Below are 55,903 nucleotides of genomic sequence, written 5' to 3' on the forward strand. Positions count from 1 at the left end.
CGGCCGCGTCGGTGTCGCGCACCGTCACCCACGACGACCACGAGATGACCATCCACGACAGCGTGGTCCGCACCAGTCACGGAAGGAATGCCGATGAGTATCGAGATCCTGTTGGCCGAACGCGAGATCGCTCGCGGAGTCGTCCGGTTCGCGCGCGCGATGGACGACCGCGACTGGCCGGTGCTGCACGAGATCATGCTGCCCGACGCCACCGCCGAACTCGGGACCGGAACGCTGCACGGCCCCGGCGAGGTGGAGACCGCGATCCGCTCGTTCCTCGACGACTGCGGGCCCACCCAGCATCTGCTGGGCAACATGCTGATCGACGTCGACCTGGCGGCCGGCACCGCGTCCAGCCGCACCTACGTCTCGGACCTGCACCTCGGCGTCGGAGATCTTCGCGGCCTGAGCTTCTCGACGCTCGGCGACTACCACGACGAGTGGCGACTCACCGACGGCGCGTGGCGAATGAGCCACCGCACCAAGCACATGCGCGGCACTCAGGGCGACATCGCGGTGCTCGGGGCCGGTCCCGGCCACTGGAACGGCGGGACGTCGCCGGTGGACCCGCGCACCGCCGCGGCCGACATCGAGGCGATCCAGGCGCTCAAGGCCCGCTACTTCCGGCTCATGGACACCAAGGACTGGGACGGGCTGGCCGCCGTGTTCACCGACGACGTCGCGATCGACATGACGGAGACCGGTGGCGGCGTGACCGATTCGGTGGCGGAGTACATGCCGTTCCTGCGGGCAAGCATCGAGGATGTCGCCACCGTTCACCACGGCCACATGCCCGAGATCACGCTCACCTCCCCCACCACCGCGACCGGCGTGTGGGCGATGGAGGACAAGCTGTGGTGGCCGGACGGCGCACCTGTGCGCAGCCTGCACGGCTACGGGCACTACGTCGAGGAGTACCGCAAGATCGGCGACGGCTGGCGGATTTCGTCGATGCGGCTGACCCGGCTGCGGACCGACACTGCCTGAACGGAATCGACGTCCGATCCTGAAGGATTCCTCTCGCTGAGCGACGGAAATCCTTCAGGATCAACGTAACGCTCGACCGATTTGCCCGATACCGTCTGCACAGGGGGCCGGAATTCCGGTGTGCAACGGGGAGGAATCATGTCGAGATATCGAGTCGCCGTGCTGGGGATCGTCGGACTGTCGAGCATCGCCGGCTGCGGAACCACGGACGCGTCTCCCCCGACGAGCGGGCCCGAATTCCGGACGAGTCTGCTGCCCGACGCCTCGGAACTGCCCACGGGCGCCGTTGTCGAACAACTCCCGCGCGAGGACCAGATGGTCCTCAGCCTCAAACTCGACGCACCCAGCACCGGCGACGGTTCGGAGCTGACGACCACGAGGTTCGATCCGCCCGCGTGCGAGGCCGAGAACGTCTACTCGGACGGTGCTCGGATCGGGCTGGTCGAGAACGGTTCGGCCGCCGGTGCTCTCCTCGGGGACGACCGCGCCTACATCATGTTGGTCAGCGAGACCGACCTGGACGTACAACGCATGGCCGATGCCCACACCGGGGCATGCTCGACGTACACCGTCACCTACGACGACCCCGCCTCCTTCGGTCGCACGGTACGCACCGAGCGACTCGATCTCCCGCCCGCGCTCACGTCGGAGAACGCCGTCATCGTCTCCGAGCTCACGCACTCCGACAACCCGAAGTGGGCCGACAAAGAGGTGCTGCTGGGGTACGCCGCGGTCGGCGACTACACCGTGCTGGTGCTGGCGTATCACGGCAAGGAGTTTCGTACCGAGTTCGACGACGTGTTCACCCGGACTGTGGAGAAGGTACGCAGTCACGTGTGAGCGGACGAGTCAGGACAGGCCCGGGACCACCGGCGCCCCGCAGTTCGGGGTCGTCGGACGCCCCATGACCCGGTCGTCGAGCCACTTGTAGGCGGCGGGCATGCCCAGCAGCGCGAAGCCCACGTGGTCGACACCGGGCCCGGAGACGAACTGGACGTCGACGCCGCGCTCGCAGTACTCCTGCACCACGCCGGTCATCGCCCAGTCCGGGATGAGCGTGTCCTTGCTGTCGTGGAAGACGTACAGCGGCATGTCCGGGGTGTCGGCCGTGCGGCCCAGCGAGTTGAGCTCGAACGCCTCACGCACGCTGGGAACGTCGGGGATGTTGCCCACCGTCGAGTACGAGGCGAGGCTGACGTTGTTCGTGTTCTTCAGCAGATCGGGCAGGCACTGGTTGGTCAGGCCGGTCGCGAAGGCGATGCCGTCCGCGTTCAGGTAGTCCTGCGGGCGCACCTTCTCCGGGTACGCGCGGGACAGGCCGAGCAGCGAACCCCACGCGGTGAAGCCGGCCGCCGGCTGTCGCGCGCTGAGTTCGGCGAGGTTGCCCGGGACACCGCCCTCTGCGGCGCCGATGATGTTCAGCTCCGGCGCGTACGACGCCTTGAGCTGCGTCGCCCACGCCGTCGCCTGCCCGCCGCCGGAGTAGCCGTACATGACGACCGGCGACGTCGACAGGCCCAGTGGCGCGTGCCGCTGCGCCGCCCGGATCCCGTCGAGCACGGCATGACCCGCCTGGTAGCCGGCGATCCAGGCCATCTCCGGGCCCTCGTAGTCGGTGGCGACCACGGCGTAGCCGAGCGCGAGCATCGGCGCCACGAGCGCCAGGTCGGAGTCGGTGCCCTGAGTGAGTTCGACGGATGGGTTGCACTGCAGCCCCAGCGAATCCGTGGGCACCTGCAGCGAGAGCAGCGGCCGCTCCCCCGGTCCCGTCCAGGGCCGGTTCGGGACGATGACGGTGGCCGCGGTCGACTCGGGAGCCCCGTGCGCGTCCGAACTGCGCACCAGCAACTGTGTCGTGGTGACGACGGGCCACGCCGTGTTCGCCGGGTAGCGCACCTCGGCCGACCGCGCACGGATGACGTCACCGGGGGCGTAGTCGGCCAGGTTTCCGGGTTCCTGATACCAGCCGTCCGCCAGTGGAACCGGTCCCGGCAGAGGCGGATTCGGCGCCGCAGCGGCGGGGCCGGCTCCGAGGGACACGGTCACGGCGAGGGCGCCGAGCGCGGCGCCGAGCGACCCGGTGAGTTTCATCGTCGATTCCTGCCAGTCGTTGAACGTTTGTCCAAGATCGTCGGGTCGTTTCTAGCAGGCAGTCGGCCCGCCGCCCCGGAATCGAGCGTGAACACGCCGCGAATCCGTCAGGCCGGGCGGCCACCCGTCCGGCCCAGCAGCCGCATCGCGTCGAACGGCGCGTAGCCCTTGATGTCGTTGTCGAAGTAGACGAACGTGTCGCGCCCGGACGCGGTCCAGCCACGCACCTTCTCGGCCCACCGGTCCAGGGCCTCGTCGGTGTACCCGCTCGCATACAACTCCGCGTCGCCGTGCAGGCGGGCGTACGCGAAATCCGCGGTGTCCTCGTCGATCCGCGGGTACTTCCCGGCGGTGTCGGCCAGCACGACGGCGACACCGTGGTCGCGGGCGATCGACACCATCTCCGGGACCGCGAAACTCGGGTGCCGGACCTCGAGGGCGTGCCGGATCGGGCGATCGGCGTCGGTTGTGGCGAGAACGCGGTCGTCGGAGAGCTTGTCGTCGCGGCGGGCCGCGAGCGCGCAGGCCGCCGTCGTCGTGCGCGGCAACAGGGTCAGGAACTCCTCCAGCACCCGGGCGTCGAACTGCATGTTCGGTGGCAGCTGCCACAGGATCGGCCCGAGCTTGTCGCGCAATGCGAGGACGCCCGCGGCGAAGAAGTTCGCGAGCGGCACCTCGACGTCCTGCAACCGGCGGACGTGGGTGACGTAGCGGCCGCCCTTGACCGCGAAGACGAAGTCGTCGGGCGTCTCGTCATGCCACTTCGCGAAACTCGACGGCTTCTGCAACGCGTAGAACGACCCGTTGATCTCGATCGACGTCAGGTGCTCGGCGGCGTACCGCAGTTCGTCGCGGTGCACCAGGCCCTTCGGATAGAACCCGCCGCGCCACCCCGGGTACACCCACCCGGAGATGCCGACACGGACGTCCGCCATGCGGCCGCAGTGTAGTCCGTCCGAGGGACGATTCCTGCGACTTGGGAACTCCTGTCTGCAGGTCGGGGTACCTTACTGATCGCCAGATTCGAGATGTAGGGGGAGTTTCTCCATGTGGGGTTCAGATCCGAGACGTGCGGCGCGACGCCGACTGCGCCGGGGCGTGCTGGGCGCGTCGCTGGCGGCGCTGGTGGCACTGCCGCTGGCCGGGGAGGCGCTGGCCGCACCCGGTAGCGCCGGTAGTGCTGGTAGCGCTGGGGAGGCGACGGCCGCACCCGGTAGCGCCGCGAGCAGCGGCAGCCTCGGCAGCGCCGCCGGTGGATCGAGCGGCAGCGCGGCCGCCAGTTCCGACAACGGCAGCGTGGTCGCCGGGTCCGTCATTCCCGGCCCGCTCCAGAACGAGCACCCGCCGCTGCCGCCGCTGCGTGACGACATCACCACCGCGGCGATCACCGCCGAGCAGCAGAAGACCGAACGGCTCGTGCGCTTCACCGTGGCCTCTCCGGCGCTGCGCCGCGAGGTCGGAGTGGAAGTGTTCCTCCCCAAGGACAATTCGGTGCCGCGCCCGTCGATCTACGCGCTCGAGGGCGTCGACGCCGGCGAGGACACCAGCGGCTGGGTCACGATGGGCGGAGTCCCGGCCTTCTTCGAGGACAAGAACGTCAACGTCGTGATGCTCAACGGCGGCGTATCCGGGCTCTACACCGACTGGGACCGGATCGATCCGGGCGTCGGACTGCACAAGTGGGAAACCTTCGTCACGCAGGAACTGCCCGCGCTGCTCGACGCCCGGCTGCACACCAACGGGGTCAAGTCGCTGCTCGGGATCTCGATGGGCTCGCAGGGCGCGATGATGCTCGCGCACCGCAATCCCGGAATGTACCGCGGCATCGCGGCATTCAGCGGGTGCTACTCGACGGTCGACGACCTGGGCCGGCTCAGCGTGCAGTCCACGGTGTCGTCACGCGGCGGCGACATCGCGAACCTGTGGGGCGAGGTCGGCGGACCCGGATGGGTCGCCCACGACAGCGTCCGGAACGCCGAGGCACTGCGCGGCATGGACATCTACGTCTCGGTGGCGTCGGGGGTGCCCGGCCGGTACGAGGATCCGGCGGCGTCCGACTGGTTCGACCGGGTGTTCATCGGCGGCCCGATGGAAGTCATGGCGAACGGTTGCACCCGTCTCCTCGACACCCGGCTCGACGAACTGAACATCCCCGCGACCTTCGAGTACGAGGCGATCGGGATCCACGGGTGGTCGTACTGGCGGGATCGGCTGCCGCAGGCGTGGCCGACGCTCGCTCGATCGCTCGACCTTCCCGTCTGATCAACGACACGACCGCACGACCGCAAGAAGAAAGGGCCCCGCACGGACGAATCCGTGCGGGGCCCTTTCGCGTCGAGCACCACCTACAGGGTGATCAGGCCTTCGGGATGAACGCCTTCAGCGGCTCCGAGGCCGACCAGTCGTGGCCCCAGTAGCTGTCCGCCGTGATCTCCTCGGCGGTGTAGAAGGTCTCGTCGACCAGCATGCCCTCGGTGCCGAACTCGAGGTCCCAGCCTCCGGGAGCACGCACGTAGAACGAGATCATCTTGTCGTTCGTGTGGCGACCCAGGGTCGAGGAGATCGTGAAGCCGTTCTTGGCGACACGGTCCAGCGCCTGGCCGACGGCGTCGAGGGTGTCGACCTCCGTCATCAGGTGCACCAGGCCGGGCTCCTCCGTCGGCGGCGCCGGGCACAGCGCGAGGCTGTGGTGACGCTGGTTGACGCCGAGGAAGCGGACGCGCGAGACGCCGTCCTGCAGCCGGATGGCGCCACGCGGGAGGAAGCCGAGCACCTCGGTGTAGAAGGCGTACGACTCGGCGAACTTGGCCGTCGGCAGCACGACGTGGCCGAGGCCCTGCTCGCCGGTGACCCAGCGGCCGCCGTGCGGCGTGACGACGGGGCTGTGGTCGAGCACCGGGCCGAAGAACACCTCGACACGTGTGCCGGCCGGGTCGTCGAACGCGATGACCTTCTCGGCGTCGCGGTAGTCGGCCTCTTCGAGAGAGAGCTCCTCCACCGCGATGCCTGCCTTCTCCACGGCCTCGCGGACACGCTGCAGCGCGAAGTGATCTCGCACCTCCCAGCCGACCGCCAGAGCCTTGTCGGTCTCGCCCGGCAGGACGATCAGGCGCGCACGCCGCTCGTCGAGACGCAGGTAGAGGCCGTCCGGGTCGGGACCCGAGCCGGTCGCCATGCCGAGGCCGTCGACGACGAGTTCACGCCAGCGAGCGATGTCCTGGGTCTGAATTCTGAGGTAACCGAGACCCCGAATGTCCGTCATATCAATCCGTCCCTGAGTGAGGAATTCAGCTGGGTTCGAACTAGATCATCGAACGGTGGACGCCCTGCGGCTCACCACCGAGCTGGGTCAGCGCCGACGCGTGGTTGATCGAGCCGGGCACGTGGATGGCGTGCGTGAGGCCGACGTGCGCGTCACGCCAGAAGCGCTGCAGCGGCAGCGTGACCTTCATGGCGCCACCACCGGCACGAGCGAAGATCTCGTCGAGGGCGCTGACGGCGCGCCACGCGGCGTTGGTCTGGGTGCGGCGGCCGACGGCGCGCTCCTCGAAGGTGACCTCCTGGCCCTTCTCCGTCTTGTCCCAGAAGCGGTCGACGGTCTCGAGGATCGACACCTTCGCAGCGTTGATCTCGTCGGCAGCCTGACCGATGGCGTAGAGGACGTACGGGTCCTCCTTGATCGGGACACCGGTGACCGCGACGCGCTCCTTCTGCGCAGCGATGTACAGCGCGAGACCGCCCTGGCACATGCCGATCAGCGACGAGGAGATGCCGAGCGGGAAGATGCAGGAGAACGGGAACTTGTACAGCGTCTCGTCGCGGCCGGCGTGCTTGGCACCGTTGCCGCTGAGGACGATCTCGGAGTCGATCGTGCGGTACTCGGGGATGAAGGCGTCCTTGACCGTGAAGTCCTTCGAACCGGTACCGCGCAGGCCCACGACGTTCCAGCTCTCGTGGTCGACGGTGTAGTCGGCCTTCGGAACCAGCACGTGCAGGATCTTGCCGGTGGGCACGCCCTTCTGGTCACCGACGAGAGCACCGATCATGACCCACTCGCAGTGGTCGTTGCCGGTGGAGAACGACCAGCGGCCGTTCAGGATGTAGCCACCGTCGACCGGCACCGCGACACCCATCGGGGCGTACGGCGACGCGATCCAGGTGTCGACGTCCTCGCCCCAGACCTCGTGCTGCGCCTTGGGATCGAAGAAGGCCATCTCCCACGGGTGGACACCGACGATGCCGGAGACCCAGCCGGTGGAGCCGTCGACGGCGCCGAGGGCCATGGCCGTCTCGGCGAACTCGCGCGGGTGCGCCTCGAGTCCACCGAACTCCTTCGGCTGCAGCATCCGGATGACACCGGCGTCGCGCACGCGCTTCGCGTTGCCGTCCGAGAGGCGCATCAGCTTCTCGCCCTCGATGCCACCCTCGCGGATCTCGTCCGCGAACTGCATGATGTTGTCCAAAACCTGACCCATTGCTATCAGCTCTCTCTCTGCGATCTCACGGCGACGCGGATCAATTCTTAGCGGCCAGACCGACTGCACTCAAGGGCAATTGGTCTCTCCTGTCCTCCGGCAAGCTCGGGCGACCGGCCCAGACGAGAATCTCGGTTCGGGTGCGCCGTGAGGCTTGGCATGCGCGCGGCATGCTCGAGGAAGCTGGAATGGACACCGGCGACGAGCGAGTCCACCGTGGTGTCCCGGGTTTCCGCATCCAGGTGCCGGACGGTGCCTGCAAGCATGGCGCCCTCCTGGTGCGGATCGGGGATCAACGCATCCGATGCGCTGATCGTGTGTATCGAACGGTCCCAGGAATCGGCCCGGGAGAACAAAACATCTCCCGCTCAGCGGGACTGGAATTCGGCCACGTCAGAGCCTGTTTCCCAGTCCCACTGAGTGAGCATTTCGAGAGACTTTCGGACTACTTCTTACTACTTCTTCCCGGCCCCGTCGACGCGCTTCGCGTCGCCGTCGGCAACGTGGTTCGCGGCCACGTAACCGAACACCATCGAGGGGCCGATGGTAGCGCCGGCGCCGGCGTACTCGTTGGCCATGACCGACGCGGACGTGTTACCCGTCGCGTACAGACCGTCGATGGCCGAGCCGTCCTCGCGCAGCACGCGCGCGTCGGCGTCGGTGACGAGGCCACCCTTGGTGCCCAGGTCGCCGGCCTCGACGCGGATGGCGTAGAACGGGCCCTTGACGATCTCGTCCATGGCCGGGTTCTTCATCGTCGGGTCGCCGTAGTACTGGTCGTACGCGCTGTCGCCGCGGCCGAACTCCTCGTCCTTGCCGGTGCGGGCGTAGCCGTTGAACCGGTCGACGGTCTCGAGCAGGTTCTGCGTCGGCACACCGATCTTCTCGGCCAGCTCGCTCAGCGAGTTCGCCTTGTGGACGATGCCCTTGTCGTAGAAGGCCTGCGGGAACGGCGCACCCGGCAGCACCTGCGCGAACGGGTACCGCGAGCGAGCCTTGCTGTCCATGATGAAGTAGGCCGGGACGTGGCCACCCTCGATCTGGTCGTGCACGAAGTTCACGTACGGCGCCGACTCGTTGGTGAAGCGCTTGCCGTCCTTGTTCACGATCACGGAGGGAGGGATCGAGCGCTCGGACACCAGCGGGATGACCGCACCCATCGGGTGCATGACCGACGGCATCCACCACGCGTCGTCCATGAGGTCGACGGCCGCACCGAGCTTCTGGCCCGCCACGATGCCGTCGCCGACGTTCTCCCGGGCGCCCATGCTGATGTTCTCGACGCCGTTCTCGGGCAGGTGCTGCGCACGCATGGCGTTGTTGTGCTCGAAACCGCCGGTGGCCAGCAGGACTCCCTTGCGGGCACCGATGCGCACGACCTTGCCCTCGCGCTCCGCGGTGATGCCGACGACGGCACCCTTGTCGTCGACGATCAGGTCCTTCATCGACGTCTGCAGCCACAGCGGAACGCCGGCATCCTTGAGCGCCATGCGCATCCGCGCGACGAGCGCACGACCACCGGTGGACATGTGGCGACGACGGATCACGTTGGACGACACCCGCCACGCCGCGACGAGCGACGCCCGGCGACCGGCCCAGGTGCGCTTGACCATCGCGAGGTCGTGGTAGTCCTTGCTCGTCACCCACAGGCCCAGCGGGCCCTTCATGCTGTTGGGGCGCTGGAACTTCTCGTCCTCACCGAGCTTGCGGGTGTCGAACGGGGTGCACTCCACGGTACGGCCGAGCGGGCGTCCGCCGTCGTACTCCGGGTGGTAGTCGGAGTAGCCCTTGACCCAGTAGAACTCGACGTGGGGGCTGCGCTCGAGCAGTTCCATCATCGGCGGGCCGTTGTCGATGTAGGCGTCGAGACGCTCGTCGGACACCTTGCCCTCGGTGACGATGTCGAGGTAGCGACGGATCGATTCCCGCGAGTCACCGGCGCCCTTGCGGACGAGTTCCGGCGCGTTGGGGATCCAGATGCCGCCGCCGGAGATCGCGGTGGAGCCGCCGTAGGTCTTGCCCTTGTCGATGATGAGGGCCGACATGCCGCGGTTCGCGGCGGTGATGCCGGCGACCATGCCGCCGCCGCCGCTGCCGACCACGAGGAAGTCGACGACGGTGTCGAAGTTCTGGTTCTCAGCCATGGTGATTGTTCAGCTCACTTACGGTCGCGCAGAAGGAACGAGAGCACGGACGCAACCCAGGCGTCGCGGGCCTCGATCATGGTCCAGTGACCACAGTTCGGGAAGACGTGGAACTCGGCGTTGGGGATGTCGCGCATCGGCAGCAGACCGAGATCGACGGGGCTGACCCGGTCGTCACGGCCCCAGGTGAGCAGCGTGGGGGCCTTGATCTTGCCGAACTGAGCCCAGTACGGGGTTCCGTCGGCCTGCGCGTTGGCCGCGGCCATCGCGGCGAAGGCCTTGCTGCTGTACATGCGGCGGGCGATCTCGAGCGTCTTCGGCTCGGTCGCGAGCGCCCAACGCTCCTCGATGAGCTGCTCGGTCACGACGGCGCGGTCGTAGACCATCGAGTGCAGCCAGCGGACCAGACTTTCGCGGGTCGGGTTGTCGGTGAACTCCATGAGCAGCTTGATGCCCTCGCCCGGATTCGACGACAGCACGTTCTTGCCCATGCCGCCGATCGAGACGAACTTGTTGACGAGTTCGGGACGCGCGATCGCGATGCGGGCGCCGACGACACCGCCCATCGAGTTGCCGATGATGTCGACCGGACCCAGGCCCAGGCCCTCGAGGAAGACCGGCACCGCGTTGACGGCCTCGACCATGGGGTGGCCGTCGCACGGATCGGACACGCCGAAGCCGGGGAACTCGAGGACGTAGCAGGTGAAGTGCTCCGCGAAGTCCGCGAGGACGCCGCGGTAGTTGCGCCAGCCGGTGACGCCGGGGCCGGAGCCGTGCAGCAGCAGCAGCGGCGGACCGTCGCCGGCCTGGTGGTACCGGAGCACACCCTGATCGGTGTGCAGTTCCCGCTTGGAATCCTCGTAACTGATCTCAATAGCCATCGTCAGCCTCTGTCCGTCGCACTCTGTCCGTTGCAAATTAGAAATGTCATCCGGGTCACAGCCCATCCGGCGGAAGGGTGCCAGCCCGCGTCGAAGTGGGCCATATCGCATCCCGATCAGCGAGACCATCCCTTCCCGTGGGCACCCCCCACGGGGGTGGTTCCGCTGATCGAGACAGCAATTCAGGGCTGCGGAGGTGCAGCCATACGCTCGCAAACATCGACTTCGGCGCACCCGGCGCCGCGCAGTTCCCCCGAATCGGAGGTGGCCCCATGTCCACAGAGGCGATTGCACAGGAGATCACGCTGGGAGCTGAGCCCACTCCGGCGGACATGCGACGCGTGATGGGCCAGTTCGCGACGGGCGTGACCGTCGTGACGGGTCTCGACGACGAAGGCCCCGTCGGCTTCGCCTGCCAGTCGTTCGCCTCCGTCTCGCTGGAGCCGCCGCTCATCCTGATCTGCGCCGATCACCGCGGCCGGGCCTGGCCCCGCATCCGCGAGACCGGCCGCTTCTGCGTCAACGTCCTGCACGAAGATCAGTCCGATCTGTGCTCGCGGTTCGGCTCGAGCAAGGGCCTCAAGTACGAGGACCTCGACTGGGAGGTCTCCCGCTGGGGCACCCCGTCGTTGCCGGACGTGCTGATGCGTGTGCACGCCGAGGTGCACGAGGTCCACGTCGCCGGCGACCACGACATCATCATCGGCCGCGTGCTCGAACTCGACACGGTGTGCGAGGAACGCCCGATGGTGTTCTTCCGCGGCAAGTTCGGCATCGGAGCCCCCGAGCTGGTCTGACCCGCAGACTTTTCGTACCAACGGGAACTGGCGGCACCCTTCCGAAGTGGAAGTGTGCCGCCAGTTCCCGTTGGTGCGGTTGCGGGGTCAGGCCCCGACGCGATCGATCAGATCCACTGCCCACTCTGGATCGACAGCAGTCGATCCATCGCGTCCGCGGACCAGGTGTTGACGGGCGGCTCCGGTGCCCGGCGCGCACGCCGGGGCGCACCCATGTCGGGGTAGAGCGTGCGCGACACCTCGCGGGCCGCATCGACCACGAGCGGCGCGACGCGCTCGAGCTGGGCGGTCCGCGCGTCGCCGCACAGCGAGATGCCGGCGACCGGACCGTCGTAACCGCGAACGGCGACACCGACACAGGCCACGCCGCGAACGGATTCGCCGCGCTCGAAGGCCAGGCCCCGACGCTGCCGGATCCGGTTGAGCTCCTGATGCAGGGTCGCGACGTCGGTGATGGTCCGGTCGGTGCAGCGACTCAGACGCGCGTCGTACAGGCTGTCGACCCGCTCGGGATCGAGCCACGCGAGCATCGACTTGCCGCCCGCCGTCGAGTAGGCCGGGCCGCGTCCGCCGACCCGCGAGGGCAGCGTCGACGCGAAGCGACCGCCGACCTTGTCGAGGTAGACGCTCTCGCTGCCGTCGAGCACCGCGAGGTGGACGACCATGCCGGTCTGCATGTGCAGTTCGTGCAGCAGCGGCGCCGCGGCGGCACGGATCTCGCTGTGCCCGCCGTCGCCACCGCCGAGGCCGAGCGCACGGCGACCGAGGCAGTAGCCGAACGAGGCGTGTTCCACCCAGTTCAGCCGCACCAACTGATCGAGGATTCGGTGCACGGTCGAGCGCGGCAACTGCGTACGGCACGCCACTTCTTCGAGCGTGAGCCGCGACGCGCGACCGTCGAACGCGTCGAGGATCAGGGTCATCCGCTCGACCATCGAAGGCGGCAGTTCACGACGCGGGGCCGGCGTGGTGACCGACTCACCGGAATCGACGACTGTCATCGACACCTCCAAGCAACATCTGAGCCCCTGGTCAGAGGGGCAATCCGACGCAAAACTGAAATCAATTCTGTCAGGCTAGCAGGTATGTCCCGCTAGGCGGGACTTTTTTCTGGTCGATTGTTTGTCCGAATCGGACACCCCCATCATGACCTGGCCGCCCGCTGGGCGCCGACCGAGCGGATCAGACTCCCGGTGACCGGAAAAACGGGCGCGGGGGCGCGCACCCTCCGGTAGAACGAAGCGATACCGGCCGATCCAGCAACGGAGCTGTAGGGATGCACATCGGAATCGTCTCCCCCGTCGTGGTCCTGCACCCCGACGCACACTCCCCGTGGGAGCGCGCCGCCGGTATCGCGGATCTCGCCCGCATCGCGGAAACCGCGGACCGTCTCGGCTACCACCACCTGACCTGCAGCGAACACGTCGCGGTCCCGGTGGACGTGGCCGCAGCCCGCGGCGGCACGTACTGGGATCCGCTCGCAACGCTGGGCTACCTCGCCGCGCGGACCACCACGATCCGGCTCGCCACCCAGGTCCTGGTGCTCGGGTACCACCACCCGCTCGAGATCGCCAAGCGCTACGGCACGCTCGACGTCGTGAGCGGTGGACGGCTCATCCTCGGCCTGGGCGTCGGCACCCTGCGCGAGGAGTTCGACCTGCTGGACGCCCCGTTCGAGGACCGCGGGGCCCGCGCCGACGACGCCCTCGCCGCCCTCCGCACGTCGCTGTCGCGCAGCCTGCCCGAGTACCACGGGACCTACTACGACTACGAGGGACTGCTCGTCGAACCGCACGCCGTGCAGGACCGGGTGCCGCTGTGGATCGGCGGCCGGACGATGCGGTCGCTGCGCCGCGCCACGACGCACGGTGACGGTTGGGCGCCGTTCGGCCTGAGCGTCGACGAACTTCGTGGCATGCTCGAAAAGGTCGACATCCCAGAGCACTTCGACGTCGTACTGAGCATGGGTGCACCGCTGGACCCGTTGGGGGCACGCGACCGCACGATCCGGGCGCTCGAACGCCGGCGCGAGGCCGGGGCCACGATCGCGAGCGCATCGGTCTCTGCGACCGGATCCGCGCACTACTGCGATCAGCTCGAATCCCTGCACGAACTCGGTTCCGAGCTCGGCATCGAGTTCGATCCTGCACCCCGCTGACCGCTCGGCCACCGCACCACCGAACCCGGGACGCGACGCGAACCGGGCTTCACGGCAATGCATTTCACGTTTCACCTGATAGCTGGACAAACACCGAAGGAGATCCGATGACCGATACCGCTGCGCTCGTCCAGTCGCTGATCGAGCGGGTTGAGCTGCTCGAGGACAAGCTCGCGATCCAGGAGCTCATCACCGCGTACGGCCCGGCCGTCGATGCCGGCAACGCCGACAAGGTCGGCGCCCTGTGGGCCGAGGATGCGGTGTACGACATCGACATCCGCAACATGAACGGTCGCGCGGAGATCATGGAAATGGTCCGCACCAGCCCGCACCAGGACTACATCAAGAACGGTTGCGGTCACCTGCTCGACCCGATCAACATCGTGGTCGACGGCGACACGGCCGTCGCAACGTGCCACTCGCAGCTGCTGCTGCGCAACCCGAACGAGGATTCGTTCCGGGTCTGGCGCGTGACGGCGAACCGCTTCGACCTGAAGAAGATCGACGGTGTGTGGCAGATCCAGCGTCGCACCTCGCGCGTGCTCGACGGTCGCCCCGAGGCGCCCGAACTGCTCGGCCGCGCCGGTAGCTGACCTCCACGCGAAACGGCCCGCCTCACGAATCGTGAGGCGGGCCGTTTCGTCGTTACCCGAGTGGCTCTACTCGGCCACAGCTTCGAGAGTCGCCTTGGCCCAACGGTAATCGGCCTTACCTGCAGGAGACCGGACGACCTCGGGGACCACGACGAGGGTGCGCGGCACCTTGTAGCCGGCGATCTGGGTACGGCAGTGCGCGATCACCTCGTCCTCGTCGAGATCGTCGACGCCGTCGCGGGCGGAAATGACGGCCGACACCCGCTGCCCGTACATGGGATCCGGGATGCCGGCGACGAGTGCGTCGAGGACGCCGGGATGGCTCTTGAGCGCCTCCTCGACCTCCTCGGCGTACACCTTCTCGCCGCCGGTGTTGATGCACGACGATCCGCGGCCGAGTACGACGATGGTGCCGTCCGCCTCGACGCGGGCGAGGTCGCCGAGCACGGACAGACGCACGCCGTCGACGACCGGGAACGTGGCGGCCGTCTTCTCCGGGTCGCCGAAGTATCCGAGCGGCACGTGTCCGGCGCGGGCGAGGTAGCCGACGTTGTCGGAACCGGGCTCGATCGTGGAGAAGTCGGTGTCGACGACGCGCGCCTTGGGCGACGGCGGCATCCGCAGCAGGCCGTCCTCGTCCTTCTTGAGCTCACCGTCGTTGCCGGACTCGGACGAGCCGAACGCGTCGCGGAGGTAGACGTTGGGCAGCAGCTTGTTGAGCTTCCCGCGGACACTGGCCGACCACAGCGCACCGCCCGAACCGATGATCCACAGCGAGCTCAGGTCGAACCGCTCACCGTGCTCCTCGATCGCGTCGGCGAGCGGACGCGCGATCGCGTCGCCGACCACCATCACGGTGTTGATCTTGTGCTCGTGGACCAGCTCGAGCGCCTCGACCGGGTCGTACTTGGACATGAGGACCTGCTTGGAGCCCATGAACATGCAAGTGAACAGCGAGTACGACGCGGCGCCGTGCATCAGCGGCGCGGTCACCAGGTAGGTCATCGCGAACTGGTTCGCGGCCGCGGCGGCGCCCAGCTCGGCGGGCGACAGGATGGGGTCGCCACCCATGATGGCGCCGCCGGCGAGGGCGGCGTGGTAGAAGTCCTCGTGCCGCCACATCACGCCCTTGGGCATGCCGGTGGTGCCGCCGGTGTAGATGACGTAGAGGTCGTCGGCGCTGCGCTCCGGGAAGTCCCGCTCACCGGACTGCTCGGCCGCGGCCTTGTGGTAGTCGACGACCGAGACATCGGCGGCGGCAGCGGCTTCCGCGAGCGCGGGCCCGGCCGGCTCGCCGACGAGCACGATGTGCCGCAGCTCGGGGCACTTGGGCAACACGTCGGCGATGACGTCGCTGAACTCGCCGTCGGCGATGACGGTGGCCAGCTTCGCGTCGTTGTAGAGGTAGGTGAGCTCCGCGTCGACGTAACGGAAGTTGACGTTCACCGGGACGGCACGGATCTTGAGGCAGCCGAGCAGCGATTCGACGAACTCGAGGCTGTTGCGTGCGTGCAGGCCGACGTGGTCGCCGGGCCCGACGCCCTGAGCGGCGAGATGGTGGGCGATGCGGTTCGCCGCGGCGTCGAACTCGGCGAACGTCCGGGATTCGGATCCGCACACGAGCGCGACCTTGTCCGGTACGGCATCGATCACGGCTTCGGTCAGGTCAGCGAGATTGAGAGTCATACCTTGGTCCTTCGGTGAATCGCACATCGAGCAACAGTGCGTTCTACCACAAACCACGCCCTCGTGTGCCTGAGATCACAACCCAGCGAGTAGAACATATTCCGTTTAGTTGATCAATAGCTCGGCGAAGAATTTCGGGATTCCCCCAGCGCGGGAGACAGCGTCTGGCGCATCATCTGCGGGAGCGCACACCGGGTCGGCGAGAACGAGATCGGCCGAGACCCTTGTGCCAAAACTAGAATGAATACTAGTTTGAGTGCATCGCACGGAACCTGAAGGAGCCTGACATGGTGGATTCTCTGAGCTTGGCCGGTAAGACGGCCATCGTCACCGGCGCCGGGGCCGGTCTCGGCCGCGCCGAGGCGCTCGCCCTGGCCGAGGCCGGGGCCGCGGTCGTCGTGAACGACATGGGCTCCGCAGCCCACGACGTCGTGGACGAGATCAAGGCTGCGGGCGGACAGGCCCTCGCCGTCACCGGCGACGTCTCGGACTGGTCGCTCGGCGGACGCATGATCGACGAGGCCGTCGCGAACTTCGGTTCGATGGACATCCTGGTCAACAACGCAGGCATCCTGCGCGACAAGATGATCTTCAACCTGTCCGAGTCGGACTGGGACGACGTCATCCGCGTGCACCTCAAGGGCCACGCCGCGACGTCGCACGCCGCCGCGGTGCACTGGCGTCAGGCGAGCAAGGACGCCGACGGCCCGATCTACGGTCGCGTCATCAACACCTCCTCCGAGGCGTTCCTGTTCGGCTCCGCCGGGCAGCCCAACTACTCGGCCGCGAAGGCGGGTATCACCGCCCTGACGCTGTCGACCGCGGCCGGCCTGTCCCGCTACGGCGTGCGCGCCAACGCGATCTGCCCCCGGGCCCGGACGGCGATGACGGCCGAGGCCTTCGGCACCGAGAACAACACCGGTGCGCAGGGCCTCGACCCGCTGGCCCCGGAGCGCGTCGGCACGCTGGTGAGCTACCTCGCGTCGCCCGCGTCGGACGAGATCAACGGCCAGGTCTTCGTGGTCTACGGCAAGATGGTCGCGCTCATGGCCGCACCGCAGGTCGAGAACCGTTTCGATGCAGCCGGTTCCGCGTTCTCCGTCGAGGAGCTCGCGGGCCAGATGACGCCGTACTTCTCGGGCCGCGGCCCGTACGAGACCTACGCCGCGTACAGCGTCGCGGGCCTCGAGAAGATCGCCCTCGCCACCGACGCGCCTGCCGGCGTCTGATCGGGACGGGGGGCTCCTCATGAGGCTTCAGGGCAAGGTCGCCATCGTCACCGGCGGCGCCGGTGGCATCGGTCGCGCGATCACCCGAGTGTTCTCCCGCGAGGGCGCGAAGGTGCTGTTCGTCGACATCCACGAAGAACAGGGTCGAGAACTCGAAAAAGAGATCGCGGACGCCGGCGGCGAGGGCAAGTTCCTCAATGTCGACATCTCGCAGAAGGATTCGGCAGAGGCGATCCGCGACGCAGCGGTTGCGGCGTTCGGCCGGATCGACATCCTGGTGAACAACGCGCACGCGTCCCGTCAGGCGCCGCTGCTCGAGCAGACGCAGGAGATGTTCGACCTGTCGTTCGGCACCGGCTTCTACCCGACGGTGCATCTGATGCAGGCCTGCTACCCGCAGCTCAAGGAGTCGAAGGGGTCGATCATCAACTTCGGCTCCAGCTCGGGGCTCGAGGGCATGCCGACGCAGACGTCGTACGCGGCGGCCAAGGAGGCCATCCGCGGCGTCAGCCGGGTCGCCGCCAACGAGTGGGCCGCCGACCAGATCCGCGTCAACGTGCTGTGCCCGTTCGCGGCCACCGAGGGAGTCGTGGCGTGGCAGAAGGCGTTTCCGGAGCGGGCGGCCGCGACGATCGCCAAGGTCCCGCTGCAGCGCATCGGTGATCCCGAGACCGACATCGCGCCGATCGCACTGTTCCTGGCGAGCGACGACTCGAAGTACATGACGGGCCAGACCGTCATGGCGGACGGCGGCAGCCTCAAGCTCCGCTGATCGCAGTCCGACACATCATGTCCGAGGTGTTCCAATTTTCCGGAACCGCCTCGGAGCCTCCTCTGTCGGCGGTATAACCCTGGCAGCTCGCCCTGTAGGGCGAGTGACCTACCAAACCGCCGACAGAGGAGATCCATGACCGAAAGCCGGGCGAACAGAGCTGCTGCAACTCGGGGGGTTGCATCCGTCTCACGCCGCCGATTCCTTGCAGGTGCAGGCATGACCGCGGGAGCCATTGCGCTCTCGTCGATGTCGACCTCCGCCTCCGCTGCCCCCAGCCGCACCCTCGCCGACGGCGACCGCGTCCCGGCACTCGTCATCGGCAGTGGTTACGGCGGAGCCGTCGCCGCGCTGCGGCTGACGCAGGCCGGAATCCCCACGCAGATCGTCGAGATGGGGCGCAGCTGGGACACCCCCGGCGCCGACGGCAAGATCTTCTGCGGGATGCTCAACGCCGACAAGCGCTCGATGTGGTTGGCCGACAAGACGGATCAGCCGGTCAGCAACTTCATGGGCTTCGGCATCAACAAGAGCATCGACCGGTACGTCGGCGTCCTCGATTCCGAGCGCTTCTCCGGCATCAAGGTCTACCAGGGTCGCGGCGTCGGCGGCGGCTCGCTCGTCAACGGCGGCATGGCGGTCACCCCGAAGCGCAACTTCTTCGAGGAGATCCTGCCCTCGGTCGACTCGAACGAGATGTACAACAAGTACTTCCCGCGCGCCAACACCGGTCTGGGCGTCAACAACATCGACCAGGCCTGGTTCGAGTCCACCGAGTGGTACAAGTTCGCGCGCACCGGCCGCAAGACCGCGCAGCGATCCGGCTTCACAACGACTTTCGTGCCCAACGTGTACGACTTCGAGTACATGAAGAAGGAAGCCGCGGGCCAGGTCACCAAGTCGGGTCTCGGCGGCGAGGTCATCTACGGCAACAACGCCGGCAAGAAGTCGCTCGACAAGACCTACCTGGCGCAGGCCGCGGCCACCGGGAAGCTCACGATCACCACCCTGCACCGCGTCACCAAGGTCGCGCCGGCGGCCGGCAGCGGCTACAGCGTGACGATGGAGCAGATCAACGAGCAGGGCGGCGTCGTCGCCACCAAGGTCGTCACCGCGGACCGCGTCTTCTTCGCGGCCGGCAGCGTCGGCACCAGCAAGCTGCTGGTCTCGATGAAGGCACAGGGCCACCTGCCCAACCTGTCTTCGCAGGTCGGCGAGGGCTGGGGCAACAACGGCAACATCATGGTCGGCCGCGCCAACCACATGTGGGACGCCACCGGCTCCAAGCAGGCCACGATCCCGACGATGGGCATCGACAACTGGGCCGATCCCACCGCGCCGCTGTTCGCGGAGATCGCTCCGCTGCCGGCCGGGCTCGAGACGTACGTCAGCCTGTACCTGGCCATCACGAAGAACCCCGAACGTGCTCGTTTCCAGTTCAATTCGGGAACCGGCAAGGTCGATCTCACCTGGGCTCAGTCGCAGAACCAGAAGGGCATCGACATGGCCAAGAAGGTCTTCGACAAGATCAACAAGAAGGAAGGCACGATCTACCGGACCGACCTGTTCGGCGTGTACAAGACGTGGGGCGACGACTTCACGTACCACCCGCTGGGCGGCGTCCTGCTGAACAAGGCGACCGACAACTTCGGCCGTCTGCCCGAGTACCCCGGCCTGTACGTCGTGGACGGCTCGCTCGTCCCCGGCAACGTCGGCGTCAACCCGTTCGTCACCATCACCGCGCTCGCCGAGCGCAACATGGAGAAGATCATCTCGACCGACATCCAGTGACGAACCGCCTGCCCGCGTCCACCGCACCGGCCGTGCGGGGGACGCGGGCGGGCCCCGGTCTGCGATAGCCTTTTCTCGAACGATCCCAATCGACCACGTCGTGAACGCGTCGAAACGGATGAGAGGACATCGCGATGTCTACCCGTTCGAACTACACCGAGGGCACCCCCAGTTGGGTCGATCTGCAGACCTCGGACCAGGCCGGAGCCAGGGACTTCTACACCGCACTGTTCGGTTGGTCGTACGACGACCGCCCGATGCTCGAGGACACGGTGTACTCGATCGCGACGCTGCGGGGCGAACAGATCGCGGCCATCGCGCCGCTTCCCGTGGGCGCCCCACCCGCGGACACCCCGTCGACCTGGAACACCTTCCTGGCGGTGGACGACGCCGACGCGTCCGCCGCGAAGGTGGAACCGGCCGGCGGACAGCTGATCCTCCCGGCGTTCGACGTCGGGGATGCCGGGAGGATGGCGTTCGTCGCGGATCCGACCGGCGCGCAGGTCGGCCTGTGGCAGGCCCGCACGCACATCGGCGCCTCGCTGGTGAACGAACCGGGCACCCTGATCTGGAACGAACTGATCACCGACGACGCGTCGTCGGCGCTCGCCTTCTACGCCGCCGTCGTGGGCCTGGGCAGCGCGGTGATGCCGATGCCGGACGGCGAGTACACCGTCCTGCAGGTCCACGAGGACGGGGTGGGCGGGTGCATCGCCCCACCACGCCCCGACGTCCCCAACCATTGGCACGTCTACTTCTGCACCGAGGACGTCGACGCGACCGTCGGCACGGCGGCGAAGGAGGGCGGCGCGCTGATGGCCGACCCGTTCGACATGGCGACGGTGGGCCGGATGGCGGTGCTCGCCGATCCGCAGGGCGCGGTGTTCAGCGTCATGCAGCCGGAGACCGCGTCCTGACCGCGGTCAGTCGATCCCGAACAGGCGCACGGCGTTGTCGTGCACCACGGCGCGCACCCAGTCGTCGCCCAGGTCGAAGCGGGTGAGCGCCTCGAGCGCGTCGAGGTACGAGTACGGGATGTTGGGGAAGTCGCTGCCGAACAGAATTCGGTCCCCCAGGTCCCGCAGCCGCGGGACCTCGTGGCGCGGGAACGGGACCTGCGCCTCGGTGAAGTCGGTGAACGCCATCGTCGTGTCCAGCTGCACCAGCGGGTAGCGGTCGGCGAGATCGAGGAACTCGACATACTCGGGCATCCCCATGTGCGCGACGATCAGCGCCAGGCGCGGGTGCCGCGCGAGCAGGGTGGCGATGCGGTCGGGGCCGGTGTAGCGGCCGGGAGCGGGTCCGGAGCCGCAGTGGATCACGATCGGGATGCCGCTGTCCTCGAGCAGTCCCCACACCGGGTCGAGGAGGGGATCGTTCGGGTCGTAGTCCCCCACCTGGATGTGCGACTTGAACACCCGGGCACCCGCCTCGAGCGCCGACGCCACGTACTGCGGAGCCGACTTCTCCGGGTAGAAGGTGGCCGTGTGCAGGCAGTCCGGGGTGCGCGCCGCGAAGTCCGCCGCCCACTGGTTGAGCCAGGCCGCCATCTCGGGCTTGTGCGGATAGAGCATCGACGTGAACCGGCCGACGCCGAAGTCCCGCAGGTGCGCGACCCGTGTCTCCTCCTCCGACCGGTACCGGATCGGCCATTCGCGGCCGGTGAGCGGACCGGCCGAGTCGAAGTAGGCCCACACCTTGTCCATGACGTTCTTGGGCATGAAGTGGGTGTGCACGTCGATCAGGGTGGACAGGCCCAGTTGCTCGCGGAACGCGGCCACACCGGCCGTCTCGGATTCCCGGTCGAGTTCCGTCGTCACCACCGATTCACACACGTTCGGACCCCTCTCGTCTCGCGCAGTCCGGGTGGCCCCGAACACACCTGCCGACCCTAGTCTCGGCACGTTTGCGCTGAGTGAGACCCCGGTTTGACGGGTCCGGAAACTCCCTGAAACGCTACCTAGCAATTGCTTGGTTTACGACGATCCCGAAAAGGCGCCGACGACATGACCTCTTCATCTCCCCTGTTCCAGCCGCTGAAGGTGCGTTCGCTCGAACTCGCGAACCGCATCGTCATGTCGCCGATGACGCGCTCCTACTCGATCGACGGTGTCCCGGGCGACGACGTCGCCGGCTACTACCGCCGCCGCGCCGAGGGCGGCACGGGCCTGATCGTCACCGAGGGCGTCGCCATCGACCACGAGACCGCGGTCGACAACTCGCGCGTCCCGCGCCTGTTCGGCGAGGAGTCGCTGGCGGGCTGGCGCAAGGTCGTCGACGGCGTGCACGAGGCCGGCGGCAAGATCATTCCGCAGCTGTGGCACGTCGGCCCGCTGTGGGGCGCGATGAGCAAGGTGGACCCGGCGCTCAAGCCGATGCGCCCGTCGGGCGAGTGGGGCCCGCTGGGCACCACGTCGTACCCCGAGTCGTACACCTCGTGGGTTACGCAGGCCACCGAGGCGATGACCGAGCAGGACATCCAGGACGTCATCTCCGCGTTCGCGCGCGCGGCCCGCAACGCGATCGACGTCGGCTTCGACGGCATCGCCCTGCACGGTGGCCACGGCTACCTGCTGGACTCGTTCCTGTGGGAGGGCACCAACAAGCGTGACGACGAGTGGGGCGGCGACCTCGAGCGGCGCACCCGCTTCCCCGTCGCCGTCGTGAAGGCGATCCGCGCCGAGATCGGCGAGGACTACCCGATCTTCTACCGCTTCTCGCAGCACAAGCAGCAGAACTACACCGCACGCATCGCGGAGACCCCCGACGAGCTGAAGGTGATCCTCGGCGCACTCGCGGACGCCGGGGTCGACGTCTTCGACGCCAGCATCCGCCGCTTCGACTTCCCCGCGTTCGAGGGCAGCGACGTGTCGCTGGCCGGCTGGGCCAAGAAGGTCACCGGCGCGATCACCATGGCCGTCGGTAGCGTCGGAATCGGAAAGTCGCTGCGCGACAGCCGCATCGAAGGTTCCGCGCCGGTCGTCGACAACATCCCCGAGCTCGAGAAGCGCATCGGCGGCGGCGAGTTCGACCTCATCGCGATCGGCCGCCTGCACCTGGCCGACCCGGCACTGGCCTCGCGCCTGCGCGCCGGCGAAGCGCTGCCCGAGTTCGTCCGTGAGGTCCACGAGGGCTCGCTGACGTAGTCTCTCGCTCGACGTGATCACCCGGTCGCCGCAACTTCTCCGCGCGAGGCGTTGCGGCGACCGGTCGTCTGTTCGGCATCTGCCGCACAGCCCGAAATCGAAGGAAATCGATCCTTGACGCAGTACGACGACGCCGACTGGCACTACGGCGGCGACTTTCCCGACGACCTGCCGCAGGCTGCCGCCGGCACCCACATCGGCATGTTCGTGGCGTGGTGCCTGCTCACCGGCTTCGCGAGCGAGAGCGTCGAGGACGAACTCGAACCACTCGAGACTCGGGAGACGACGCCCGGCGCGTTCCTGATGGACGTGCTCGACGAGCGGTTCGTGAGCGACGACCTCACCGCCGACGGCAACGCGTTCGCCGTCGCGTACTACGCAGGCCGCAGCGAGGACTCCCGGTATCTCGACGACTACTGCGACGAGTTCGACACGACCGCGGAGGAGATCTACCGGGTCGAGGACACCTGGGAGAACTACGACCGGATCGCGGACCGGATCGGCGACCGCTTCCACACCTGGCTGGACAGCGGGCGGCCGCAGTTCGTCGCGTAGCGGGCGGGTCCTAGGACTCAGGTACTCAGAACTCAGCCTCGGTCGGCGCGTGACCCGAGGATCGCCGCCAACAGCGCTGCGGCGAGGAGGAAAGAGCACGATCCTGGAACTGCGTTCCGCACTGCCCAGATCCGCCCATGTGAGTGCCTGTGCGACAACGGCGATCACGTACAGCAGGATCGCCGCGCTCGAGGATCTGTTCATGAGCTGTTCCCTCTGTGGTTGGTACCGGTGCGCGTTTGCTCGCCACGCGATAGTGGAACGGGCACGCTCGGTCGAAGTCGCCGTTCGGCCAGCTCGATCGACCGTAGGCAACCTGGGCGTGCAGAGGCGACGGGCGCGCCGCGCGGATGCGGAATTCGGGGGCGACCCGAGAGCCATCCCGCTGTGGCCGGCACCCCTTCCCTGGGGGTGCCGGCTGCAGCGTCACGCGGCCCGTGGTCCCGCGCGATTGTGGGCGGGGACGGGCTTCTTGTAGGGGTCCACGGTTGATGGTGGGGTGAACCACGGATGGCGGTCGGTGCCGATCTTCACTCGCCAGTGTGAGTGGTGTAGTAGCCCGTGGTGATAGCGGCAGAGTAGGACGAGGTTGTCGAGATCGGTGGGTCCGCCGTCGGCCCAATGCATTACGTGGTGACCTTCGCAGTGGGCAGGTGGTGCACCGCAGCCAGGGAATGCGCAGCCGTGGTCGCGGGCAACCAACGCGCGACGCTGCTTCTTCGACACTGTGCGGGTTGTTCTGCCCAGGTTTAGCGGCACACCGTCGTCCATGACGATGGGCGTGAGGTGGCAGTCGCAGGCCAATCTGCGGGCAGTGGCGATCGACAGCGGCCCTGTGTGCGGCATGCGTGCAATGTCATTGTCGCCGAACGGGTCCGGATCGCCGTCTGATCCCGCCCAATCGTGATCCGCTTCGCTGCGGGCAAGGTCGCTGGCGTTCACATGCAGGGACAGATGGGGTCGTTCCCCGCCTTCAATGGGTGCGTCTCCGGAGTCGAGGTAGCGGCGCAGAATTTCGGCGAACGCGTCCGCCCGCTGCCGTGCCGGCGTACGAGCACCGGCGGGGTCGTCCATCGGATTCCGCGGCTTCGTCAGTGCAGACAGTGCGGTCAACAGCATCTCACCGGTCACCGCGTCGAGATCACCCTTCACCGCGACCCGCCCGTTCAGGGTCTTGGATGCATGGAATTCGTTGCGCTCGGCGTCCTCACTGGGAGGCAGTTCGTCGGATTCGAAGATCCGCTCGAGCCGGGAGATACAGGTGCGGACCGTCGTGGTGGTGGCGGTGGGTCCGGTAGCGCTGTCCAGCAACACCTTCCGACACGAGTCGAGTGCTTCGTTCGGCATCCCGCGCGGCGGGGTTTCGCAGAACTTCCCGATCAACGCAGCATGCTCGGCCGAAATATCGCCTACGTTGTAGGCGTCGGCGATCTCGGGTTGCCGGCCGAGCATCCGGCCCAACGAGAGGATTCGTCCCGCGGTCGACACTTCCAACAGGCTGTTCGCGGCCAGCCACATCTTCACGCTTCGAAACCCGAGGGTGTCGAACGAAACTGCCCGCTCGTCGATTTCGGCGACCATCGCGACCCGCAACGCCTCGAGGCGTTCGATCTCGCGGGTGACGTCGATCGTGTTCTGCAGCAACGTGATTTCGGCGAGAAGGCGCACGTCGTCGGGCTGCAGCGCGGTGGCTGCGATGCCCGAATCGTTGAGTCCCCCCGGATTCATGACTCGAGTTTAGTTCGAACTGATGTTCGAGTCAATTGGTCCATGTCGAGGTCGTCGAGCAGCACGTATGTCGCGGTGAAGCGCAGGGCGAGCCGTCATGCGGCTGTTCCAGGCGTCGCACGTCGAGCAGGCGACTGACGATCGGCAGCAGCGTCGACTTGCCGGCACCGTGGCGCCGATGATCGACTTCACCCCTACTGGCATGCGAAGGCCCGCCCTGTCCGGCGAGGACAGAGCGGGCCTGGGTCGACTCGGAGCGGCTGCGCTCAGAACAGCGTGAGCAGCGGCTCCGGTTCGGGCACGGGTGCGGCGGCTGGTGCTGTCGGTGCTGCCGGTGCTGCCGGTGCTGCCGGTGCTGCGGCGGCCACCGGGCGGGCGGGTGTCTCCCTCGGACCGAGCCCGGCCCAAGGGCGCGCCTTCTCCGGCGTCGAGGCCACGGCGCGGGCGGCCTCCCCCGCCAGCTTGTCCGCGATCTCGTTGAAGTGGTTGCCGACGTGTCCGCGGACCCAGCGGAACCGCACCGGGCCGGACCGCTCGGTGATCGCGCGGTCGATGTCCTGCACCAGTTCGAGGTTCTTGACCGGACCTCCCGACGCCGTCTTCCAACCCTTGCGCTTCCAGCCGGGCAGCCACTCGGACGCGCACTTGATGGCGTACTGCGAGTCGGACTCGATGAGCAGCGGCTCGGGGCCGGGATGCGCGACGACCGCCTCGACCAGCGCCCACAACTCCGCGATCTGATTGGTGCCGGAGACCGCACCGCCCGACCGGCTCGGACCCTCGTGATCGACCCACGCCCACCCGATGGCGCCACCGGGATTCTTCAGACACGAACCGTCGGTACTCACGATGATCATGGGTTCGGACAATACGTTGCCGCCACGACGGCCGCCGGTCAGGTCCCGGCCCGGCGGCGATAAGCTGCCAGCGATGACCGATACGGCCTCCGAAGTGCAGTTCGAGGTGTCGACGCGACGTCCCGTGGACCTCGCGTCGACGCTGTCGCCGCTGCGCCGTGGACGCTTCGATCCGTGCCACCGCCGCGAGCCGGACGGCACCGTGTGGCGCACGTCGCTGCTGCCGTCGGGCGCGGTCACCTACCGGCTCCGCCAGCACGGTCCGAGCGTCGTCGACGCCCGCGCGTGGGGGCCCGGGGCGGCGGAACTCGAGACGTATCTGCCGGGCCTCGTCGGCGAGGACGACGCCGGCCGGGCGGACGACTTCGCACCCACGCACCCGAAGCTGGCCGAGGCGCATCGGCGCTTCCCGAACCTGCGGATCGTGCGGACCGGACGGGTGCTGGAAGCGCTGGTGCCGGCGATCCTCGAGCAGCGGGTGCACGGCGTCGCCGCCCAGGCGTCGTGGCGGCGGCTGGTGACGAAGTTCGGCACCCCGGCGCCGGGCCCCGCGCCGGACGGCATGCGGGTGCCGCCGAGCGCCGAGGCGTGGCGGCGGATCCCGTCGTGGGAGTTCCACCACGCCAATGTCGACCCGCAGCGCGCGAAAACCATCGTCGCGTGTGCCCGCGTCGCCGATCGCCTCGAAGAGACCGTCGCAATGGACCGACTCGATGCGTACCGGCGTCTGCGCGCCGTCCCCGGCGTCGGGCTGTGGACCGCCGCGGAGGTCGCCCAGCGCGCTCTCGGCGACGCCGACGCCCTGTCCGTCGGCGACTTCCATCTCGCGTCGATCGTCGGGTGGTCGCTGCTGGGCCGCCCCCTCGACGACGAGGGCATGGTCGAGTACCTCGCCGACCTCCGCCCGCACCGCTACCGGGCGATCCGGCTGCTCGAGATCAGCGGGCAGGCCCGCAAACCCAAGTTCGGGCCGCGGACGCCGATCGTCGACCACTCCTGGCACTAGCGCGGACTGAGCACCACGAGCGGGATGTCGCGGCCGAAGGTGGACGCCCGCTCCTGGTAGCGCGCGACGTTGGGCTTGCGCTCGCACACGTAGGGGAACAGTTCCTCGCGCTCGGCCCCTTCGGCGATGCGGGCCGTCGCCGACACCGGCTTGCGGTCGACGTGCAACCAGCACAGCGGGTGGGCGCGCAGATTCGCCACCCAGTGCGGGTTGATCGGCCCGCCGCCCTTGGACGCCACCACGATCAGGTCGTCGCCGCGCCGCACGTAGGGCAGCGCCACCGGGCGGAGGTCGCCGGTCTTGGCGCCGACGGTGGTGAGCAGCAGGGTCGGCTGGTACGGGTTGCCGCCGGCGAGCGCGTACTGCAGCGACACCACCGAGTAGCCGGTCCGGCGCACCAGCCAGCGGTCGAAGGCCATGCCCCGCTTGCCCTTGACCACGATCATCCACGGCTTGCCGTAGGACGAGAACTGGACATTCTCCTTGGGAATGGTCATCGGACAGCCTCACCCGGGTTCACGGCCAGCAGCGGAACAAGTTCCGCAGCAACGTCGTCGATCTTGTCGAGATCACGGAAGGCGGACACCATCCGGGCCTGGCGATCGGAATCGATGATGCCGTCACAGAATCCGGCGATCTTGTCCTCGAGCATCGTCCACGACGCGCGGGTGCTCTCGGCCCACGGATCGCCGAGCGCGAAGTCGGTCTCGAAGTCGACCGCGCCGGTGCGGGTGTACACCGTGATCGAACCGCGGGTGCGCCGCATCTTCTCGCCGGGTCCCGCCGCGAGCGCGTCCTGCCATTCCTTGCGCAGCACGGGGTCCTCGGCGACGACGACCTGCGAGGCGAGGGCGCGGACCCGCGGATCGTCGATCATGTCCGCCGAGAACCACTTCGGTCCGGCCGGGACACCCAGCAGTGCCGCCGCCACCAGGTGCGGCATGTTGAACTGTCCGGCGAACGTGCCGGTGTGGTCGTCCGGTAGCTCGGTCAGCGGATCGCGGAACTGGGAGATGCTGTAGGCGCCGGGGCCGAGGCGGACCTCCACCCGCTCGATGTCGTCGAGATCGACCGCGCGCGTGCGCTGGAACTCGAGCACCGCGTCGAGCGCCGCGTGCGCGAATCGGCACGCCGGATACGGCTTCACCGACGTCTCGGTGATCCACCAGACCGAGCCCAGGTCAGCGAGGATCGCGGCGCGGTCGCCGCCGCGGTAGCCCTGCGCCTCGAGGAAGCCGGGCTGAGTGTCGAGGCTGTCCACGTCGCCGATGTAGCCCTCGGCGACCATCATCGCGGCCGTGACCCCGGCGTGCGCGATCTGCCCGTTGGGCGCGTACTTGAGCGAGTTGAACTTCCGACGCGACCCCATGTAGCCGTTCTTCGCGGTGGGCGTGAGCCACGTGGCGAGTCCCATCGCGTGCGCCAGTTCCTCGGTACCGAACCCACCCAGCACCGCCATCGCGGCCGCGGCCCCGAGCGCGGCGTAGCCGTGCGAGGAGAGCTGGGAGAACCGGATCTGCTCGCCGTCGTACTCCATCAGCGACGTGCCCAGGTTGAGGCGGGCGTTGACGTCGAAACTCAGAGCCGCCGCGCGCACGAGTTCGGCGCCGCTCGCCCGGCCCTGCTCCGCCCGCGCCAGGGCCGGCGCGAAGCTCATAGCCGCGAAATGCGCAGAGTTGAAGAAGGTCTCGTCGGCGTCGAGGACGTTCATCAGATCGGCATTCGCGTAGGACGCCGACAGCACCGAGGAGCGGTCCCCGGAGCCGAGCAGCAGAGACTCTTCGGGGCCACCCATCCGACGGGCGAGATTGCGGGCCATCGTGCCGCGCTCGAGTGCGGCCGTCGCCAGGGCGCACACGACGGTGTCGCACAGGAGGAGCTTCGAATACTCCACGACCTCTTCGGGAATCGCATCGGCCGGCGTCCCGACCACGAAGGCCGCGAGCGATTCGATCGTCGTCGTCATGTCCGCACCACTCCCCGTGTCCTACAGCACCAGTCGCCTTGCGTGGCAGATCGACGTCATCCGACCAGCAACGACGTCGGGGCGCCCCGTGATTCCCGGTAACCGAGAAATCGAGGCGCCCCGATGCCGTTCGAGATCAGCCGACGAGCTTCATCACGTCCGGGTAGTTGGAGATCTCCCAGCCGCCGTCGACCATGAGGCTCGTTCCGGTGATGTAGGTGGCGTCGTCGCTCGCGAGGTACAGGCACGGCGCGGCGATCTCCTCGGGAGTCGCCGGACGTCCCATCGGGATTCGCTCGAGGAAGCCGTTCAGCAGCGGCTCCCAGCCGGTGACGCCGGCGACGAGCGGGGTGTCGACGAGACCGGGCAGCACGGTGTTGACGCGGATGCCGTGCGGGGACAGCTCGAGCGCAGCGTTCTTGCCGAACATCTCGACTCCGGCCTTGCCCGTCACGTACGGGCTGCCGCCCATCATCGGTACGCGCGCGTTGAGCGACGCGACGTTCACGATCGCGCAGGCCCGTTCGTTCGCCACCATGTGCCGTGCCTCGTGCTTGGTGCACAGGAACACGCCCTTCTGCACGAGGTCGACGGTGAAGTCCCAGTCGGACTCCTCGAGGTCGAGGATCATGCCGCCGCGCGCCGCGCCGGCCACGTTGAAGGCCAGATCCAGCGATCCGAAGCGCTCCACCGCGACGGCGACGGCCGCCGCGACCTCGTCCTCGACGGTCACGTCGGCGGTCGCACCGACGAACCGCTCACCGAGGTCCTTCTCCAGGACAGCGAGTGCGTCGGCAGCGACGTCGATGCCGACGACGGATGCACCCTCACCGATCAGCCGCTTCGCCACGGCGGCACCGATTCCCGACGCCGCACCGGTCACGACCGCGACCCGGCCGGCGAATCGCTCGCCGTCGAACGTGTTGTCAGACATGAGACACCTCCACGAGAACCTTCATACGACGCCCGTCGGACGCCGCCTGGACACCGTCGACCACGTCCGCGAGCGGGACGCGCTCCACCCATCCGTCGAGCGGATAGGCACCCGCCGCCATACGATCGATGACGGAGGCGAATTCCTTGCGCGAGTATGCGAGCGACGACATCAGCCGCATCTCGCCGAACATCAGCGCGTACGTGTTGAGCGGCACCTGCTCCTTGTAGGTCGCAAGCAGGACCACCGCGCCCCGCGTCCGCACGGCCGCGAGCGCCGTCTGCAACGCGGCGCCGACACCAGCACACTCGAACACGACGTCGGCGCCTGCCCCGTCGGTGCGATCCTGCACCGCGGCAACGAGATCGGTTTCCGTCGGATCGATCACGTCGAGGCCCAGAGCGGCCGCGACCGCGCGCCGCGACGCGGACGGCTCGCTGAGCAGGATCCGGTCCACACCGTCCGCACACAGGTTGAGTGCGGTCGCGATGCCGATGGGCCCGGCCCCGAGGATCAGGGCGAAGTCCGTGGGCCGGACGCCCGACAGTCCGACGGCGTGCAGCGCGACGGACAGCGGCTCCACCACGGCGGCCTGCTCGAGCGAGACGCCGTCGGGCAGCACGTGCACGTTCTCGGCGGGCACCGCGGTGCGCTCGGCCAATCCGCCACCGGGGGCGTTGATCCCGTGGAAGGCCGCGGACGTGCACAGGTGCTGGTGCCCGTCCCGGCACCGGGCACAGGTGCCGCAGTGGTAGTTGGGCTGCACCGCGACCCGGTCGCCGACGGCGACGTCGGCGACGCCGGCACCCACTGCGCGCACCACCCCGGAGAACTCGTGGCCCAGGATCTGCGGCCCGCACGCCCCGGTCAGCGGATGCGGGTGCTCGGAGATCCCGAACGAGTGGATCATGCCGAGGTCGGATCCGCAGATACCGTTGAACGCCACGTCGATCAGGACGTAGCCGTCGGGCAGCTCCGGCTCCGGCACCTCCTCGACCCGCAGGTCGTCGATGCCGTGCAGAACCGCGGCCCTCATGCCTTGGCCGCCAACTCGTCCTCGTACTTCTTGGTCATGTGCGCGATCGCGGCATGCTGCGCCTCGTTGTATCCGTCGCGCTTCTGGCCGGCGCGGGCTGCGGCGTCGAGCAGCGGCTGCGACTGACCCTGGAAGTGCGGGGCCACCTGCTGGGCGATCAGCTCGAACGAGCGCTTCGTCGCGGCCGGGTTGGCCCAGTCGGCGTTCATGATGAGCATCGAACCGAACCCGCCGGACTGGGTCACCAGCTTGTCGATCAGTTCACGGGCCTGCGCCGGGGTGCCGATGATGCCCATGCCGGAGTGGTTCATGTACTTGATCATGTCGTCCATCGCGGCTCCACCGGAGCCGAAATGCGGGAACGCCGCGACCTTTCCGAAGTAGTCGATCCACTCGCCCAACCCGAAGCGGACGTCCTGCTGTGCCTGTTCCTCGGTCTCCGCGATGTGCATCGGGCAGACGAGACGCCACTGGTCGCGGTCGACGGCGGTGCCGTACTCGGCGGCGCGCTCCTCCATGATCCCGAAGTGGTGGCCGAGCGCGTCGTAGCCCTCGGGGGAGAGCGTCGCGCCGATCGACAGCAGGCCGAGGCCGTGCTTGCCGGCCAGTCGCGGCCCGGTGGGCGACGCCACGCCGGCGACGACGACGTCGAAGCACGGGTACGAGTACGGGCGCAGCTGCAGCTGGGCGTCGACCAGGGTGTGCGTGCGCGTCGTGGCGGTCACCGACTCGCCGTTCAACAGGCGCACGACGATGTCGAGGTTCTCGTCGAGCAGCTCGCGGCACTCGGTGGGGTTCAGCCCGATCATCGCCGAGTCGGTCGGCAGCGAGCCGGGGCCGACGCCGAGCATGACGCGTCCGCGGGTGAGGTGGTCGAGCAGCACCATGCGGTCGGCGACCCACAGCGGGTTGTGATAGCTGAGCGACGTCACGCCGGTGCCGAGCTTGATGCGCTTGGTGCGCTCGGCGGCCGCGGCGATGAAGATCTCGGGGCTGCCGATGATCTCGCTGCCCGCGGAGTGGTGCTCGCCGATCCACACCTCGTCGAAGTCGAGGCGGTCCAGGTGCTCGACGAATTCGAGGTCGCGTTGCAGCGCGGCGGTGGGGTTCTGTCCGATCGCGTGGTGCGGCGCGATGAATGCGCCGAAACGTAGCCTGCCCATGCGGTGTTCTCCTCGGGAAATCGCTGAAACACAGTCGTCTCCGACGCTAGAATTCGTTCCGCCGGGGCGACAGTGCACTTTGGTGGACAGTCCCCGTGAACCGCTACGGCGCACGCCGTTTCGAACCGAACTGGTGGTGAACCGTTTTGACCGACGTCTCGCTGGGTACCGCCGACTATCAGCGCGTGTTCGCAGTCCTCGACCGGTGCGAGAACGTCCGGACCGTGCCGGAGTTCCGCACCCGGATCGTCGATGCCATGACCGACGTGTTCCCGATCGGCGTTGCGGCGTGCTTCGTCGGCGATTCCTTCGAGAGCCAGTTCGTCGATCCCGACGCCAACGTGGCGGGTTCACCGGAATGGGAACAGAAGCGGGCGATCTACCGGAAGCGGTGGGCGCGCTACGACGTGTTCGCCTCTCCCGAGGCCAGACGCCGTCTCGAGACGACGCGGGTGGCTTCGCTGACCGATCTGCACGAACTACCCGCGGAGTGCGAGGTGTACGTGCGCGACTATCTCGACGCGTGGCGCGTGCGGTCGGTCAACGCGATACATCTCGAACTGCCGGGCAAGGCGCGCGCCCTCGTCGGCTTGTTCGATCAGAAGCAGAATGCGCTCGGCCCCAGAGATCTCGCGGCACTACAGCTGTTGGCCCGGCAACTCTCGGTGCTCACCCGCAGCCTCGACACGGCACCCGGACGAGACCTGCTCGCGCTGCTCACCGAACGCCAGCGCGAGGTCGCGAGACTGGTCGCGGACGGCCTGACCAACGCGGCCATCGCCCGCCGTCTCACGCTCACCGAGGACACCGTGAAGAAGTACGTCAGCCGCATCCTCGCGGCCACCGGGTGCGCGTCACGCACGCAGCTCGCACTCGACGTCATACGATCCGTGCAGCGTCAGTCCTTCGGGCCGCCCGCCACGTAGATCACCTGTCCCGATACGAATCCCGCGCCCTCGCTGATCAGGAACGACGCGGTGTGCGCGATGTCGTCGGGCAGACCCACCCGGCGCACCGGCGTCTCCGCGGCGGCCGCGGCCATGAAGTCGTCGAACGGGACCCCGAGGCGCTCGGCGGTCGCCGCGGTCATCTCCGTCGCGATGAATCCGGGTGCGATGGCGTTCGCGGTGACGCCGAACGGGCCCAGTTCGAGTGCGAGCGTCTTCGTCAGCCCCTGCATGCCCGCCTTCGCCGCCGAGTAGTTGACCTGGCCGCGGTTGCCGAGCGCCGAGATGCTCGACAGGTTGACGATGCGGCCCCACTTCTGGTCGACCATGTGCTTCTGGACGGCCCGCGTGAGCAGGAAGGCCCCGCGCAGATGCACGTTCATCACGGCGTCCCAGTCGTCCACGGACATCTTGAACAGCAGGTTGTCCCGGGTGATCCCGGCGTTGTTCACGACGACGGTGGGCGCGCCCAGCTCGTCGGCGATCCGCTCGACGGCGGCCGCCACCGAGGCCTCGTCGGAGACGTCGGCGCCCACCGCGAGCGCGCGCCCACCGGCCCCCTGGATCGCGGAGACCGTCTCGCCGCACGAGGATTCGTCGAGGTCGAGAATCGCGACGGCGAGGCCGTCCGACGCGAGGCGCTTCGCGATCGCGGCGCCGATCCCGCGTGCCGCTCCCGAGACCACCGCCACCCGCTGGTTGCCGTCCGTCATGTGTCGCTCCCTCCCACTGCCCGCTGTCGTCCGTCGGTGAGGCTACGCGGGCGGCGCCGTCAGGACAGGGAGACCGGGGAGATGGTGGCGACGATCCGGTCGATCGCGCCGTTCTCGAAGGTGAACGACTCGACGATCTCGACCGTCATCAGCCGCTGCGGACCGAACCCGGCGTCGAGCAGGTACCGGGTGTGGACGGTGTCGCCGGACTCCTTCATGACGAGGTCGCGGACGCCCTGGATGACGCGGTACTGGACGCCGTGGTTCAGGTCGTTCGTGAGCTGCGGCCCGCTGAACCCGGTCTGCAGTCCGGCCTCGACACGGGTGGCGTCGGGGGTGAACACGACGGCGCTCGCGTCGTGGCTGACGAGTGCGTCGATGTAGGCGCGGGCCACCGCCTGGTTCGGGGAGTCGGCCGGGTTCGGCGCGGCCGACGCGGCGGCGGGCGCCACGACAGCCATGGTGGCCGCGGCGAGCAGGGACAGGGTCGACGTCTTCGCGATGCGCATGCCGCATCGTAGCTAGAACGCGTTTCAATGAGGGTGAAATGCTCGTGCCCGGCGGCGACACGTTGTCGGGAGTAGACAGAAATGATGGGACGACCTCGATCCGACGACCATCGAATGCAACCCGAGATCCGACGTGTGCGCTTTCCACGCCGATGGAGTCAGATCGACGAGACCCGGCGCGGCATCGTGCTCGCATGGCTCGCGTTCACGGTCACATTCGGAGGCGCCCGACTGGTGACGTGGCTGATCCAGATCGACTCCCGGGACTTCGGCGACGTCTCCGCCGGCGGCACGCACCTGCACCACTATCTGTGGGGCATCCTGCTGCTGGCGGGTGTCGCGATCTTCGGCATGGTCGACCGCAGCCCTCGCGCGCGCACATGGATGGGACTGGCTCTCGGCATCGCGCTCGCGCTGATCGTCGACGAGGCCGCGCTGCTCATCACCCTGCGGGATGTGTACTGGCAGACGGAGGGCTGGCCGAGCGTCGCGCTCGGCGTGGTCCTGATCGGTCTCGTCGGCACCGGACTCGTGGTCACCCGCAGTGGCGCCGCTCTCGACGACTCCGACGAGGAATCCCGCTCCGAGGACGGAAGTCCCGGCTAGCGAGGACCCTCGACTCCCCCGTACGAGTACCTCCCACCGGGACGGACCGGCCCTGTGGCCCCCTTCCGGGCCGGTCGCCGACGAACACTCCCGGTGGGCGAGACGACATGGTGTTACCACCGACACAGGTCGTTAGCTTCGTGACATCGGCAACGACAGGAGTTACCCATGAGTACGGACACCGCCGCCATCACCCGCCTCCCGCAGATCCTCGAGGCCCAGAAACGTGTTGCGTCCGAACAGGGAACCCCGTCCGCCGACGAGCGTCGCGCCCGACTGCAGAAGATGATCGACCTGCTCGTGCGCTTCCACAAGCCCCTCACCGAGGCGATGGACGCGGACTTCGGCGGACGCCTGGTCGGCTACTCGATCATGAACGACATCCTCGGATCCATCACGTCGCTCAAGCACACCCGCGACTCGTTCGAGTCCTGGATGGAGGACGAGGAGCGGCCACCGTACCCGCCGTACGACCAGTTGGGCGCGAAGGCGTACGTCCAGTACCAGCCCAAAGGATCGGTCGGCATCATCGGCACCTGGAACGCGCCGCTGTTCACGCTGCTGAGCCCGCTGGCCTGCGCGCTGGGCGCGGGCAACCGCGCGATCCTCAAGCCGTCCGAGATCGTGCCGCAGACGGCGCAGGTCCTCGCCGACGCCGTCGCGGAGATGTTCGATCCCACCGAGGTCGCCGTCGTGACCGGCGGCCCGGACGTGGCCGACGCGTTCACCTCACTGCCCTTCGACCACCTGGTCTTCACCGGCAGCACCGAGGTCGGCAAGTTGGTCATGGCCAACGCCGCCAAGAACCTCGTCCCGGTCACCCTCGAGTTGGGCGGCAAGTCGCCGACGATCGTCGGCCGCAGCGCCGATCTCGACGCCGCGGCCAACAAGATCGCGATCGCGAAGGCCACCAATTCCGGGCAGATCTGCGTCTCTCCCGACGTCGTGTACGTCCCGCGGGAGCACCTCGACAGCTTCGTCGGCGCGCTCGAGAAGTCGTACGCGACCCTGCTGCCGACCATCACCGACAATCCGGATGTCGTTGCGGTCGTGAGCGATCGTCACCTCGCCCGGGTCGAGGCACTGGTCGCCGACGCACACGACCGCGGCGTGCTCATCGTCGCCACGCCGGTCGACGAGAACGCCGAGTTCGACGACGACCGGAAGCGCCCGCTGCGCATCGTCGTCTCGCCGCCGGCCGAATCGAAGATCATGCAGGAGGAGATCTTCGGCCCCGCGGTCATCCTGCTGCCGTACGACCAGACCGAAGAGGTCATCGCGGACATCAACAGCAGACCGAAGCCGTTGGCGCTGTACTACTTCGGAACCGACCCGGCCGAGCAGCAGGCCGTGCTCACCCGCACCTTCTCCGGCGGCGTGACGGTCAACGACATCATGATGCACCCCGGCATGCACGACGCCCCGTTCGGCGGCATCGGCGCGTCCGGCATGGGCCACTACCACGGGCATGAGGGCTTCCTCGAGTTCAGCCACGCTCGTACGGTTTTCGAGGCGCCCGAACACGATCCGCGCGCCGAGTGGGGCATGCTGCCGCCGTACGGTGAGGGCTTCCTCGCCGCGATGGAGGCCCAGGTCACCCCGTAACTGCACCCCGCAAGGGAGACATTGCCGATCAGTGAGAAGTCTCCCCGCCGACCCCACGGCCGGCGGGGAGAATGCGTTTCATGAGCAGTGAACTCGTAGACCGCCTGGCCCTCACCGATCTCGTCGCGCAGTACGCGATCGCCGTCGATCGCCGCGACGAAGCGGCGCTGACCGCGCTCTTCGCCGACGACGCGGAGCTGGTCCAGCCGGCCGGTCTGGTCCGACGCGGCCGAAACGCAACACTGGCCGGCAACGTCGACATCGCTCAGGGGGTGCTCGAGGCCGTCGCGCATCTCCACTCCACCCGCCACGTCGTCAGCCAGCAGATCGTCGACCTCTCGGGCGACACGGCCCGCGGCCAGGTCTACGGCGAGGCCCACCACGTGTACGCCACCGAGAACGGCCACCGCGACTACGTCGTGGCGATGCGCTACCAGGACGAATACCGCCGCAGCGACGGTACGTGGCGAATCGCCCGGCGGGAGCTCTCGGTCGATCTGACCTACGACATCGAGGTGAAGCTCCTCGGCTGAGGCATCCCGGAACCAAACGCCGTTAGGTTGGTCCCAGCTCCGGGCCGAGTCGCGCACGATCACTGATCGATGCAGTTCAGGCATATTTTTGCTGAGCGGAACACCCCCTCCCCACAAAGCGTTCGACCCGATAGCCTCGGTCAAGCGATTGGTTGGGACGCTTGGGAGGGCCTGGACGATGACGGAATGCTCGACGCGACGCCGCGAGATCCTCGACGCGGCGGCCGAACTGTTCGCACGTAAGGGCGTGGCCGCGACGACCATCCGGGAGATCGCCGACCGCGTCGGCGTCGTGTCGGGAGCGCTCTACCATCACTTTCCGTCCAAGCTCGCCATCGTGGACGAACTCGTGGTCGACTACCTCGTGGAACTGCAGCGTCGGTACCGCTCGCTCGACACGCGGAACCTGGACCCCCGCTCGCGCCTGCAGGCGATCGTGGACACCTCCCTCGACGTGGCACACGAGCGCCCGCACGCGACCGCCGTGTACCAGGATGAGCTCCCCCACCTGCGCAATCAGTCGCAGCGAACCCGCGCGGGGGACCTCGCGGACGAGATCCAGCAGGTGTGGATCGACACGATCGAGGACGGCAAGCGACGCGGCGCGTTCCGAAACGACCTGCCCGCGGGTGTGTTCCACCGCTTCATCCGCGACTGCGTGTGGCTGTCCACGCGGTGGCACAGCGCCGACGACGCGTACTCCACCAAGCGACTCGCCGAGGACTGCGTGTCGATCTTCCTCGACGGCTTCGCTGTCGACGCCCGCTGCTCCCACCAGGATTCGGCGCACCAGGCTCCTGCTCCGGCGGCGGCGTGAACCGCGCGGGGACGTCTGTTCGACTGGATGAGATGTCACCGCCGCCGCCGACACGTGGCGGCTAGGCTCCGGACCAGTCGAAAGCTTGCTCTTCCACACCCCGAATACGGAGGTCGAATCATGGGCACACCCGCTACGGACACCCCCTCGCCGGCGTTGACACTGACACCCGCCGAGCAGGCACTCGCCGTCGAGGAGATCAAGCAGGTGTTCGCCCGGCGCCTGCGGATCATGGACACCAAGCAGTGGGAGCTGTACGGGTCGGTGCACACCGAGGACGTCGTCAGCGAGTCCTGGGGCGCCGGCAGCCGCGTCACCGGACGCGACACACTCGCCGACGCAATTCGAAACACCCTGGACGGCAGGGTGTCCGTGACCAGCGTGCATCACGGCCACACGCCCGAGATCGTCGTCACCTCCGACACCACCGCCACCGGCATCTGGGCCATGGAAGACGAACTGTGGTGGACCAACGGCGATGCCGAGGAGCACCTCCACGGCTACGGCCACTACCACGAGGAGTACCGCAAGGTGGAGGGCAAGTGGCTGATCAGCTACCGCACCCTCACCCGGCTGCGCGAAACCGCAACGCCCCGCTTCTACGACTACCGCGGAGCGAAGGCACCGCGCCGCTAGTTATGCTGTGCTCCAGATCACCAAACAATCGCTTGGTTGATAGATCCCGATAGAGGAAAGAGGTCCACGCATGGGCGCACCCACCGGTGAACTGACGATGACCGCGGCCGAGCAGCTGCTCGCCATCGAGGAGATCAAGCGTGTGTTCGCGACGCGCCTGCGGGTCATGGACACCAAGCAGTGGGATCTCTACGGGCCCCTGCACACCGAGGACGTCGTCACCGAGACGTGGGCCGGACTGCCGGGCGACAAGCAGCCCAAGGCGAATGGGCAGTCCAACCGCGCGTCCGGGCGCGAGCACCTGACCAACTCGATCCGCGGCATGCTCGGGTCCTCGACGCACGTGACCACGGCACACCACGGCCACCAGCCCGAGATCGTCCTCACCTCCGACACCACCGCCACCGGCATCTGGGCCATGGAAGACGAACTGTGGTGGACCAACGGCGATGTCGAGGAGCACCTTCACGGCTACGGCCACTATCACGAGGAGTACCGCAAGGTGGAGGGCAAGTGGCTGATCAGCTACCGCAAGCTCACCCGCCTGCGCGAGACCCACACGCCCAACTTCTTCGACTACATGGGAGCCCTGTGACCACCGCAGCCCTCGACACGTCCGCCCTCTTCGCGCCACTCACCGTCCGGTCCCTCGAGCTGCGGAACCGGATCGCGATGTCGCCCATGACCCGTCACGGTTCGCCGGGCGGCATCCCCACCGACGAGGTCGTCGCGTACTACCGCCGTCGCGCCGAGGGCGGGACGGGGCTCATCGTCACCGAGGGTGTCGCGATCGAACACCCGTCGGCCGTCGACGCCGACACCGTTCCGGTGATGTACGGCGAAGCGGCGCTGGCGGGTTGGCGCAACGTCGTCGACGCGGTCCACGCCGCGGGCGGCAAGATCGTCCCGCAGTTGTGGCACGTCGGACCACTGTTCGGCGCGATGGGTCCGGTCGGCGACGTCACCCCGATGCGCCCGTCCGGACACTGGGGCACCGTCGGCAACACGATGTACTCGGACGAGTACGTCGAGCAGATGCGACCGGTCACCGCCGCGATGACCGAGCAGGACATCGCCGACGTCATCGCGGCGTACGCCGCTGCGGCGCGCAACGCGATCGACGTCGGTTTCGACGGCATCGCCCTGCACGGCGGCCACGGATACCTGCTCGACGCGTTCCTGTGGGCGCCCACCAACCAGCGCGACGACGAGTGGGGCGGAGACCTGCAGCGCCGCACCCGGTTCCCCGCGGAGGTGGTCAAGGCGATCCGCAAGGAGATCGGCGACGACTACCCGATCATCTTCCGATTCTCGCAGCACAAGCAGCAGGACTTCGTCTCCAAGATCGCCGAGACCCCCGAGGAACTCGGCGTGGTGCTGAACGCGCTCGTCGACGCCGGTGTGGACATCCTCGACGCGAGCATCCGCCGGTTCTACGCCCCCGCATTCGAGGGCAGCGACCTGTCGCTGGCCGGCTGGGCCAAGAAGCTGACCGGCGCCACCGTCATGGCGGTCGGCAGCGTCGGACTCGACAGTGCGCTCAACGAGCGAGTCATCACCGGGCTGCCGCAGATGTCGAACAACCTGCCGGACCTGATGCGCCGGGTGGACGAGGGCGAGTTCGACCTCGTCGCGATCGGACGCCTGCACATGGCGGACCCCGCGATCTCGCAGCGTCTGCGCAACGGCGATCCAATGCCGGAGTTCGACCGCAAGCTGCACGAGGGCCGTCTGTACTGACGGATCGACCACGAACGGGAGTTCCCGGCACCTTTCCCGCGAGGGGTGTGCCGGGAACTCCCGTTTCGGCGTTTCAGGATCGGCTGGGCACCAGGATCGCCCGGCCCTTGATCTTCCCGGCCTCGAGCGCGTCGAAGGCGGCGACGGCGTCCTCGAGCGGGATCGTCTCGGACTCGATCGTCACGAGCCCGCGACGTGCCAGGTCGATCACCGCCCGCTGGTCCGCGCGGGTGCCGGCGTAACTCAGGCGCACACTCGCACCCCACGGCAGCGCGAACCCGGTCCAGTCGAAGTGTCCGCCACCCAGTCCCAGCACCCGCAGCGCCCCGTCGCGGCCGATCACCTGGGTGGCGATGTCGACCGTCGCCTGCACGCCCACACAGTCGAAGACGGCGTCCACGCCGATCCCGTCGGTCAGCTCCAGGATCTTCCCGACGCACGACGCATCGCTGGCGAACGCGTGCTCGGCGCCCAGTGTGGTGGCCAGTTCGAGCTTCTCCTCCGCCGAGTCCACCGCGATGATCCGGGTCGCGGTGGTGGCCGCGAGGATCTGCACCGCGGTGTGGCCGAGCCCGCCGATACCGAGCACCACTGCCGTCGTGCCCGGCCCGAGCCGGTCTCGCGCACCGTCGATCGCGTGGTAGGTGGTCAGACCGGCGTCGGCGAGCGGGCCGGCGGTGACGGGGTCGAGGTCGCCGAGTGGTTCGACGAACCGGGCATCGACCTTCATGTAGTCGGCCATGCCGCCGTGCGCGGCCAGGCCCGGACACAGCGGCAGACCCTGCCGGCCGGTCGCACGCTCGCACGAGTTCTCGCGGCCCTGCACGCAGGCACGGCACGTGCCGCAGCTCCACACCAGGAACACCAGGACGGCGTCGCCCACGGCGAAGGACTCGACCCCGTCGCCGAGAGCGGCGATGCGGCCGGCGGTCTCGTGCCCCAGCGTCATCGGCGGCGGCATCATCGACGCCGGCGAGTGCCGCACGTGGATGTCGGAGTGACACAGTCCCGCACCGGCCACCTCGATCAGGACCTCACCGGGGCCGATCTCGGGAACGTCGGTGTCGACGACGGCGATCCGGCCGTGCTCAACCAGCTGCAACGCTCTCATCACGCACCTCCTCGACGACGAGGGCGACGGCGGGGACGCTCGGGGCGGCGAGATGCCTGCGCAGGAACAGGATCTGGTGCTCGAGCACCCGATCGAACCACTGCTTGCCGGGGTAGACGTCGAAGTGGTCGCACGGGTAGTGCCGCACCTCGGCGCGGGCCTGCTCGGCGGCCTTCGCGGCGGCGTGCGGCGGCGCGCTGCGGTCGAGATCGCCGATCTGCACCAGCAGCGGGGCGGTCACGTTCTTGGCGACCGTCACCGGCCGGTACGAGCCGATCTCGAGGAAGGACCGCGCGCTGACCTCGTTGCGCCAGCTGGGCCCGGCGATGGAGTGATAGTCCTCGTAGATGCCGGGCAGCGCGAGCGCGGCCACCTCGCCGGGACGGCCGGCCAGCGGGATCGTGACGCCCGCGCCGCCACGCGCCGACGCGACCCTGTCCCGCACCGCCGCCCACGAACTCTTCGCCAGGTGCGCGGGGCTGTACTGCTTCATCGAGGCGGTCGACGCCGCGCGGGCGTCGGTGGCCGGGGTGAGCGCGACGAGCGCCGCCAGCCGGGGGTCGCTCGCACCGAGACTGAGCACATGGCCACCGGACAGCGACACTCCCCACGCGACGACGCGGTCGGGATCGACGCCGTCCGTGCGGCGCGCCGCCGCGATGGCGGCGGCGTAGTCGTCGAGCTGGCCCTGGATCGAGATCGTCTGCCGCACTTCACCACCGCTGCGTCCGAAGCCGCGGTAGTCGAACGCCAGGACGTCGAGGCCGGCGGTGGCCAGGCCCTCGGCGAAGCCCTCGAGGCCGGAGTCCACGGTGCCGCCGAAGCCGTGCGCCATCACGACACACGGTCGGCCCGACTCGGTCAGGAAGGCGTCACCCTCGCCGCGGTAGTGCCAGGCGGCGCAGGACGTCCCCTGCACCGAGAAATCCACATCGGTCCGATTCACAATTTGCTCCCATAGATTGTGTTGAGCCACACCGCGACGAGCGCCTCGCGAGCGGTCTCGGGGGTCAGCGCCTCCGGCCCGCCGCGCGACAGGCTCTCGACGGCGCGGTCGTTCATGTCGAGAAGAACCACTGCGAGCGCCCGACTCTCCGGGCCGTCAGCCGCGCGCCCCGACGTCCGCTCGGCGTCGATCACCGACGCCACCGGATCGACGAAGCTGAACCGGTCGCGATCCCACATTTCCCGCACCGAGGGATCGGAGTCCCGCGCATCCCGCAGGGCGCGATACAGATTGGGGTGACGCTCCCACGTCCCGATCACCTCGGCGATCAAGCCGTCGATCATCTCCCGCGGGCTGCCCTCGCGCGCGAGGTAGGCGCGGGCGCCCTCCTGCATCTCGCCGTACACGGTCCGCGACAGGGCGGCGACGGCCTTCGCCTTGTTGTCGAAGTAGAAGTAGAAGCCCGACCGGGTGACCCCCGCAGCCCTCGAGATGTCGCTGATGTTGATCTCGTCGAGGCTGCGGTCCTCGAGTAGGCGTTCGACGGCCTCGAGGATCGCGGCGCGGCGTTCCTCACCCTTGTTCGCTCTCCGCGTGCGGGTCTCGTCGCTGGAGGCGGGGTGGCTGGTCATGGTGTCGGCCTTCCGGTCGGCTACTGCGTACGGGTCCCCATCATGCCGGGACACCCGCCAACCGGACCGCACCGTCCCTGCGTACCCGCGCCAGGCCGGCGGGCAATTCCTTGGTCCGCATCTCGTGTTCGTAGATGTAGTAGTCGACCTGCTGTGTGTGGCGGGGCCGATTGTTGAAGTGCCCCACGAAGCGTTCCTCGTCGGCCTTGATCACGCGGCGCATCTCGGCCTCCGACGGCGGCCGGTACGTGCCCGCGAGGTAGGCGGCGAGGGTCCGTGACTGGCATTCGACGAACGGGAACAGCGTCGGCGCGGACTGCGCGAAGCCGATGAAGGCCAGATCATCCATACCGGGCTTGAACATGCGCTTGTACAGCGGGAAATCGTTGCCAGGCGCGCTGAGGAAGTCCTCGTCGAAGAACGGGAAGGTGATGTTGTAGCCCGTCGCGTAGATGATGACGTCGAAGTCGCGGCTGGTGCCGTCCACGAAGTGCACCGTCTCGCCGTCGAGCCGCTCGATGTTCGGCTTGGCGTCGATGTCTCCGGATCCGAAGCGCACCAGCAGTTCCTGGGACTGGGTGGGATGCGCCTCACCGAAGTGATGGTCGGGCTTGGGCAGTCCGAAGCTCTCCGGACGACCCGAGAGGAAGATCGGACCGCGGCGGCCCAGCCGGCGCTGCCACGACAGCGGGATCTGCGGGATCGTCTGGATCAGGGTGTCGGCGGGGACACCGAACGCGTACTTCGGCACGATCCACGCACCCGAACGGGTGGAGATCGTCACCTTGTTGCGCTGCGACCGCTGCGACAACTCCACCGCGATGTCGGCGGCACTGTTGCCGAGGCCGACGATGAGGATTCGCTTGTCCCGCAGATGCAGTGGCGTCTCCGGATCGATGTAGGCGTGCGAGTGGATGGACTCGCCGGTGAACTCGCCGGGGAAGTCCGGCAGCCGGGGATCCCAGTGGTGCCCGTTCGCGACGGCCAGGAAGTCGAAGCGGCGGGTCTCGCCGTTCTGGGTGACGATCTCCCATCCCCCACCCGGCAGGTGCTCCGCGTGCTCGACACCGTTCTCGAAATTGATCCGATCGAGCAGCGAGAACGCGGACGCGTAGTCGTCGAGGTACCGCTTGATGTCGGTGTGGTGCGGGAAGTCCGGCAGTTCCTCCGGCATCGGATAGTCCTTGAACGACAGCCGATGCTTGGACGTATCGATGTGCAGCGATCGGTAGGCGCTCGAATGGCCGTTCGGGTTGCCGAACGCCCAGTTGCCGCCGATCCGGTCGGAGCTCTCGAAACACTCGTAGGGGATGTCGTAGTCGGTGAGCATCTTGCCGGCCGTCAAGCCGCTGATGCCGGCGCCGATGATGCAGGTCGTGGGTTTCGCCATCATGCTCCGTTCAGTGATGTGCTTCACAATGTAGGCAGAAAATTGACACGCGTCAATAGTCACCAGTTCCGCTGTCCTGCTAGTGAAATCCCTTCTCGCGCGAGGATCGGGGGTGTTACAGTTCACAATTAATTCTTAGACTCGAGTCTAAGAATTGCTGATCTCGCTCGGCGTGCACGGCCACCCGATGCCGGCACGCGCCCCCCACTTGCAAGGAGTCATCGCATGCCCGACTTCTCCGGGAAGAAGATCGTCGTCACCGGATGTTCCTCCGGTATCGGCGCCGCTGCCGTCACCAAACTCGCCGCCCGAGGCGCCACTGTCGTCGGCGTCGATCGGGTGCCGAGTTCCGATCCCGCGATCGCGCAGATGATCGTCGGGGATCTCGCCTCCCACGACGGCGTGCGCGCGATCGCCGACCGAATCGACGGCCCCATCGACGTCCTCATCAACAACGCGGGTGTCGCCGCGACCCTGCCGTGGCGAACAGTGCTGTCCATCAACGCCCTTGCGCCACGTGATCTCACCCGAGCGCTCCTAGCCAAGTTCGGACCCCGACCGGTTGTCGTGACCACGGCGTCCCAGGCCGGATTCATGTGGCAGCGGAACTTCGCGCGGATCAACGCCTTCCTCGCGATCGACGACTGGGAAGCCGCCCTGGACTCGCTCACGGACTTCCCCGACATCGAATCCGTTTGCTACAACCTGTCCAAGGAGGCCGCGATCGTCAATTCCGGCAACCTCGCTGTCGACGGCAAGCACATCGGACTGCGCTCCAACACCGTCTCCCCGGGCACCGTCGGCACACCACTGCTGGAGGACTTCACCGCCACGATGGGAGAGGAGATGATCGGCGGCGCCGCGACCTGGGCCGGACGTCATGCCCGCGCCGAGGAGATCGCCGACGCACTGCTCTTCCTCGCATCGGAGGAGTCCTCGTGGATCAGCGGCGCCGACCTACCGGTGGACGGCGGATTCGGCGCACTCGTCTTTCGGTCCTACGTCGCCCCCGCCATGGCCGCAATGGCCGACTCCGCCGCCACGCCCCAGTAACGAGGTGAACCAGAACATGTCCGGCACAACCGAACTGATCTCCATCGACCCCGCAACTCTCGTCGAGGTGGGGCGCACCCCCGTCACCACTCTCGACGAACTCGATGTCCGCATCGGGCGCGCCCACGACGCCTTCGCGACGTGGCGCACGGACCGCGCCCACCGCCAGGGGCTCCTGGCGGCGTGCTCGTACGAACTGATGCGCAAGACCTCGGAGATCGTCCCGCTGCTCAGCATGGAGCAGGGCAAGACCGCCGAGGACGCGGGCGGTGAGGTGTGGATCTCGGCAAAGTGCTTCGCGCACAACGCCCGCGTCGAATGGGACGACGTCACCGCCGCCCCCGAGGCCGCCGGACGCGCCGCTCGCATCGAACACCGCCCGCTCGGCGTCGTCGCCGCGATCGTGCCGTGGAACTTCCCGATCTTCCTGATGATCGCCAAGATCGCGCCCGCACTGGCCGCCGGGAACACCGTCATCGTCAAGCCCGCCGAATCGGTCTCACTGGTCGTCGGCAAAGTCGTCGAAATCCTCCAGTCGATTCTCCCGCCCGGTGTCCTCGACATCGTCCACGGCGGCCCCGACGTCGGACGTGCACTGGTCGAGCACCGCCGCATCCGCAAGGTCTCTTTCACCGGGTCCACCGGCGTCGGACGCCAGATCATGCGCCAGGCCGCCGACACGATCACCCCGGTGACGCTGGAACTCGGCGGCAACGATCCCGCGATCGTCCTCGACGACGCAGACATCGATTACGCTGCAGCGTTCCTCGCCAAGAGCGCCTTCTTCAACTCCGGCCAGATGTGCATCGCACCCAAACGCGCCTACGTCCCGGCAGACAAGGTCGACCGATTCTGCGACGTTTTCGCCGCCGCGATGGACACGCTGCCCGTCGGATACGGCCTGGCACCCGGCACCAAGATCGGCCCCCTGCACAACAAGGCCCAACTCGACTTCGTCCAGGGCCTGCTCGACAAGGCCGTCGCCGGCGGCGGCACGATCGTCAAGGGCGGCGGACGCGGCACCGACCTGCCGGGCTACTTCCTCGAGCCCACCCTCGTCCGCGACGTCGACGACACCGCGGACATCGTCGCGCTCGAACAGTTCGGGCCGGTGTTCCCGGTGGTCGCCTACACCGACGTCGAGGATGTGCTCGCCACCCTCGACGAGCAGGACTTCGGCCTGGGAGCCTCCGTCTGGGGCAGCGTCGACCAGGCCGAGCAGGTCGCCGACCGGATCGACGCCGGACAGGTGTGGATCAATCAGCACAACGCCCTCGAGGTCGAACTTCCCTTCGGTGGCGTCAAGTCCAGCGGGTTCGGCCGCGAAGGCGGCAACGCCGGAGTCCACGACTTCCTCGAGACCCGCGTGATCAGCATCCGGCGCTGACACGGCCGACCAAAGAGGGGTGGGGCGGTGATCGAATCACCGCCCCACCCCACTTTCACAGGTCGAAGTCGATCAGAGCCGCTATGTCGACCCAGCCGACGAACCCGGACGCGTTCGTGTCGAACGGCGAGGACGACGACCAGTCCCGGCCGCGCCATTCGCCATGCGTCCAGTCGGGGGCACCGCCGTACCCGGCGCCGTGGCTGAGCGAGTGGAGGCGCGCGGTCTCGGGATGTCCTGTGCCGCTGCGGTAGTTGATCTCGGTACGCGGCGACTGATGGACAGGGTATTCGTCGAGTAGAACCGGCTTCGTTTCTTCACTTCTCCCACTCGTAGGTCCCGTCGATCAACTGCGCGAGCATGCGGTGATGCATCACGTACGCGTCAGGATTCTGGGGAATCTCCACCTCCCCGAAGTGGATTCGCCGACGAGCGATCTGCGACATGACGATTCCGTGCCGCAGTGCGGCGTACACGAGGTAGAAGTCGAGATCACGTACCTCGGCACCCGAGGCCTGCTCATACTGCTCGACGACATCGGATCGCTTGAACATCTCGGGTAGGCCCGGCATGGAGTACTGCTCGGCCATGTCCTGGAACTGGTGGTGGAAGAAGAGGAACCAGGCCAGGTCGAGCTCGCGGGGAGCGATCACCGCAGACTCCCAGTCGAGCACCGCGGCCGGCGACGTCCCGTCGTACATGATGTTGCCGATTCGTGAATCTCCCCAGGACAGCACGTCGGGGGACAGCTCGGCGGGCCAGTGCGCCTCGAGCCAGTCGAAGGCTCGCTCGAGTACCGGGACGCGCAGGCCGTCGTTGCGCCTGGTCCATTCGTAGTAGGCGCGCTCGTTCTCGAAGTGGCGGCGCAGGCTCGACTCGCCGGATGGCACCGCCAAGGACGGCACCTTCGCGGCCGGATCCTGGATCGCGTGCACCTGCGCGAGAACCTGGATGCTGGCCCCCTGGAGGGCTTCCCGTCCGTCCGCATCGAGTTCGTGCAGCCACCCTCCGAAGACGTACGGCGGGTTGTCCACCGGCACGGCACCGCTGACCCGCTCCATCACGAGGAAGGGATTGCCCAGCGGCTCCGCTGAGTTCTCGACCCACCAGACGCGCGGAACCGGCACCTCGCTGTGCTCACGGACCGCGCTCATGACGTCGAATTGATGCTGCAGGTCGTACCCCGGGAACACCGGGAACGCGGTGGCCTCGGGAGCGAGTCGCGCCACCAGCTGAGCGGTGTGCGGGACGCCCTCTGCGGTCCAGTCGAGATCGAACAGTACCGAGACACTGGACATTCCGGAGTGCCCCGGACGACTGAGGTTGTACACGGACGGCGTCGAGTCGGCACCCAGGCGGTGGCCGAGCCACGTCACCAACCGCTCCCGCAGGTCCTCCAGATCGGTCTCCGTTGTGGTGATGGTCGATTCCACGCCCTCCGGCATCACACTCTCGGTGGCCATGCCAGTACCTCCATTTCATTCGACTAAACGAGTCCGAGTGCCGCTCTTCGGCATTCTCACGGCGGACGGCCGATCAGGCCGTGGAGACAGCCGGGCCGCGGCATCGTCGACTGGCCGGGTCACCGTAATGACCCGGCCTCGACGTAGCCGTATTCGATTGCGGGATAGGCTTCTAGCGCGACCACTGCTGCAGCGCGGCGTTCTTTCTGAAGTCCCAGCTGACTACCTCGTCGGCCTTGACCCGCAGCCAGGCGTGGCGGCCGTCGGCGATGAATTTGTCACCGCCCATGTACTTGCGGGCGAAGAGGAGTTCCGCGGTCGCGACCTGCTCGTCGGGCGTCGACGTACGTGGCACCTCACCGACAACCTCAGCGGCGCCGCTGATCTCGACACCACGGAGCTCGTGGAACTGCTCGCCGGCGTCGATGACGACCGCGATCCGGGGATCCCGCTGGAGATCGGACCAGCGCTTGCTCTTCACGATCGAGTTGAGCCACAGGTACTCGCCATCCCAGACGAACCACAGCGGGGCCACGTGCGGGCGCCCGTCACCTGCCATCGTCGCGACCCGGCAGGTGCGCTCGGCGGCGAGGAACGCGTCTACCTCCTCGCCGCCCATCGCGATCGCCTTACCTCTGCGTTGCGCCAAGTTCTTGCCCTTCTCAGAAATTCCTACAGTTCCGGGAACGCGGAACGATCTACCGTCCGCGCCAGACCGGTTCACGCCTTTGAGCGAAAGCCTCGATGCCCGAACGGAAGTCCTCCGAATCGAGCACTACCCGCAGTGCATCGGCCGTGGCGTCCCACCCGCGCGCATCGTCGTCTGCGGCCTGCACGTCGAGTGCGCGCAGGCTCTCCCGGACGGACACGGGCGACGCCTCGCACACCTCGAGCGCCATCTTCACGGCCGCCGCGAGCGCTCCGCCCGGCTCGCTGACCTCGTTGACCACGCCGAGCGTGTACGCACGCTCGGCGGAGAGGGTCCGGCCGGTGATCAACAGCTCACGCGCCACGTTGATCGGCAGTGCCCGCGGGGCCCGGAACAGTGCCCCCGACGTCGCGACCAGACCCCGGCGGGCCTCGGGCAGACCGAATTCGGCCGTCCGGGCCGCGACGACGAGATCACACGCAAGCACGATCTCGAACCCACCGCCGAGCGCGTATCCCTCGACCGCGGCGATCAGCGGCTTCACCCGCTTGCGCCTGATGATCCCGTACTCGCCACCGCGGGGCATGCGCAGATCCGCACGTTCGCGAATGTCGGTGCCGGCGGAGAAGACTCGCTCCGTTCCGGTCACCACGCCGACCCACAGCTCATCGTCGTCGTCGAGGAGGTCGAATGCCTCCTCGAGCCCCTCGGCCGTCTCCCGGTCGATGGCGTTACGCCGCTCCTCGCGCTCGATCCGTACCACGAGGACACGACCGTCCCGCTCGTATCGCACCGTCATCGATGTGCCTCCGATCTCTCCGGTCAGGAGGCCGAGTCGTCGGACAGGCCCATATCGGGCCACGAGCCGGCGACCCAGGTCTGGAGGTTGCCCCAGCCGGTCGCGCCGGTCTCGACGTCATGGACACGGATGATGCAGTCGCGGAACTGGTTGATCTTCTCGGCAACCTCGGGAAGGGAGGTGTCGGGGTAGTAGGTGCCGTCGATGAAGAACTCGCCCTTCCACGATCCACCGCGCTCTCCGTTCGGGCGCAGGTAGTGCCCGGCTCCCAGGTGGAATCCGGTGCCGGACACCGGCTCCGCCTCGAGAACCCGCTTGCGGCCGTCGGCCATGGTGAGGTGGAAGGTTCCACCGAGGAAGCGCTTGTTGCTCGGATCGAAGGTGATCTTGGGTTCGATGTCGGTGATCAGGTCGCGCGGGCCGTCGGCGTACTCGAAGCCGCCCTGGGCCACCTTGTGCAGGTAGCCGGGCGCCTCGTAGCGCAGCAGGTACTGGTGGAAGGCGTAGTTGCTGCCGTCGGGATGCTCGAAGTACAGCGGGTTCCACACCGCGAGGATGCTCGGCATGTTGCGCTCGGACGGTTCCGGCGCGATGTCCAGGACGTCGTCGCCGACGCCGGGGCGCACGCCCCACGAGTGGTCGCGGGTCATGATCCAGTCCTCGGGACCGACCTCGGTCCGCTCGCCGTCGACCTCGACCCAGCCACTCTTGACGACGCCTGTCTGGTGGTAGCGAATCTGGTCGGCGGTACGCCGGTATCCGGTGACGGTCCTGCGGTCCTCCCGCTCCTCCACGACGCACGGCACCGTCCCCTGGAGCACCAGATCGAATGCGACGGGCTGGACTTCGTTGGGTTCGAGTACCACGCGGATCAAGTTCAGCGGCTCGAGGATCTCGTACCGGATCGGTCCCACGTCCACGGAGTCCACGTCCGAGGACAGCTTGCGACTGGTCCGCACGGTCCACTGCTCGGTCCCGCGCGCCACGCCCGCGTACGCATCCATCACGTTGCGGTTGATGTACTTGCCGAAACCGAACCCGATCTGCAGCGAACCGTCCTTCGCGGCGGCCATCAGGCATACCTTCTCGGTCCACGCGTAATCCGTCTGCGACACCGTTGCGAAGGTCTCCACGATCTGATGGTTGAAGTACTCGTCCGCCGCCACGAGTGGCCCGATCGATCCGCCCACTGCCGCCTCCTCAGTCATTGAGTTCCGGCATCGATGCTTGAATGTCGCTCCCGCACCGCAGATCTCACCGGACATTTTCGATTATTAGACCCAGAGGCTAAAGATAGACGCTAGTCTAGGTTTTTGGAACAGGTTCGCGTTTTCTTTTTCCGACCTCGCCGCCGGATCACTCCCCCACCATCCGGCGCGCCCCGTCAGGAGTCCCATGCAGAGGACGATCGGCAAGTGTCACAACGTCCCCGACTGGGAGTCCGGGCCGTCGAGCCCGTTCGACCACTGGCCGACCGGCCTGGCGTTCCAATACTTCTACGGGTTCCTCGGCGGTGGCACCAACCAGTGGGCACCCGACCACGCGATCACGTGGATCCGGCATTGGGCGTCGTCCCGCCGGACACCCGACTCGCCGCGCGGCCCGACGAGATCGCCGCCTGGGACAGCCTGTCTTCGACGGCGTCAGGTAGCAGCCCGTCGCAGGCGTCTCGATGGCCTACACGTTCGACTCCCCCGATGCCCCGTCGGACCGCCACACGCAGTCGAGTTCGTCCCCGAGGAAGGCGGGTTCGGTCCAGGCGGCCTCGTGACGCTTTCGCTCGACGGCGCGCCGATCGGGTCGCGGCGACTCACATCCACGGTTCCGTGAACCATGTCCTATGTCGAGGGACGCAACGTCGGATTGGACACGGGTGCGCCCGTCAGCGAAGACTATCAAGTGCCATTCGCCCTGACAGGAACGCTTCATCGGGTCGAGCTCCACCTCGAATAGACCCTCGATCGGGAGACAGCTGGAGAGTATGAACGAGCCCACGACACTCGGCCGCCGCGAACGGAACAAGCGACAGACTCGCGGACGGATGCTGGACGCTGCCAGCGAGTTGTTCGCCGCACGGGGTGTCGTGGGCACGACCGTCGAGGACATCGCCGACCTGGCCGGGGTCTCCCGCGCCACGTTCTTCAACTACTTCCCCAGCAAGGACGAGCTGCTCTCGGCTCTCCACATCCGCCACATGGATTCGATGGCGAGCCTGATCGACGACCTTCTCACGCAGGACCTGACCACGGCGGACCGGATCATCGGCCTCTTCGACGACTTCGTGCGGGCCTCGGACAAACCGCCCGGATACCTGCGCGCGGTGACGGGCGAGCTCGAGCGCGACCTGTTGTCGCCCGGGGTCAGCGTGGAGCGCACCGAGCGATTCAACGATGAGCTACTCCGAATCCTCAGGCCTGGAATCGAGCGCGGCGAGGTCCGCACCGATTACCCGCCGCGCTTCCTCGCCCAGATGGTTGCCGCGGTCTACGTATCGACAATCCGCTACTGGCGCCAGGATCCGGGATACGACCTCGCCGACGGCTTCCACAAGGCCGCGACCTACGTAGCGGAGTCACTTGCCCCCCGTTCCTGATTGCGGTCGGATTCACGAAGTTTGTCCGAGACTGTCAGTTGGCAGGTAGATTCCGACTGACCGGATGGTATTGAGACTTCGGGATAGGAACGAAGGGGCGGCGAGATGGGGGAAAGCCGGGAGATCGTGACACGGCGGGAGCAACGGCGACAACAGACGTTCGAGAGGCTTCTGAACGCGTCCCGCGAACAGTTCTCCGAACACGGTTTCGACCACACGACGATCGACGACATCGCCAGATCCGCACGCGTCTCCCGCGGCACCTTCTTCAACTACTTCGACAACAAGGATGCCGTCCTCGCCTCTCTGCACCAGGTCCACATGGACAAGCTGCCCGGGATCATCGACGACCTGCTCGCCCGGGACATGACGACCGACGAGCGGATCCGGTCGCTGTTCAACGACGTCGTCGAGGCGGCAGTCACGCTCGAGAAGTACTTCCGGGCCACCACCCGAGAACTCGATCGGGATCTCGCGACCCCCGCGATCAGCGCCGCCCGCACCGAACGGTTCCTCGCCGCGTTCGGGCGGATCCTCGAAGCCGGCGTCGACTGCGGCGAGGTGCGCCGGGACTACCCGCTCAGTTTCCTGTCGCAGATGGTCACCGCGGTATACATCACCACGATCCGGTACTGGCGCGAGAACACCGTCGTCGAGATGGAATTGGAGTTCGGCCGCGCGGCCGGGTTCATCGCCGAGGCGATCGCGCCACGGGAAGTGGAAAGCCCGTCCGATCCGTAGGGGGGGAGGTCCGGACCGGACGGGCGATCGGGGGTGGTGCTAGGCGGCGTCCGCCAGATCCACGACCAGCTCGGCACCGGTCTTGTCCTGCACCTCTTCGACGGTGACGTCGGGCGCGAGTTCACGCAGCACCAACGCGCCGTCCCGGACGTCGATCACGGCAAGGTTCGTGATGATGCGCTGCACCACCGCCTGGCCGGTCAACGGGAGCGAGCACTCCTCGACGATCTTGGCGCCGCCATCGCGATCGGTGTGTTCCATGACCACGATGACGCGCCGGGCACCGTGCACCAGATCCATGGCGCCGCCCATACCCTTGACCATCTTGCCCGGCACCATCCAGTTGGCGAGGTCCCCGTTCCGGGAGACCTGCATGCCACCGAGGACCGCGGTGTCGATGTGTCCACCGCGAATCATGCCGAACGACAACGCCGAATCGAAGAATGCCGCACCCGGGTTTACGGTCACGGTTTCCTTGCCCGCGTTGATGAGGTCGGGATCGACCGCATCGTCGCTCGGGTAGGGACCGGTGCCCAGGATGCCGTTCTCCGAATGCAGAACCACCTTGACGCCCTCGGGCAGGTAGTTCGGGATCAAGGTCGGCAGCCCGATCCCCAGGTTGACGTACTCGCCGTCGATCATCTCGGCCGCGGCGCGCGCGGCCATCTGCTCACGTGACCAGCTCATGCCGACACCGTCCGCTTCTCGATTCGCTTGTCCTGCTGACCCGCATGCACCACACGCTGGACGAACACACCCGGCAGGTGGACCTGTGCGGGATCGAGCTCGCCCGGCTCGACCAGCTTCTCGACCTGCGCGATGGTGACCCGGCCGGCCATCGCGGCCAGCGGATTGAAGTTCATCGCGGTCTTGTTGAACACGAGATTGCCCTCGGTGTCACCGATCTCGGCGTGGACGAGCGCGAAGTCCGCGACGATCGACTCCTCGAGCACGTACGTCTTGCCACCGAACTCGCGAGTCTCCTTGGCGGGCGACGCGACCGCGACCGAACCGTCGGCGTTGTAGCGCCACGGCAGGCCGCCCTCGGACACCGGGGTTCCGACACCGGCCGGCGTGTAGAACGCGGGGATACCCGCGCCACCGGCACGCATCCGCTCGGCGAGCGTGCCCTGCGGCGTCAGCTCCACCTCGAGCTCACCCGAGAGGTACTGCCGCGCGAACTCCTTGTTCTCACCCACGTACGACGCGGTGACACGACGGATCTGCCCGGCCGACAGCAGGATTCCCAGACCCCAGTCGTCGACGCCGCAGTTGTTGGAGAACACCTCGAGTCCGGACACGCCACGCTCGGCGAGCCCACCGATCAGCGCGCTCGGGATACCGCACAGACCGAAACCACCGACCGCGAGCGAGGATCCGTCGGCGATGTCCGCGACGGCCTCGGCCGCCGTTGCGAAGACCTTGCTCATCGGGCATCACCGATGGCGGGCAGGATGCGGGCACGGACCTCGCCGAAGCCGATGCGGCCACCGTTCACGCCGGGTGCGGTCGCCGAGATCGAGATCTCGTCGCCGTCCTGGATGAAGGTGCGCTGCTCACCGGCGACCTCGACGGGTTCGGCTCCACCCCATGTCAGTTCGATGAAGGCGCCTCGTTGAGCCTTGTCGGGACCCGAGATGGTGCCGGAGCCGAAGAGGTCACCCGTGCTCGCCGCCGCACCGTTGACGGTGGTGTGCGCCAGCATCTGCGCGGGCGACCAGTACATCTGTGCGTAGGGCGGACGGGAGACGACGTCGCCGTTCCACTCGACCTCGAGATCGATGTCCAGGCCCCACTTCTCGTCACCCTGCAGGTACGGCAGCGGGGTCGGATCCTGCACCGGGGTGTCGATGCGGGCGGCCTCGAGCGCCAGCAGCGGGACGACCCACGCGGAGATCGACGTCGCGAAGCTCTTGCCCAGGTTCGGGCCCAGCGGGACGTACTCCCACGCCTGGATGTCGCGTGCGGACCAGTCGTTGAGGATCACGGCGCCGAAGCAGTGCTCGGCGAACTGATCCGGGGTGATCGAGGAGCCCATCGGCGATCCGACACCGACGATGAAGCCCATCTCGGCCTCGATGTCGAGGCGGATCGACGGACCGAACGACGGGGCCGCGTCGGCCGGAGCCTTGCGCTGACCGCACGGGCGCACGATGTCGGTGCCCGACACCACGACGGTGCTCGACCGGCCGTGGTAGCCGACCGGAAGGTGCTTCCAGTTCGGCATCAGCGCAGCCGAATCCGGGCGGAACAGCCGGCCCAGGTTGGTGGCGTGGTTCTCCGACGCGTAGAAGTCGACGTAGTCGGCGACCGCGATCGGCAGGTGCATGGTGACGTCGTCGACCGAGAACACCGCGTCGTCGGCGATCTCACCGGCGACCAGTTCGGTGATCTGCGCGCGAACCTCGACCCAACGGTCGCGGCCCTGGGCCATGAACGCGTTGAGCGTCGACTGGGCGAACGTGTCGTCGCCCAGTGCCTTGGCGAGGTCGACGACGCTGTCGCCGACGCGCACACCCACCCGCGGGCCCGCGTCGGCGGTCGAGAACACACCGTAGGGCAGGTTGTCGACACCGAACAGGGAGTCGGCGGGAATCGAGATGACGGTCATGCGAGGGGTCCTTCCTCGATCGAGGTGGAATCCACCGAGCCCGTAGGCGCGGAGGGCTCGGTGGATGATTGGGGCACCAGTCCGAGGCCGACCAGTTCGGTCAGCGGGTCGCTGATGCTGCAGGTGCCGAAGGACCGGAAGTTCGCGCGCAGCGCGTCCACCGCCTCGGCCGACAGTCCCGCCAGTGCTCCGGCGAGATTCGTTCCGTCACGGTCGGCGAGCGTCGCGGCAATCTCCTCGACGCTCGCGCCGCCGGCGGCCCGATGCGTCGCGAGCATGACGTTGAGGAAACCGTGCTGCTCGAATCCCGTGTCGGGGTCCGTGTTCCGGATCGCGTGGTGCAGACCCGCGGTCGCCTTGAAACGCACACCCGATGTCGCGACGGTGTGGATCGCGGCGGCCAGTTCGGCCTCGTCCGGGTACGCGG

Annotated in this window: 55 protein-coding genes (1 of these 55 cut by a window edge); 25 read left to right on the forward strand and 30 right to left on the reverse strand. The window is 67.8% G+C overall.

The window, feature by feature from the left end; all coding sequences use genetic code 11:
• The first annotated feature begins 93 nt into the window (after positions 1–93).
• On the forward strand, positions 94–987 hold the full coding sequence (locus LCL87_RS25785; RefSeq protein WP_510850703.1) for a nuclear transport factor 2 family protein: 894 nt from the start codon (positions 94–96) through the stop codon (positions 985–987).
• Positions 988–1,125: 138 nt separating this feature from the next.
• On the forward strand, positions 1,126–1,827 hold the full coding sequence (locus LCL87_RS06715) for a hypothetical protein (RefSeq protein ID WP_225017970.1): 702 nt from the start codon (positions 1,126–1,128) through the stop codon (positions 1,825–1,827).
• 9 nt (positions 1,828–1,836) lie between these two features.
• Here LCL87_RS06715 and LCL87_RS06720 read toward each other — a convergent pair whose 3' ends face one another.
• Entirely contained in the window at positions 1,837–3,078 is a 1,242-nt protein-coding gene (locus tag LCL87_RS06720) for a lipase family protein (protein WP_225017971.1), read from the reverse strand.
• A 107-nt stretch (positions 3,079–3,185) separates the two neighbouring features.
• Complete coding sequence (locus LCL87_RS06725; protein WP_225017973.1) at positions 3,186–4,013, reverse strand: DUF72 domain-containing protein; 828 nt, start codon at positions 4,011–4,013, stop codon at positions 3,186–3,188.
• Between the two features lie 112 nt (positions 4,014–4,125).
• On the opposite strand from LCL87_RS06725, the gene LCL87_RS06730 reads away from it, so the two are divergent.
• On the forward strand, positions 4,126–5,340 hold the full coding sequence (locus tag LCL87_RS06730; RefSeq protein ID WP_225017975.1) for an alpha/beta hydrolase: 1,215 nt from the start codon (positions 4,126–4,128) through the stop codon (positions 5,338–5,340).
• Between the two features lie 94 nt (positions 5,341–5,434).
• Here the strand turns inward: LCL87_RS06730 and bphC are convergent, their stop codons facing one another.
• From bphC to LCL87_RS06750, 4 genes are all read right to left on the reverse strand, one after another.
• Positions 5,435–6,340, reverse strand: a complete 906-nt coding sequence (gene bphC / locus LCL87_RS06735; protein ID WP_225017977.1) for a biphenyl-2,3-diol 1,2-dioxygenase — start codon at positions 6,338–6,340, stop codon at positions 5,435–5,437.
• 40 nt (positions 6,341–6,380) lie between these two features.
• Positions 6,381–7,553 carry an acyl-CoA dehydrogenase family protein gene (locus LCL87_RS06740; RefSeq protein ID WP_225017979.1) on the reverse strand — a complete coding sequence of 391 codons (1,173 nt, stop codon included), beginning with the start codon at positions 7,551–7,553 and terminating at the stop codon, positions 6,381–6,383.
• 455 nt (positions 7,554–8,008) lie between these two features.
• The gene (locus LCL87_RS06745; protein WP_225017981.1) at positions 8,009–9,697 is read right to left on the reverse strand and encodes an FAD-binding protein; all 1,689 of its coding nucleotides are present in this window, start codon (positions 9,695–9,697) and stop codon (positions 8,009–8,011) included.
• Between the two features lie 14 nt (positions 9,698–9,711).
• A complete protein-coding gene (locus LCL87_RS06750) occupies positions 9,712–10,578 on the reverse strand; it encodes an alpha/beta fold hydrolase (protein ID WP_225017983.1) in 867 nt (288 codons plus the stop codon).
• A 272-nt stretch (positions 10,579–10,850) separates the two neighbouring features.
• Between LCL87_RS06750 and LCL87_RS06755 the strand changes: the two genes are divergently transcribed.
• Positions 10,851–11,375 (forward strand): flavin reductase family protein, encoded by a 525-nt coding sequence (locus LCL87_RS06755; protein ID WP_225017985.1) that lies wholly within the window; start codon positions 10,851–10,853, stop codon positions 11,373–11,375.
• Positions 11,376–11,482: 107 nt separating this feature from the next.
• Here the strand turns inward: LCL87_RS06755 and LCL87_RS06760 are convergent, their stop codons facing one another.
• On the reverse strand, positions 11,483–12,376 hold the full coding sequence (locus LCL87_RS06760) for an IclR family transcriptional regulator (RefSeq protein ID WP_225017987.1): 894 nt from the start codon (positions 12,374–12,376) through the stop codon (positions 11,483–11,485).
• 275 nt (positions 12,377–12,651) lie between these two features.
• Between LCL87_RS06760 and LCL87_RS06765 the strand changes: the two genes are divergently transcribed.
• Positions 12,652–13,533: a TIGR03619 family F420-dependent LLM class oxidoreductase gene (locus tag LCL87_RS06765; RefSeq protein ID WP_225017988.1), complete on the forward strand. Its 882-nt coding sequence runs from the start codon at positions 12,652–12,654 to the stop codon at positions 13,531–13,533.
• A gap of 107 nt (positions 13,534–13,640) precedes the next feature.
• Entirely contained in the window at positions 13,641–14,126 is a 486-nt protein-coding gene (locus LCL87_RS06770; protein ID WP_225017991.1) for a nuclear transport factor 2 family protein, read from the forward strand.
• A 66-nt stretch (positions 14,127–14,192) separates the two neighbouring features.
• Here the strand turns inward: LCL87_RS06770 and LCL87_RS06775 are convergent, their stop codons facing one another.
• Positions 14,193–15,812, reverse strand: a complete 1,620-nt coding sequence (locus LCL87_RS06775; RefSeq protein WP_225017993.1) for an acyl-CoA synthetase — start codon at positions 15,810–15,812, stop codon at positions 14,193–14,195.
• Between the two features lie 287 nt (positions 15,813–16,099).
• On the opposite strand from LCL87_RS06775, the gene LCL87_RS06780 reads away from it, so the two are divergent.
• The 4 genes from LCL87_RS06780 (at position 16,100) to LCL87_RS06795 (ending at position 20,521) form a co-directional block, all read left to right on the forward strand.
• Positions 16,100–17,041, forward strand: coding sequence for a 3-oxoacyl-ACP reductase (locus LCL87_RS06780; RefSeq protein ID WP_225017995.1), 942 nt, complete (start codon positions 16,100–16,102; stop codon positions 17,039–17,041).
• A 19-nt stretch (positions 17,042–17,060) separates the two neighbouring features.
• Positions 17,061–17,813: an SDR family oxidoreductase gene (locus tag LCL87_RS06785; protein WP_225017997.1), complete on the forward strand. Its 753-nt coding sequence runs from the start codon at positions 17,061–17,063 to the stop codon at positions 17,811–17,813.
• Positions 17,814–18,032: 219 nt separating this feature from the next.
• Positions 18,033–19,604, forward strand: a complete 1,572-nt coding sequence (locus tag LCL87_RS06790; RefSeq protein ID WP_510850704.1) for a GMC family oxidoreductase N-terminal domain-containing protein — start codon at positions 18,033–18,035, stop codon at positions 19,602–19,604.
• 134 nt (positions 19,605–19,738) lie between these two features.
• A complete protein-coding gene (locus LCL87_RS06795) occupies positions 19,739–20,521 on the forward strand; it encodes a VOC family protein (protein ID WP_225018000.1) in 783 nt (260 codons plus the stop codon).
• A 6-nt stretch (positions 20,522–20,527) separates the two neighbouring features.
• Here the strand turns inward: LCL87_RS06795 and LCL87_RS06800 are convergent, their stop codons facing one another.
• On the reverse strand, positions 20,528–21,424 hold the full coding sequence (locus LCL87_RS06800; protein WP_510850711.1) for an amidohydrolase family protein: 897 nt from the start codon (positions 21,422–21,424) through the stop codon (positions 20,528–20,530).
• Positions 21,425–21,610: 186 nt separating this feature from the next.
• Between LCL87_RS06800 and LCL87_RS06805 the strand changes: the two genes are divergently transcribed.
• Positions 21,611–22,750 (forward strand): NADH:flavin oxidoreductase, encoded by a 1,140-nt coding sequence (locus LCL87_RS06805; protein ID WP_225018002.1) that lies wholly within the window; start codon positions 21,611–21,613, stop codon positions 22,748–22,750.
• A 114-nt stretch (positions 22,751–22,864) separates the two neighbouring features.
• The gene (locus LCL87_RS06810) at positions 22,865–23,305 is read left to right on the forward strand and encodes a DUF7832 domain-containing protein (RefSeq protein ID WP_225018004.1); all 441 of its coding nucleotides are present in this window, start codon (positions 22,865–22,867) and stop codon (positions 23,303–23,305) included.
• A 426-nt stretch (positions 23,306–23,731) separates the two neighbouring features.
• Here the strand turns inward: LCL87_RS06810 and LCL87_RS06815 are convergent, their stop codons facing one another.
• Both LCL87_RS06815 and LCL87_RS06820 read right to left on the reverse strand, forming a co-directional pair.
• A complete protein-coding gene (locus LCL87_RS06815; protein WP_225018006.1) occupies positions 23,732–25,033 on the reverse strand; it encodes an HNH endonuclease signature motif containing protein in 1,302 nt (433 codons plus the stop codon).
• 266 nt (positions 25,034–25,299) lie between these two features.
• Entirely contained in the window at positions 25,300–25,890 is a 591-nt protein-coding gene (locus LCL87_RS06820; protein WP_225018008.1) for a ribonuclease H family protein, read from the reverse strand.
• A 73-nt stretch (positions 25,891–25,963) separates the two neighbouring features.
• Here LCL87_RS06820 and LCL87_RS06825 point away from each other — a divergent pair, with 73 nt between their 5' ends.
• Positions 25,964–26,896: a DNA glycosylase family protein gene (locus LCL87_RS06825; protein ID WP_225018009.1), complete on the forward strand. Its 933-nt coding sequence runs from the start codon at positions 25,964–25,966 to the stop codon at positions 26,894–26,896.
• Here the strand turns inward: LCL87_RS06825 and LCL87_RS06830 are convergent.
• The 5 genes from LCL87_RS06830 to LCL87_RS06850 all read right to left on the reverse strand — a co-directional run bounded on the left by LCL87_RS06830 (position 26,893) and on the right by LCL87_RS06850 (position 31,995).
• Positions 26,893–27,393, reverse strand: a complete 501-nt coding sequence (locus tag LCL87_RS06830) for a nitroreductase family deazaflavin-dependent oxidoreductase (protein WP_225018011.1) — start codon at positions 27,391–27,393, stop codon at positions 26,893–26,895. The two genes, LCL87_RS06825 and LCL87_RS06830, sit on opposite strands and share 4 nt — an antisense overlap.
• A complete protein-coding gene (locus LCL87_RS06835; protein WP_225018013.1) occupies positions 27,390–28,862 on the reverse strand; it encodes an MmgE/PrpD family protein in 1,473 nt (490 codons plus the stop codon). Before LCL87_RS06835 ends, LCL87_RS06830 begins: the two co-directional genes overlap by 4 nt.
• A 136-nt stretch (positions 28,863–28,998) precedes the next feature.
• Positions 28,999–29,796, reverse strand: coding sequence for an SDR family oxidoreductase (locus LCL87_RS06840; protein ID WP_225018015.1), 798 nt, complete (start codon positions 29,794–29,796; stop codon positions 28,999–29,001).
• Positions 29,789–30,832, reverse strand: coding sequence for a 2,3-butanediol dehydrogenase (locus LCL87_RS06845; RefSeq protein WP_225018017.1), 1,044 nt, complete (start codon positions 30,830–30,832; stop codon positions 29,789–29,791). The genes LCL87_RS06840 and LCL87_RS06845 overlap by 8 nt, the downstream gene beginning before the upstream one ends.
• Positions 30,829–31,995, reverse strand: coding sequence for an LLM class flavin-dependent oxidoreductase (locus LCL87_RS06850; protein ID WP_225018019.1), 1,167 nt, complete (start codon positions 31,993–31,995; stop codon positions 30,829–30,831). Before LCL87_RS06850 ends, LCL87_RS06845 begins: the two co-directional genes overlap by 4 nt.
• A gap of 146 nt (positions 31,996–32,141) precedes the next feature.
• On the opposite strand from LCL87_RS06850, the gene LCL87_RS06855 reads away from it, so the two are divergent.
• Positions 32,142–32,921, forward strand: coding sequence for a LuxR C-terminal-related transcriptional regulator (locus LCL87_RS06855; RefSeq protein ID WP_225018021.1), 780 nt, complete (start codon positions 32,142–32,144; stop codon positions 32,919–32,921).
• Here LCL87_RS06855 and fabG read toward each other — a convergent pair.
• On the reverse strand, positions 32,894–33,655 hold the full coding sequence (gene fabG / locus LCL87_RS06860) for a 3-oxoacyl-ACP reductase FabG (protein WP_225018023.1): 762 nt from the start codon (positions 33,653–33,655) through the stop codon (positions 32,894–32,896). The genes LCL87_RS06855 and fabG overlap by 28 nt on opposite strands.
• Before the next feature lie 59 nt (positions 33,656–33,714).
• Positions 33,715–34,164, reverse strand: a complete 450-nt coding sequence (locus LCL87_RS06865; RefSeq protein ID WP_225018025.1) for a DUF8021 domain-containing protein — start codon at positions 34,162–34,164, stop codon at positions 33,715–33,717.
• 84 nt (positions 34,165–34,248) lie between these two features.
• Here LCL87_RS06865 and LCL87_RS06870 point away from each other — a divergent pair, with 84 nt between their 5' ends.
• The 7 genes from LCL87_RS06870 to LCL87_RS06900 all read left to right on the forward strand — a co-directional run bounded on the left by LCL87_RS06870 (position 34,249) and on the right by LCL87_RS06900 (position 40,101).
• Positions 34,249–34,770, forward strand: coding sequence for a hypothetical protein (locus tag LCL87_RS06870; protein ID WP_510850705.1), 522 nt, complete (start codon positions 34,249–34,251; stop codon positions 34,768–34,770).
• Between the two features lie 168 nt (positions 34,771–34,938).
• Positions 34,939–36,375: an aldehyde dehydrogenase family protein gene (locus tag LCL87_RS06875; RefSeq protein ID WP_225018029.1), complete on the forward strand. Its 1,437-nt coding sequence runs from the start codon at positions 34,939–34,941 to the stop codon at positions 36,373–36,375.
• Between the two features lie 80 nt (positions 36,376–36,455).
• Complete coding sequence (locus tag LCL87_RS06880; RefSeq protein WP_225018031.1) at positions 36,456–36,908, forward strand: nuclear transport factor 2 family protein; 453 nt, start codon at positions 36,456–36,458, stop codon at positions 36,906–36,908.
• Positions 36,909–37,086: 178 nt separating this feature from the next.
• Positions 37,087–37,725 carry a TetR/AcrR family transcriptional regulator gene (locus LCL87_RS06885; RefSeq protein WP_225018033.1) on the forward strand — a complete coding sequence of 213 codons (639 nt, stop codon included), beginning with the start codon at positions 37,087–37,089 and terminating at the stop codon, positions 37,723–37,725.
• A gap of 120 nt (positions 37,726–37,845) precedes the next feature.
• Positions 37,846–38,361: a nuclear transport factor 2 family protein gene (locus tag LCL87_RS06890; RefSeq protein ID WP_225018036.1), complete on the forward strand. Its 516-nt coding sequence runs from the start codon at positions 37,846–37,848 to the stop codon at positions 38,359–38,361.
• 70 nt (positions 38,362–38,431) lie between these two features.
• Complete coding sequence (locus LCL87_RS06895; protein ID WP_225018038.1) at positions 38,432–38,956, forward strand: nuclear transport factor 2 family protein; 525 nt, start codon at positions 38,432–38,434, stop codon at positions 38,954–38,956.
• Positions 38,953–40,101, forward strand: a complete 1,149-nt coding sequence (locus tag LCL87_RS06900; RefSeq protein ID WP_225018040.1) for an oxidoreductase — start codon at positions 38,953–38,955, stop codon at positions 40,099–40,101. Before LCL87_RS06895 ends, LCL87_RS06900 begins: the two co-directional genes overlap by 4 nt.
• Before the next feature lie 73 nt (positions 40,102–40,174).
• On the opposite strand, the gene LCL87_RS06905 is transcribed toward LCL87_RS06900, so the two are convergent.
• From LCL87_RS06905 to LCL87_RS06920, 4 genes are read right to left on the reverse strand one after another with little or no spacing between them, the layout of a single operon-like run.
• Complete coding sequence (locus tag LCL87_RS06905) at positions 40,175–41,212, reverse strand: NAD(P)-dependent alcohol dehydrogenase (RefSeq protein ID WP_225018042.1); 1,038 nt, start codon at positions 41,210–41,212, stop codon at positions 40,175–40,177.
• Positions 41,190–42,143 carry an alpha/beta hydrolase gene (locus LCL87_RS06910; protein ID WP_510850712.1) on the reverse strand — a complete coding sequence of 318 codons (954 nt, stop codon included), beginning with the start codon at positions 42,141–42,143 and terminating at the stop codon, positions 41,190–41,192. Before LCL87_RS06910 ends, LCL87_RS06905 begins: the two co-directional genes overlap by 23 nt.
• An 11-nt stretch (positions 42,144–42,154) precedes the next feature.
• Positions 42,155–42,790 carry a TetR/AcrR family transcriptional regulator gene (locus LCL87_RS06915; RefSeq protein WP_225018046.1) on the reverse strand — a complete coding sequence of 212 codons (636 nt, stop codon included), beginning with the start codon at positions 42,788–42,790 and terminating at the stop codon, positions 42,155–42,157.
• 40 nt (positions 42,791–42,830) lie between these two features.
• Positions 42,831–44,180 (reverse strand): NAD(P)-binding domain-containing protein, encoded by a 1,350-nt coding sequence (locus tag LCL87_RS06920; RefSeq protein WP_225018047.1) that lies wholly within the window; start codon positions 44,178–44,180, stop codon positions 42,831–42,833.
• 225 nt (positions 44,181–44,405) lie between these two features.
• Here LCL87_RS06920 and LCL87_RS06925 point away from each other — a divergent pair, with 225 nt between their 5' ends.
• Both LCL87_RS06925 and LCL87_RS06930 read left to right on the forward strand, forming a co-directional pair.
• Positions 44,406–45,233 carry an SDR family oxidoreductase gene (locus tag LCL87_RS06925; protein ID WP_225018049.1) on the forward strand — a complete coding sequence of 276 codons (828 nt, stop codon included), beginning with the start codon at positions 44,406–44,408 and terminating at the stop codon, positions 45,231–45,233.
• A 16-nt stretch (positions 45,234–45,249) separates the two neighbouring features.
• Entirely contained in the window at positions 45,250–46,620 is a 1,371-nt protein-coding gene (locus LCL87_RS06930; protein WP_225018051.1) for an aldehyde dehydrogenase family protein, read from the forward strand.
• 317 nt (positions 46,621–46,937) lie between these two features.
• Here the strand turns inward: LCL87_RS06930 and LCL87_RS06935 are convergent, their stop codons facing one another.
• From LCL87_RS06935 to LCL87_RS06950, 4 genes are all read right to left on the reverse strand, one after another.
• Positions 46,938–48,083, reverse strand: coding sequence for a phosphotransferase family protein (locus LCL87_RS06935; RefSeq protein ID WP_225018053.1), 1,146 nt, complete (start codon positions 48,081–48,083; stop codon positions 46,938–46,940).
• A 172-nt stretch (positions 48,084–48,255) separates the two neighbouring features.
• The gene (locus tag LCL87_RS06940; RefSeq protein ID WP_225018330.1) at positions 48,256–48,702 is read right to left on the reverse strand and encodes a pyridoxamine 5'-phosphate oxidase family protein; all 447 of its coding nucleotides are present in this window, start codon (positions 48,700–48,702) and stop codon (positions 48,256–48,258) included.
• Between the two features lie 79 nt (positions 48,703–48,781).
• Positions 48,782–49,531, reverse strand: coding sequence for an enoyl-CoA hydratase-related protein (locus LCL87_RS06945; RefSeq protein WP_225018055.1), 750 nt, complete (start codon positions 49,529–49,531; stop codon positions 48,782–48,784).
• A gap of 23 nt (positions 49,532–49,554) precedes the next feature.
• Entirely contained in the window at positions 49,555–50,721 is a 1,167-nt protein-coding gene (locus LCL87_RS06950; protein ID WP_225018058.1) for an Rv3169 family protein, read from the reverse strand.
• A gap of 791 nt (positions 50,722–51,512) precedes the next feature.
• Here LCL87_RS06950 and LCL87_RS06960 point away from each other — a divergent pair.
• Together LCL87_RS06960 and LCL87_RS06965 are read left to right on the forward strand one after the other, a co-directional pair.
• A complete protein-coding gene (locus LCL87_RS06960; protein WP_225018060.1) occupies positions 51,513–52,124 on the forward strand; it encodes a TetR/AcrR family transcriptional regulator in 612 nt (203 codons plus the stop codon).
• Positions 52,125–52,229: 105 nt separating this feature from the next.
• Positions 52,230–52,865 (forward strand): TetR/AcrR family transcriptional regulator, encoded by a 636-nt coding sequence (locus LCL87_RS06965; protein ID WP_225018069.1) that lies wholly within the window; start codon positions 52,230–52,232, stop codon positions 52,863–52,865.
• A 39-nt stretch (positions 52,866–52,904) separates the two neighbouring features.
• Here LCL87_RS06965 and LCL87_RS06970 read toward each other — a convergent pair whose 3' ends face one another.
• The 4 genes in view from LCL87_RS06970 to LCL87_RS06985 are tightly spaced (each overlapping or abutting the next) and all read right to left on the reverse strand, a layout consistent with a single transcriptional unit that may run on beyond the window.
• Positions 52,905–53,552, reverse strand: coding sequence for a CoA transferase subunit B (locus LCL87_RS06970; RefSeq protein WP_225018071.1), 648 nt, complete (start codon positions 53,550–53,552; stop codon positions 52,905–52,907).
• The gene (locus LCL87_RS06975; protein WP_225018073.1) at positions 53,549–54,295 is read right to left on the reverse strand and encodes a CoA transferase subunit A; all 747 of its coding nucleotides are present in this window, start codon (positions 54,293–54,295) and stop codon (positions 53,549–53,551) included. Before LCL87_RS06975 ends, LCL87_RS06970 begins: the two co-directional genes overlap by 4 nt.
• Complete coding sequence (fahA, locus tag LCL87_RS06980) at positions 54,292–55,476, reverse strand: fumarylacetoacetase (RefSeq protein WP_225018075.1); 1,185 nt, start codon at positions 55,474–55,476, stop codon at positions 54,292–54,294. The genes LCL87_RS06975 and fahA overlap by 4 nt, the downstream gene beginning before the upstream one ends.
• Positions 55,473–55,903 carry the end of a hypothetical protein gene (locus tag LCL87_RS06985; RefSeq protein WP_225018077.1) on the reverse strand. It continues 481 nt past the right edge of the window, so only the last 431 of its 912 coding nucleotides appear in the window; its start codon lies beyond the right edge, outside the window; it ends in the stop codon at positions 55,473–55,475. Before LCL87_RS06985 ends, fahA begins: the two co-directional genes overlap by 4 nt.

This window comes from Prescottella equi (genome assembly GCF_020171745.1).
Lineage (GTDB): Bacteria > Actinomycetota > Actinomycetes > Mycobacteriales > Mycobacteriaceae > Prescottella > Prescottella equi_A.

What these genes read in the sequence shown, in the direction of transcription:
- LCL87_RS06965 (WP_225018069.1), top strand. Translation starts at nt 52,230, where the DNA reads ATGGGGGAAAGCCGGGAGATCGTGACACGGCGGGAGCAACGGCGACAA.
- LCL87_RS06945 (WP_225018055.1), bottom strand. Translation starts at nt 49,531, where the DNA reads ATGACGGTGCGATACGAGCGGGACGGTCGTGTCCTCGTGGTACGGATC.
- LCL87_RS06795 (WP_225018000.1), top strand. Translation starts at nt 19,739, where the DNA reads ATGTCTACCCGTTCGAACTACACCGAGGGCACCCCCAGTTGGGTCGAT.
- LCL87_RS06895 (WP_225018038.1), top strand. Translation starts at nt 38,432, where the DNA reads ATGGGCGCACCCACCGGTGAACTGACGATGACCGCGGCCGAGCAGCTG.
- LCL87_RS06960 (WP_225018060.1), top strand. Translation starts at nt 51,513, where the DNA reads ATGAACGAGCCCACGACACTCGGCCGCCGCGAACGGAACAAGCGACAG.
- LCL87_RS06740 (WP_225017979.1), bottom strand. Translation starts at nt 7,553, where the DNA reads ATGGGTCAGGTTTTGGACAACATCATGCAGTTCGCGGACGAGATCCGC.
- LCL87_RS06770 (WP_225017991.1), top strand. Translation starts at nt 13,641, where the DNA reads ATGACCGATACCGCTGCGCTCGTCCAGTCGCTGATCGAGCGGGTTGAG.
- LCL87_RS06750 (WP_225017983.1), bottom strand. Translation starts at nt 10,578, where the DNA reads ATGGCTATTGAGATCAGTTACGAGGATTCCAAGCGGGAACTGCACACC.
- LCL87_RS06785 (WP_225017997.1), top strand. Translation starts at nt 17,061, where the DNA reads ATGAGGCTTCAGGGCAAGGTCGCCATCGTCACCGGCGGCGCCGGTGGC.
- LCL87_RS06730 (WP_225017975.1), top strand. Translation starts at nt 4,126, where the DNA reads ATGTGGGGTTCAGATCCGAGACGTGCGGCGCGACGCCGACTGCGCCGG.
- LCL87_RS06780 (WP_225017995.1), top strand. Translation starts at nt 16,100, where the DNA reads ATGGTGGATTCTCTGAGCTTGGCCGGTAAGACGGCCATCGTCACCGGC.
- fahA (WP_225018075.1), bottom strand. Translation starts at nt 55,476, where the DNA reads ATGACCGTCATCTCGATTCCCGCCGACTCCCTGTTCGGTGTCGACAAC.
- LCL87_RS06830 (WP_225018011.1), bottom strand. Translation starts at nt 27,393, where the DNA reads ATGACCATTCCCAAGGAGAATGTCCAGTTCTCGTCCTACGGCAAGCCG.
- LCL87_RS06865 (WP_225018025.1), bottom strand. Translation starts at nt 34,164, where the DNA reads ATGCGCATCGCGAAGACGTCGACCCTGTCCCTGCTCGCCGCGGCCACC.
- LCL87_RS25785 (WP_510850703.1), top strand. Translation starts at nt 94, where the DNA reads ATGAGTATCGAGATCCTGTTGGCCGAACGCGAGATCGCTCGCGGAGTC.
- LCL87_RS06870 (WP_510850705.1), top strand. Translation starts at nt 34,249, where the DNA reads ATGGGACGACCTCGATCCGACGACCATCGAATGCAACCCGAGATCCGA.
- LCL87_RS06905 (WP_225018042.1), bottom strand. Translation starts at nt 41,212, where the DNA reads ATGAGAGCGTTGCAGCTGGTTGAGCACGGCCGGATCGCCGTCGTCGAC.
- LCL87_RS06790 (WP_510850704.1), top strand. Translation starts at nt 18,033, where the DNA reads ATGACCGCGGGAGCCATTGCGCTCTCGTCGATGTCGACCTCCGCCTCC.
- LCL87_RS06875 (WP_225018029.1), top strand. Translation starts at nt 34,939, where the DNA reads ATGAGTACGGACACCGCCGCCATCACCCGCCTCCCGCAGATCCTCGAG.
- LCL87_RS06975 (WP_225018073.1), bottom strand. Translation starts at nt 54,295, where the DNA reads ATGAGCAAGGTCTTCGCAACGGCGGCCGAGGCCGTCGCGGACATCGCC.
- LCL87_RS06815 (WP_225018006.1), bottom strand. Translation starts at nt 25,033, where the DNA reads ATGAATCCGGGGGGACTCAACGATTCGGGCATCGCAGCCACCGCGCTG.
- LCL87_RS06755 (WP_225017985.1), top strand. Translation starts at nt 10,851, where the DNA reads ATGTCCACAGAGGCGATTGCACAGGAGATCACGCTGGGAGCTGAGCCC.
- LCL87_RS06915 (WP_225018046.1), bottom strand. Translation starts at nt 42,790, where the DNA reads ATGACCAGCCACCCCGCCTCCAGCGACGAGACCCGCACGCGGAGAGCG.
- bphC (WP_225017977.1), bottom strand. Translation starts at nt 6,340, where the DNA reads ATGACGGACATTCGGGGTCTCGGTTACCTCAGAATTCAGACCCAGGAC.
- LCL87_RS06925 (WP_225018049.1), top strand. Translation starts at nt 44,406, where the DNA reads ATGCCCGACTTCTCCGGGAAGAAGATCGTCGTCACCGGATGTTCCTCC.
- LCL87_RS06845 (WP_225018017.1), bottom strand. Translation starts at nt 30,832, where the DNA reads ATGAGGGCCGCGGTTCTGCACGGCATCGACGACCTGCGGGTCGAGGAG.
- LCL87_RS06970 (WP_225018071.1), bottom strand. Translation starts at nt 53,552, where the DNA reads ATGAGCTGGTCACGTGAGCAGATGGCCGCGCGCGCCGCGGCCGAGATG.
- LCL87_RS06725 (WP_225017973.1), bottom strand. Translation starts at nt 4,013, where the DNA reads ATGGCGGACGTCCGTGTCGGCATCTCCGGGTGGGTGTACCCGGGGTGG.
- LCL87_RS06715 (WP_225017970.1), top strand. Translation starts at nt 1,126, where the DNA reads ATGTCGAGATATCGAGTCGCCGTGCTGGGGATCGTCGGACTGTCGAGC.
- LCL87_RS06760 (WP_225017987.1), bottom strand. Translation starts at nt 12,376, where the DNA reads ATGACAGTCGTCGATTCCGGTGAGTCGGTCACCACGCCGGCCCCGCGT.
- LCL87_RS06890 (WP_225018036.1), top strand. Translation starts at nt 37,846, where the DNA reads ATGGGCACACCCGCTACGGACACCCCCTCGCCGGCGTTGACACTGACA.
- LCL87_RS06880 (WP_225018031.1), top strand. Translation starts at nt 36,456, where the DNA reads ATGAGCAGTGAACTCGTAGACCGCCTGGCCCTCACCGATCTCGTCGCG.
- LCL87_RS06930 (WP_225018051.1), top strand. Translation starts at nt 45,250, where the DNA reads ATGTCCGGCACAACCGAACTGATCTCCATCGACCCCGCAACTCTCGTC.
- LCL87_RS06775 (WP_225017993.1), bottom strand. Translation starts at nt 15,812, where the DNA reads ATGACTCTCAATCTCGCTGACCTGACCGAAGCCGTGATCGATGCCGTA.
- LCL87_RS06850 (WP_225018019.1), bottom strand. Translation starts at nt 31,995, where the DNA reads ATGGGCAGGCTACGTTTCGGCGCATTCATCGCGCCGCACCACGCGATC.
- LCL87_RS06935 (WP_225018053.1), bottom strand. Translation starts at nt 48,083, where the DNA reads ATGGCCACCGAGAGTGTGATGCCGGAGGGCGTGGAATCGACCATCACC.
- LCL87_RS06940 (WP_225018330.1), bottom strand. Translation starts at nt 48,702, where the DNA reads ATGGGCGGCGAGGAGGTAGACGCGTTCCTCGCCGCCGAGCGCACCTGC.
- LCL87_RS06720 (WP_225017971.1), bottom strand. Translation starts at nt 3,078, where the DNA reads ATGAAACTCACCGGGTCGCTCGGCGCCGCGCTCGGCGCCCTCGCCGTG.
- LCL87_RS06840 (WP_225018015.1), bottom strand. Translation starts at nt 29,796, where the DNA reads ATGTCTGACAACACGTTCGACGGCGAGCGATTCGCCGGCCGGGTCGCG.
- LCL87_RS06825 (WP_225018009.1), top strand. Translation starts at nt 25,964, where the DNA reads ATGACCGATACGGCCTCCGAAGTGCAGTTCGAGGTGTCGACGCGACGT.
- fabG (WP_225018023.1), bottom strand. Translation starts at nt 33,655, where the DNA reads ATGACGGACGGCAACCAGCGGGTGGCGGTGGTCTCGGGAGCGGCACGC.
- LCL87_RS06745 (WP_225017981.1), bottom strand. Translation starts at nt 9,697, where the DNA reads ATGGCTGAGAACCAGAACTTCGACACCGTCGTCGACTTCCTCGTGGTC.
- LCL87_RS06885 (WP_225018033.1), top strand. Translation starts at nt 37,087, where the DNA reads ATGACGGAATGCTCGACGCGACGCCGCGAGATCCTCGACGCGGCGGCC.
- LCL87_RS06805 (WP_225018002.1), top strand. Translation starts at nt 21,611, where the DNA reads ATGACCTCTTCATCTCCCCTGTTCCAGCCGCTGAAGGTGCGTTCGCTC.
- LCL87_RS06820 (WP_225018008.1), bottom strand. Translation starts at nt 25,890, where the DNA reads ATGATCATCGTGAGTACCGACGGTTCGTGTCTGAAGAATCCCGGTGGC.
- LCL87_RS06920 (WP_225018047.1), bottom strand. Translation starts at nt 44,180, where the DNA reads ATGGCGAAACCCACGACCTGCATCATCGGCGCCGGCATCAGCGGCTTG.
- LCL87_RS06765 (WP_225017988.1), top strand. Translation starts at nt 12,652, where the DNA reads ATGCACATCGGAATCGTCTCCCCCGTCGTGGTCCTGCACCCCGACGCA.
- LCL87_RS06835 (WP_225018013.1), bottom strand. Translation starts at nt 28,862, where the DNA reads ATGACGACGACGATCGAATCGCTCGCGGCCTTCGTGGTCGGGACGCCG.